The sequence below is a fragment of the Clostridium sp. AF50-3 genome, assembly GCF_003477445.1.
GTDB classification, from domain to species: domain Bacteria; phylum Bacillota; class Clostridia; order Lachnospirales; family Lachnospiraceae; genus Otoolea; species Otoolea fessa.
Genome location: NZ_QUDH01000005.1, coordinates 1 through 57,671, shown reverse-complemented (window position 1 = coordinate 57,671; position 57,671 = coordinate 1). Strand labels below are relative to the sequence as shown.

General features: G+C 47.1%; 44 protein-coding genes, 4 pseudogenes and 1 other annotated feature (1 of these 49 running past the window's edge). Of the genes and pseudogenes, 5 read left to right on the top strand and 43 right to left on the bottom strand.

What is annotated here, in order from left to right; translation table 11 throughout:
• The 13 genes and pseudogenes from DW085_RS20505 to DW085_RS19650 all read right to left on the bottom strand — a co-directional run.
• Positions 1–852, bottom strand: the 5' portion of a protein-coding gene (locus DW085_RS20505) for a LicD family protein (RefSeq protein WP_270252768.1). The gene continues 537 nt to the left of window position 1, outside the view; the window shows 852 of its 1,389 coding nt (coding positions 1–852); the start codon lies at positions 850–852; its stop codon lies off the left edge, out of view.
• Positions 853–894: 42 nt separating this feature from the next.
• Positions 895–1,617, bottom strand: a pseudogene (locus tag DW085_RS20500) (ABC transporter ATP-binding protein); the annotation flags it as partial.
• A gap of 11 nt (positions 1,618–1,628) precedes the next feature.
• Positions 1,629–2,411: an ABC transporter permease gene (locus tag DW085_RS07305; protein WP_118472431.1), complete on the bottom strand. Its 783-nt coding sequence runs from the start codon at positions 2,409–2,411 to the stop codon at positions 1,629–1,631.
• A gap of 21 nt (positions 2,412–2,432) precedes the next feature.
• Positions 2,433–4,283 carry a glycosyltransferase gene (locus DW085_RS07300; RefSeq protein ID WP_118492057.1) on the bottom strand — a complete coding sequence of 617 codons (1,851 nt, stop codon included), beginning with the start codon at positions 4,281–4,283 and terminating at the stop codon, positions 2,433–2,435.
• A 111-nt stretch (positions 4,284–4,394) separates the two neighbouring features.
• Positions 4,395–5,555, bottom strand: a complete 1,161-nt coding sequence (locus DW085_RS07295) for a glycosyltransferase family 2 protein (protein WP_118492055.1) — start codon at positions 5,553–5,555, stop codon at positions 4,395–4,397.
• Positions 5,518–6,888, bottom strand: a complete 1,371-nt coding sequence (locus DW085_RS07290) for an exopolysaccharide biosynthesis polyprenyl glycosylphosphotransferase (protein ID WP_118467352.1) — start codon at positions 6,886–6,888, stop codon at positions 5,518–5,520. Before DW085_RS07290 ends, DW085_RS07295 begins: the two co-directional genes overlap by 38 nt.
• Positions 6,889–6,988: 100 nt before the next feature.
• Positions 6,989–7,984, bottom strand: a complete 996-nt coding sequence (locus DW085_RS07285) for a glycosyltransferase (protein WP_182430829.1) — start codon at positions 7,982–7,984, stop codon at positions 6,989–6,991.
• Positions 7,959–8,654 carry a transcription termination/antitermination NusG family protein gene (locus DW085_RS07280; protein ID WP_117795021.1) on the bottom strand — a complete coding sequence of 232 codons (696 nt, stop codon included), beginning with the start codon at positions 8,652–8,654 and terminating at the stop codon, positions 7,959–7,961. The genes DW085_RS07285 and DW085_RS07280 overlap by 26 nt, the downstream gene beginning before the upstream one ends.
• Positions 8,655–9,341: 687 nt before the next feature.
• Positions 9,342–11,753 (bottom strand): leucine--tRNA ligase, encoded by a 2,412-nt coding sequence (leuS, locus tag DW085_RS07275; protein WP_022360162.1) that lies wholly within the window; start codon positions 11,751–11,753, stop codon positions 9,342–9,344.
• Between the two features lie 195 nt (positions 11,754–11,948).
• Positions 11,949–12,187: a binding site (T-box leader), on the bottom strand.
• Positions 12,188–12,315: 128 nt separating this feature from the next.
• The gene (locus DW085_RS07270) at positions 12,316–12,528 is read right to left on the bottom strand and encodes a ferrous iron transport protein A (protein ID WP_022360163.1); all 213 of its coding nucleotides are present in this window, start codon (positions 12,526–12,528) and stop codon (positions 12,316–12,318) included.
• Positions 12,529–12,760: 232 nt separating this feature from the next.
• Complete coding sequence (locus DW085_RS07265) at positions 12,761–13,819, bottom strand: MBL fold metallo-hydrolase (RefSeq protein WP_118492051.1); 1,059 nt, start codon at positions 13,817–13,819, stop codon at positions 12,761–12,763.
• Between the two features lie 30 nt (positions 13,820–13,849).
• Positions 13,850–14,761: an MATE family efflux transporter gene (locus tag DW085_RS07260; protein ID WP_243033958.1), complete on the bottom strand. Its 912-nt coding sequence runs from the start codon at positions 14,759–14,761 to the stop codon at positions 13,850–13,852.
• Positions 14,689–15,204 carry an MATE family efflux transporter gene (locus DW085_RS19650; protein ID WP_243033957.1) on the bottom strand — a complete coding sequence of 172 codons (516 nt, stop codon included), beginning with the start codon at positions 15,202–15,204 and terminating at the stop codon, positions 14,689–14,691. The genes DW085_RS07260 and DW085_RS19650 overlap by 73 nt, the downstream gene beginning before the upstream one ends.
• A gap of 393 nt (positions 15,205–15,597) precedes the next feature.
• On the opposite strand from DW085_RS19650, the gene DW085_RS07255 reads away from it, so the two are divergent.
• Positions 15,598–16,917, top strand: coding sequence for an acetyl-CoA hydrolase/transferase C-terminal domain-containing protein (locus DW085_RS07255; protein ID WP_118492049.1), 1,320 nt, complete (start codon positions 15,598–15,600; stop codon positions 16,915–16,917).
• Positions 16,918–17,075: 158 nt separating this feature from the next.
• On the opposite strand, the gene DW085_RS07250 is transcribed toward DW085_RS07255, so the two are convergent.
• The 3 genes from DW085_RS07250 to DW085_RS07240 form a co-directional block, all read right to left on the bottom strand.
• Entirely contained in the window at positions 17,076–17,597 is a 522-nt protein-coding gene (locus tag DW085_RS07250; protein WP_118492047.1) for a hypothetical protein, read from the bottom strand.
• A complete protein-coding gene (locus DW085_RS07245; RefSeq protein WP_117795009.1) occupies positions 17,594–18,724 on the bottom strand; it encodes a hypothetical protein in 1,131 nt (376 codons plus the stop codon). Before DW085_RS07245 ends, DW085_RS07250 begins: the two co-directional genes overlap by 4 nt.
• A gap of 380 nt (positions 18,725–19,104) precedes the next feature.
• Entirely contained in the window at positions 19,105–21,195 is a 2,091-nt protein-coding gene (locus tag DW085_RS07240) for an elongation factor G (protein ID WP_118492046.1), read from the bottom strand.
• Positions 21,196–21,530: 335 nt separating this feature from the next.
• On the opposite strand from DW085_RS07240, the gene DW085_RS07235 reads away from it, so the two are divergent.
• Both DW085_RS07235 and aroA read left to right on the top strand, forming a co-directional pair.
• Entirely contained in the window at positions 21,531–22,637 is a 1,107-nt protein-coding gene (locus DW085_RS07235; protein WP_118492045.1) for a prephenate dehydrogenase, read from the top strand.
• Between the two features lie 66 nt (positions 22,638–22,703).
• Positions 22,704–23,980, top strand: a pseudogene (gene aroA, locus DW085_RS07230) (3-phosphoshikimate 1-carboxyvinyltransferase).
• A 74-nt stretch (positions 23,981–24,054) separates the two neighbouring features.
• Here the strand turns inward: aroA and DW085_RS07225 are convergent.
• From DW085_RS07225 to DW085_RS19095, 24 genes are all read right to left on the bottom strand, one after another.
• Positions 24,055–25,515 (bottom strand): penicillin-binding transpeptidase domain-containing protein, encoded by a 1,461-nt coding sequence (locus DW085_RS07225; protein WP_118492044.1) that lies wholly within the window; start codon positions 25,513–25,515, stop codon positions 24,055–24,057.
• Positions 25,499–26,839, bottom strand: a complete 1,341-nt coding sequence (locus DW085_RS07220; protein WP_117795001.1) for an FtsW/RodA/SpoVE family cell cycle protein — start codon at positions 26,837–26,839, stop codon at positions 25,499–25,501. Before DW085_RS07220 ends, DW085_RS07225 begins: the two co-directional genes overlap by 17 nt.
• A 47-nt stretch (positions 26,840–26,886) precedes the next feature.
• Positions 26,887–29,271, bottom strand: a complete 2,385-nt coding sequence (locus DW085_RS07215) for a DUF3656 domain-containing protein (RefSeq protein ID WP_118492043.1) — start codon at positions 29,269–29,271, stop codon at positions 26,887–26,889.
• 13 nt (positions 29,272–29,284) lie between these two features.
• On the bottom strand, positions 29,285–30,373 hold the full coding sequence (zapA, locus tag DW085_RS07210; protein WP_118492042.1) for a cell division protein ZapA: 1,089 nt from the start codon (positions 30,371–30,373) through the stop codon (positions 29,285–29,287).
• An 89-nt stretch (positions 30,374–30,462) separates the two neighbouring features.
• Entirely contained in the window at positions 30,463–31,485 is a 1,023-nt protein-coding gene (gene ruvB, locus DW085_RS07205) for a Holliday junction branch migration DNA helicase RuvB (RefSeq protein ID WP_107001650.1), read from the bottom strand.
• Between the two features lie 158 nt (positions 31,486–31,643).
• A complete protein-coding gene (ruvA, locus tag DW085_RS07200) occupies positions 31,644–32,267 on the bottom strand; it encodes a Holliday junction branch migration protein RuvA (protein ID WP_118492041.1) in 624 nt (207 codons plus the stop codon).
• Positions 32,268–32,523: 256 nt separating this feature from the next.
• Complete coding sequence (locus DW085_RS07195) at positions 32,524–34,050, bottom strand: FGGY-family carbohydrate kinase (RefSeq protein ID WP_118492040.1); 1,527 nt, start codon at positions 34,048–34,050, stop codon at positions 32,524–32,526.
• A 3-nt stretch (positions 34,051–34,053) separates the two neighbouring features.
• Positions 34,054–34,875, bottom strand: a complete 822-nt coding sequence (locus DW085_RS07190) for a BtpA/SgcQ family protein (RefSeq protein WP_117794991.1) — start codon at positions 34,873–34,875, stop codon at positions 34,054–34,056.
• A gap of 14 nt (positions 34,876–34,889) precedes the next feature.
• Complete coding sequence (locus tag DW085_RS07185) at positions 34,890–35,726, bottom strand: sugar phosphate isomerase/epimerase family protein (protein WP_118492038.1); 837 nt, start codon at positions 35,724–35,726, stop codon at positions 34,890–34,892.
• Between the two features lie 29 nt (positions 35,727–35,755).
• Positions 35,756–36,592, bottom strand: a complete 837-nt coding sequence (locus tag DW085_RS07180) for a sugar phosphate isomerase/epimerase family protein (protein WP_118492036.1) — start codon at positions 36,590–36,592, stop codon at positions 35,756–35,758.
• A 108-nt stretch (positions 36,593–36,700) separates the two neighbouring features.
• Positions 36,701–38,068 (bottom strand): sodium/glutamate symporter, encoded by a 1,368-nt coding sequence (locus DW085_RS07175; RefSeq protein ID WP_118492035.1) that lies wholly within the window; start codon positions 38,066–38,068, stop codon positions 36,701–36,703.
• A 31-nt stretch (positions 38,069–38,099) separates the two neighbouring features.
• Positions 38,100–38,510, bottom strand: coding sequence for a hypothetical protein (locus tag DW085_RS07170; protein WP_022360184.1), 411 nt, complete (start codon positions 38,508–38,510; stop codon positions 38,100–38,102).
• Positions 38,511–38,899: 389 nt separating this feature from the next.
• Entirely contained in the window at positions 38,900–39,877 is a 978-nt protein-coding gene (locus tag DW085_RS07165) for an SIS domain-containing protein (RefSeq protein WP_107001657.1), read from the bottom strand.
• A gap of 34 nt (positions 39,878–39,911) precedes the next feature.
• On the bottom strand, positions 39,912–40,769 hold the full coding sequence (locus tag DW085_RS07160) for a fructoselysine 6-kinase (RefSeq protein ID WP_022360186.1): 858 nt from the start codon (positions 40,767–40,769) through the stop codon (positions 39,912–39,914).
• Between the two features lie 327 nt (positions 40,770–41,096).
• Positions 41,097–41,696: a GntR family transcriptional regulator gene (locus DW085_RS07155; RefSeq protein WP_243033966.1), complete on the bottom strand. Its 600-nt coding sequence runs from the start codon at positions 41,694–41,696 to the stop codon at positions 41,097–41,099.
• Between the two features lie 166 nt (positions 41,697–41,862).
• The gene (locus DW085_RS07150) at positions 41,863–42,114 is read right to left on the bottom strand and encodes a hypothetical protein (RefSeq protein WP_182430828.1); all 252 of its coding nucleotides are present in this window, start codon (positions 42,112–42,114) and stop codon (positions 41,863–41,865) included.
• Positions 42,096–43,169 carry an AMP-binding protein gene (locus tag DW085_RS07145; protein ID WP_118492031.1) on the bottom strand — a complete coding sequence of 358 codons (1,074 nt, stop codon included), beginning with the start codon at positions 43,167–43,169 and terminating at the stop codon, positions 42,096–42,098. Before DW085_RS07145 ends, DW085_RS07150 begins: the two co-directional genes overlap by 19 nt.
• A gap of 104 nt (positions 43,170–43,273) precedes the next feature.
• Complete coding sequence (locus DW085_RS07140; RefSeq protein WP_107001661.1) at positions 43,274–44,419, bottom strand: acetyl-CoA C-acyltransferase; 1,146 nt, start codon at positions 44,417–44,419, stop codon at positions 43,274–43,276.
• Between the two features lie 135 nt (positions 44,420–44,554).
• On the bottom strand, positions 44,555–45,124 hold the full coding sequence (locus tag DW085_RS07135) for a biotin transporter BioY (RefSeq protein WP_022360190.1): 570 nt from the start codon (positions 45,122–45,124) through the stop codon (positions 44,555–44,557).
• A gap of 181 nt (positions 45,125–45,305) precedes the next feature.
• The gene (locus tag DW085_RS07130) at positions 45,306–45,992 is read right to left on the bottom strand and encodes a hypothetical protein (protein WP_118492029.1); all 687 of its coding nucleotides are present in this window, start codon (positions 45,990–45,992) and stop codon (positions 45,306–45,308) included.
• Positions 45,993–46,031: 39 nt separating this feature from the next.
• Complete coding sequence (locus DW085_RS07125) at positions 46,032–47,168, bottom strand: FAD:protein FMN transferase (protein WP_243033956.1); 1,137 nt, start codon at positions 47,166–47,168, stop codon at positions 46,032–46,034.
• A 3-nt stretch (positions 47,169–47,171) separates the two neighbouring features.
• A complete protein-coding gene (locus DW085_RS07120) occupies positions 47,172–48,665 on the bottom strand; it encodes a hemoblobin-interacting domain-containing protein (RefSeq protein WP_118492026.1) in 1,494 nt (497 codons plus the stop codon).
• 44 nt (positions 48,666–48,709) lie between these two features.
• Positions 48,710–51,613, bottom strand: a complete 2,904-nt coding sequence (locus tag DW085_RS07115) for a hemoblobin-interacting domain-containing protein (RefSeq protein WP_118492025.1) — start codon at positions 51,611–51,613, stop codon at positions 48,710–48,712.
• A 245-nt stretch (positions 51,614–51,858) separates the two neighbouring features.
• Positions 51,859–52,014: a hypothetical protein gene (locus tag DW085_RS19095; RefSeq protein ID WP_182427987.1), complete on the bottom strand. Its 156-nt coding sequence runs from the start codon at positions 52,012–52,014 to the stop codon at positions 51,859–51,861.
• Between the two features lie 53 nt (positions 52,015–52,067).
• Between DW085_RS19095 and DW085_RS07110 the strand changes: the two are divergent.
• A pseudogene (locus DW085_RS07110) lies at positions 52,068–53,482 on the top strand (spore germination protein).
• Positions 53,483–53,579: 97 nt separating this feature from the next.
• Here the strand turns inward: DW085_RS07110 and DW085_RS07105 are convergent.
• On the bottom strand, positions 53,580–54,362 hold the full coding sequence (locus DW085_RS07105; protein WP_147353934.1) for a PLP-dependent aminotransferase family protein: 783 nt from the start codon (positions 54,360–54,362) through the stop codon (positions 53,580–53,582).
• Positions 54,311–55,081, bottom strand: coding sequence for an aminotransferase class I/II-fold pyridoxal phosphate-dependent enzyme (locus DW085_RS07100; RefSeq protein ID WP_118492022.1), 771 nt, complete (start codon positions 55,079–55,081; stop codon positions 54,311–54,313). Before DW085_RS07100 ends, DW085_RS07105 begins: the two co-directional genes overlap by 52 nt.
• A 408-nt stretch (positions 55,082–55,489) precedes the next feature.
• Between DW085_RS07100 and DW085_RS07095 the strand changes: the two genes are divergently transcribed.
• Entirely contained in the window at positions 55,490–56,686 is a 1,197-nt protein-coding gene (locus tag DW085_RS07095) for an ATP-binding protein (protein WP_118472415.1), read from the top strand.
• A gap of 790 nt (positions 56,687–57,476) precedes the next feature.
• Here DW085_RS07095 and DW085_RS19385 read toward each other — a convergent pair.
• Positions 57,477–57,671, bottom strand: a pseudogene (locus tag DW085_RS19385) (transposase); the annotation flags it as partial.

Here is a 57,671-nt window from a genome sequence, read left to right as displayed (position 1 = left end):
TCCAGTTGTATAGCTATTTCGAATCTGAGCATGTCCATGTACATACTTTTTATCCGTGTACACATTCTGAAAAAAATACGGTTCTGTGAAATATCTGGGAGCAATCTCACATAACTTATCATAGTCTTCCCGGAACATTGCAAAATCCATATCATCATCCCAAGGAATGAATCCTTTGTGGCGCACTGCTCCCAACATAGTTCCTGCATCTGCGAAGATTTTTAAATTATTTTCCCTGCACACCGTCAGCAGGCGATCTGCCATCTCCAATTCAATCGCCCATACTTTTTTCTGCTGTTCTGTTATTTCAAAACCGAATTTTGTTTCCGGATCAAAAAATGACTTTATTGGATATGTGTTCCATCCATGCGGCATTACCAAAAATCCATGCTCTTTTCGCTCAGCTGTCTTGATATCCAACACAATAAAATCTGTCAGACTGTCATGAAGAACTAAATTTTCTCCCCATATACGTGCTTCCAAATAATATTGACCATCCAAAAGATAATTTTTATCAATATGACATTCCATGACTCCGCAATGCTCGGATAAAATCATTTTTTTATATTCCAATGCGGTTGATGTCCGATAAACTGGTGTATGATCTTTTGTAACAATTCCAAATGCAAAACTTAACGGCATATTTTTAGTTCTGCTTGCATATTGAAAACGAATTGTTATCTTATCTCCGGTATCAAAACAAGCACTGGATTTTCCTTCTTTGTCCAGCAGTTCAATCGAAGTAAAATGAACCAGTCCTGTTCCTTCTCTTTTCGCCTCCGGAGCGCTGAAAATACTCAGTGAGCTGCAGGTCTCATCAGTAAAAGGATTTTCCTTCTCCTTTTCCTTCATCTCTCCTTTATTTCCACTTAAGCTGTTTAAATACGCTCTTGATACTTCACGGACAGTTCCACAGCCTCTGACAACTCCTTTTTCTAACCACAAAGCATTGTCACAGATTTTTCGAACCGATTCCATCGAATGAGATACGTACAGAAGTGTCGTTCCTTCTTCTCGCATCTTTTTCATTCTTTTCTCACATTTTCGCTGAAACGCATAATCGCCAACCGCAAGAACCTCATCACAAATCAAAATATCCGGCTTAACCACCGTCGCGATCGCAAATCCAAGTCTTGCTGCCATACCGGAAGAATAATTCTTAATCGGCATATCTAAAAAATTTTCCAGCTCCGCAAATTCTACTATTTCATCAAAATGCTCTTTCATAAACTGTTCGTCATGCCCTAAAACAGCTCCATTTAAGTAAATATTTTCCCTGGCTGTCAAATCACCATCAAAACCGGCGCCCAATTCAATTAAAGGAGCAATCGTTCCGTTTACCGTTACTGTTCCTTTATATGGTTTTAAAATTCCGCAGATCACCTTTAACAACGTCGATTTTCCAGAGCCATTGATTCCTATGATTCCCCAGGACTCACCTTTTTTTACACTGAATGATACGTTTTTTAATGCAAGGAACTCCTCAAACATTAATTCTCGCTTTACAAGCTTAATAAAATATTCTTTCAGATTATCTATCTTTTCAGAAGCCATATTAAATCTGGCTGTTACATTCTTTACTTCAACTGCTATTTCATTTTTTTCATTCTGTTTCATTTTTTCCTCGTCTAAATATATAAAATAAATTTATCCTGTGTTTTAGAAAAAACAATGCTTCCGACAACCAGCGATATAAGTGCTACCGTAAATCCGTAAAGAATCCACTTAATATCAGGGAATACTCCTTTTAAAACAATGGTCCGGAATTGTACTACATATGAATACATTGGATTAAATATTTTAATTAAATGCTGTACTTGTTCTGGAAGCTGCTCAATTGGATAAAAAATTGGTGTAAGATAATTCCACGCTGTTAAGACTGCTGCATAGATATGCTGAATATCTCGGAAGAAGACACATCCCTGCGCCAATAGCAATCCAAGTCCAATACTAAATATATAAATTTGTATCAGCACAACCGGAATCCAAAACATATAAAAATTAAATTTCACACCGCACACAATAAATACAATCAACATAGCTCCAAGAGAAAATAAAGTATTTACGAAACTGCTTGTTATTTTGGATATTGCAAATATATATTTAGGTACATATGTCTTTTTTAGCAATGCACTATTTCCTATAATTGACCACATGGCCTGACTGGTTGCATCTGACATAAAACTAAACAATGTAGAACCAATAATCAAATATACCGGATAGTTTTCAATATTAAAGCGAAACATTTGTCGAAACACAATTACCATAATAATCATGATCATTAATGGATTCAGAATGCTCCATATATATCCCAGAAAACTTCTCCGGTATTTCAATTTAATATCTTTTATTACCAACTGCTTCATGAGTGGTTTATATTTTTTAAATAATTCTATTTGCTTCTTTCCCATTCTCAATTCTCCTAATGGATACTAACCTCTATTTGTTAATATTTTTTCAATCCAGAGCTTTCCATTTTTTAATATTTCGTATTTTGTCTTATATTCTTTTTGAGTTTTTCCATATTGAACCATCAGAATCCGCCAAGTATTTATGCAATACATAGCTGCTTTGAAAAGCTGTCTTTCTTCCCGGACTGCCACTCTCTTCTTTTTTGCCCCAGTATCCCGCAATTCAATCCGCTTCTTTCGGAAAATCGAAAACGGTGCATCATACGGACGTAAGATACCTACTTCTTTATCTGCTGGCAGGAACCAGCCGTTGAAAGTTATCTTTTTCCAAAACTGTTTTTTATTCCGATCCGGGTTATAGCACCTCTGTAATTCTTTTAGGGTTGGCTGCTCTTCCAATTCCATCGGCTCTGTATCCGGAAGATGCTTTCTCAACTGATTGTTCAACCGCTCTGCGTCTGTCCCCATCAGCCATTCTGGACCTTTCATGAAATCTATCATTCCCCGCCAGGAGAAATAGGCTTCTTCATAACGCATCTTTAAAACAGCTGTTATGATAAATTTAGAGATCCATTTCCACATCTGAATTCGTGACATATCCGGTTCATGCAGTGCTGCAAATATCAGGTTATTCCGCACATCGTAATATGCGTTGGTTCCCAGAAAATTCACTTCAAACCCTTTATGCCAGACATTGAATCCATTTAAGAAAACAATGCCTGTCTCTCTGTTTCGAATCTCATATTCGATATCATCCCGGTGAATAAACAGCGGAAGCGGCAAATTATCTTTTCGAACTGTATTCAGGGAATAGCAGCAACACCACCAACCGGAATACATCCGATACTCATCCTGCGGTGTCTCAATCAATGGCTTCCGGCAGTTCTGAAAGCTACGCATATCTGTCATAACAAGACGGTTAGTCACATTGAATCCTTCAAACCACTCTCCCATTGCCTGACAAATATATGGATAATCTTCCCGAAGCAGCGTACCTCCCAAGCGGATATCCTCCCACTCATCCTTCCGCATCCCCAGGAACCCATACGCCCGTACAAAAAGCTCCGGATCCATGATGGCATCATCATCCATCAGCTGTACATGCGTTAATCCGAGACGTTCTTTTTCCTCGATCGCCTCAATCATGCCTCTGGTAAAACCACCCGCGCCACCGACGTTACGGTTTGGTATGATTCGAACGGTTTCTGGATATCTGGCTGCCAGGCGGCTGATTTCTTCATGTTCCGAAAGCGTTCTTCCGTTGTCTACCAGCCAATAGCAGAGTTTTAAAGAAGCATTTTCCGGTCGTTCCAGAAATTGCAGGATACTTTTCAGATTTCGGAGGACATATGGCTCTCTCTTAAACGTGCAAACTACCGCTGCGATCCGCACCTGTTTTTCATTCCGACAAGTTCCCTCATACCAGCCTTTTATATGATTTGATATATCAAAACCGATATTTTTCTTTGTATCCTTTATCGTTTTGGCAGCTGCATTTTCTGCTGATTCTGTCTCCGCGTCTTTCACGTTCTCCGATTCTGTCTCTTTCCCGGCACCTATCTTTTTCACCGAAAACCAGAAAACTCCTTTTTCCGTCTCCGGATATGGGAACTCCAGATCCAGAGTTTCTTTCCCCCCCGTCAGCATCTTTTCCTGAATGACATTCTCATCCAACATCAGACGAATTGCCTGACAGCCATTCAATTCCAGGTGCAGCGTCAAACTTTCCTGGTTTGTGTACTTCTTTCTTTTTTCGATATAGAAAAGGTTGAAATATCCATTGAAATCGACCCATTCTCCATTTCGATGGAAATACAGTTCTTCTTCCCTGCAGATATCTGCTTCCGGAAATCGTATATTTTGTAGACGCATCCGCTGTGTCTCCTTTTCAGTCCTTTTAGGAACTGCCGTTCCTCATTCCATGTTTTGGGATTATATAGTTTCTAATCTGTCTTTATATCTCTGACGGATCTATCTTCATATTTAGAACTTCCTTCTGCTCCGCCCAAGCGCCCACACCGCCGCCCGATACAGCCCATACCGGCTTACCCGCAGCAGCTTCACCGCCTTATTTCGGTTCGCATGGTAAATCTCCGGATAGTCCCGAAGTAATTCATCTTCAAACTGCATCAATGCATGCTTTACTTCCTTGTCTGCCGGAAGGCTCAGAAGTATCTTCACTCTCCCAGCTGCCACCCTGGCGATTCCATTTTCAAGATACTGTAGCTTTTCCTGACTGCATGGAAGCTTCTTTCCGTCTTTTCCGGTAAGTGTTCCACCCTGATACAGACGATAAAATGACAGCAGGGATTCCATCACCCGGTCATAATTTTCCTTATTCCTGATCATCTTCTCCGGGCTGACACTCTGTCCTTCCCGGCCGATCCGGTACTGATAGACAAAGTCCGGGATAAAGGATACGGTCTTGACCCACGGAATCGGATACAGGATGTATTCGGCATCAACGTAATAGCAGTGTTCATCGATGGAAAGCGGCATCTGCCGCAGAATCTCCGTCCTCCAGGTAATTCCATGCATTTTCATATAAATCTGATCCGCGATTCCATCGAATTCATAGGAAATCCCATATTTCACCCCTGAAAATGGTTCTGGAATTTCTGCTTTTTTCGGAAAGGAGCTTTCCTCTCCGCTTCCGTTGTCAAATCGCCAGTAGAAACCGCTGACCAGCACATCATCCCGACAGTTTTTCAGCGCAGCAATCAAGTGATCCAATGCCTCCGGATCCACCCAGTCATCGGCATCGACTACTTTCATATATCGCCCCAATGCATTCTGGATGCCGCAGTTGATCCCAGATCCATGACCGCCATTTTCTTTATGAATGACACGGACAACGGTCGGATAGCGCTCCGCATATTGATCGGCAATCGCACCGGTTTGATCCCTTGATCCATCGTCTATAATCAATATTTCCATGTATTCGGACCAATCCATACCTGGTTGAAAATCAGGCATTCTTGCTGATACGGTTTGAATGTTTGATTCCGTTTCATTTCCTGTCCAGCTCTGATTTTTCTTTTTCAAATCCCGGTCTCTGCACCCTGCGCACAGTGAATCCAGGGTATATGTGATATATTTTTCTGCGTTATACGCCGGGATGACGACTGTCAGAAGCTTTTCCATTGTCTGCGACTCCTTCCGTACTCTCTTTGAGCATCATGATCTTCGGTGTCATCAGGATGAGCTTCAGGTCAAGAAGCAGAGAGTAATTTCGTATGTAAGTCAAATCCAGTTTCAGTTTGTCATAGGACGTTGTATTGTATTTTCCATAGACCTGCGCATATCCGGTCAGTCCGGCTTTCATCTTTAAGCGGTAGCAGAATTCCGGGATTTCTTTCTCGATCTCCGCCGCCAGCTCCGGGCGTTCCGGACGCGGTCCTACGATCGACATCTCACCTTTCCAGATATTGAAAAGCTGCGGCAGCTCGTCCAGGCGGGTTCTCCGAAGGAAATGTCCCACCGGCAGGATCCGGTCATCGTGTTCCGCTGCCAGTCTCGCCCCGGTTTTTGCCTCCGCGTTCTGTATCATCGTCCGAAATTTGCAGATCTGAAATTCTTTTCCGCCCTCTGTGAGACGGGTCTGCTTGTAAAAGACCGGACCGCGGTCGGTCAGGTAGATCGACAGCGCCACCAGAAGGAAAAATGGGGATAATACCACGATTCCGATGCTCGAACAGATGAAATCCATCGCCCGCTTAATAAATCGCTGAAGATCCGATATGCCATCATTTCTCGATAATAGCAGAGGACTGTCAAAGATATCTAATTCCTGGGAAGTCCGGATCAGAATGTCCGATAATTTCGGCACCGTGTAGGTCCGGATATCCTGCTCAAAACATTTCTTTAAAAGCGCATTTCGATCCTTCGCCGGAATATCTCCGATGATCAGAGCGTCGTATTTTTTTGCTTCTTCCAGAATCGCTTTCATGCCAACCCGGATATGAATGGCTGTTTCCAGATAGTATTTATCTTCTCTGGAATGAATCTTTTCCATCAGATGAAAGGCCGGACGGTCTCCGCATACCAAAAGCATTCTTCTTGGCGGAAACAGAATCCTGTATATCTGCTGAAACAGGAACGTCCAGATCAGTGCAATCAAAAGCTGGACAACCGTCATCCCAAGCAGTATCCGGGGATCATGAAATTTTTTATCTAACAGAGAAATCTGAATATACGTAATCAGATTTAAAAGTCCGATCGAAAGGATCTGAGAACAGAGCAGATTTCCTTTTTTCAGGTATCCGATCCGGAATCCCCCGTAAGTCAGCAGGAAAAATAGTAATAGTCCCGCATACAGGGCGATCATCAGCCAGTTTCCTCTTCTCCAGAACGGAAATTCGATCATTTTGTTGAAATATCCGTTCCAGACATATCCATAAGCGCCAACTTCTGCCCCCATCAGGAGCAGCGCACCTATCAGACGGAACAGTCGTTTGAATGGTTCATATTGTCTCAAAATAGTTCCTCTTCTTTTTGTTTTTATTCAGGCCGAACTCCACAGAACCCAACGTGTAATTCTATTCCAGGTAATCTGCCTGTTTCTTTTTATAGGAACACTAAGCATCCTCAGAAAGCGTTCCTCTCAATTTTTTCTGATAGAGTATTCCACGCACGGATGCCGGAATCAGACTTGCAGTAACGCGGATCACGCAGTTTCGCAGATACTCTCTTCTATTTAAAAATCCACTTTTAAAAAACGTTTTCTGCAGATTCAGAGCGGCCCTGGCATAGGACAGACCGCCGCGGCGTTTGATCATCCCATTGTCCGTTCTCGCATACACCAGAATATCCGAAAGATTTTCTGCTTTATATCCTGCCTGCAAAAGACGGACCCACAATTCATAGTCCTCCGCCCCCGGAACCGGATGATAGTTTCCCACCGCCAGCACAGCTGAACGCCGCATCATGACGGCCATATGGTTCATCGGATTGCGCTTTCTGGCAAACGTTAAAATTTCTTTATATTGGCAGGGAAGTGACCGAATTCCAGTGATTCTGCCCGGCGGAAACAATTTTCCATTCATCCCACTTCCAATTTCACCTCTATCTGGCGCATTTAGGTTATCTACATTTTCCTGTTCTGGCACTTCTGCTGCGACAAATTCTGCAATTTTTCCGCTCAGAAGTCCGAGTTTCCCCTGTTCTGCTTTCTTTCCCAGCAATTTGCCCGCTGCTTCTTCTGCATATCGTTTCAGCTGCTTTTCACAGCGATCCGGACAGGCAATATCATCACTGTCCATGCGGGCGATCCATTCATTTCGGCACGCTTCTACACCTGCTGCCAGCGCCCGTGCGATTCCGCCGCATACAGGAAGGCGAAGCACCTGCAGAACTCCCGGCCATTCCCGGTCAATCGTCTGGATCGTTTCATCCAACACTGGTGTCAACGGTCCATCGCATACCAGGACAAATTCATCTGGAGGAATCGTCTGATTCATCATGCTGGCTGCCGCCTGATAGAAATACGCTGGATTTTCTTTGTGATATACCGGCATCAGAACCGAATATTTCATACACTCATACTCATTATTCTGCTGCCAGCTTTGTTCCATCGTTCTCCGCTCCATGTAATCTTGTTATCTTTTTTGATGGGTTCTTTCCAGAGACCGATACCCGGCTAAAATCGTTTTCCTGGAAATCTCCTGAAAGATTTTTAGGGTTCAGGGGTCCTTTCTTTGGGAAAACTGCCTCCGGATCATCTTCCATCCGGATTGCCAGCTCTACCTGTCGTGCTTCGTTCAGCAGTTCTGCCTGAATCGTCACGATTCGTTTCCGCAGCCGCTTCCGGATGATCTTTGGCAGCATCTCACCAAGCACCCCTTCCGCCCATTCGATCTCCCCCGCGTCATTTGCCCGCACCAGAAACCGCCGGACGGTGTGGGAAGAATCCTCCCGAAGAAGTTCTTTCAGAAATTTCTCTTCCTCTTTTTTCAGGGGGACTGCCGTTCCATATGGATGTGCTTCCGAACCAGCATTCAGAAATCGCACCAGCCCCGCCAGACATTTCACTCCGTCTTCCAAAACAGGCTCATCCGCCGTGTCCACAAACACATAGCCCGGAAACATGACTTCCGTATCTACATAGTAGACACCGCCCATCCGCCAGGTCCGTTCTTTGGACAACACAAAACAAGGCTTTTCAGCCTTATCCCGATAAAAATGATTCAGTTTTTCTGCCGCTTCTGCCTCGCGTCCCACAGGTGTCTGCACCACGTACCACATACAGGCGTTCTCCCTTTCATGTTTGCGATTTTCGCAGAATATCTAGTTCTGCGAAAATAAACGGTTTTATATGCAGAACCCAGATGCTGTATTGACAAAAATTTCAAAAGCAAAGGGGAATATTATATGAGAATTTCAGAAAATTTTGTTCAGAAATGACGACTTAATAATTTCATAAGAGATTCTTGGGAGAAACTTCTATTGAATTAACCTTGAAAGTATCGTATAATGATTGAAGATTTTCGCAGAACTAGATATCTGCGAAATTTTTTATTCTGATTTTTCTAGCTACAAGCTATTATGTTGCATTTATGATATAAAATTTATCTTTTGAATTGGTAGACTTTTTAGACAATTTTATTGAACGATAGTACTCCACACCTTCGCTTCCTCCCAGAAGCGCCATATGGAATGTTTCGTATAGACAGCAAAAAGCATTCCAAATGAGTTTTTCCTCATCAAGAATGCTTTTTGCATTCAGGCTGATTGAAATGCCGAATTGTCCGGGTTGACAAATATTCCCATATTCAATTTAATTTTATCATTTAAGAAATCAAATAGCAGGCACGTGAAAAAGGAGCGGGCAAAAAAACAGCGGCCACACAGTTTTTCTCCCCTGTATAGCCGCTGACCTTATCTGCATAGAAAAGTCACAGATTCTTCTGCTTCTTCCCATACCATTTTTATTTATTTCATAACAATATTCACAATCCGTCCCGGAACGTAAATTTCTTTTACGATATTTCCAGTCAGCTTGTCCTTGATAGCCTCTTTACCGGCGGCGATGGCATCTTCTTTGGAGATGTCTGCCGGTACGGTGATGGTTGCACGGACTCTGCCGTTGATCTGAACGGCTACCTCTTTCTCGTCATCCTTCATCTTCTCTGCGTCGCACTCCGGCCAGGAAGCATGGAATACACTGTCGGTGCCGCCGAGCTCCTGCCACAGCTCTTCACCCAGATGCGGTGCGAACGGTGCCAGCAGGATAGTGAAGGTCTTGAGGGTTTCTTTGTCGATGCCACCCTCTTTCTTCGCCAGATCGATGAGCTTGTTGTTGTACTCCATGAAACCGGAGATAACGGTATTCAAGCTGAACTGCTCGAAACGCTGCTCAATGTCGAACACCAGTTTGTGGCGCAGTTTAACCATTTCCTTGGTCTCTTTGATGTCTTTGTCCTTGCTGGTCATAACCAGGTTGTAGAAACGGTTCAGGAAACGGGATACGCCCTCGATACCGCGGTCATCCCACTCTGCATCCAGTTCCGGCGGTCCTACGAAAAGCTCATAGAGACGCAGGGAATCGCAGCCATAGTCGCGTACCAGATCATCCGGGGATACGACATTTCCTTTCGACTTACTCATTTTGATACCATTCTTACCAGTGATCATACCCTGGTTGAACAGCTTCTTGAACGGCTCGTCGAAGTCAATGACACCGATATCGCACAGGAACTTAGTGTAGAAACGGGAATACAGCAGATGCAGTACTGCATGTTCAACACCGCCGATGTACATATCAACCGGCAGATATTTGTCTGCTTTCTCACGGGATACCAGTTCTTTATCGTTCTTGTTATCTACATAGCGCAGGAAGTACCAGGAAGATCCAGCCCACTGCGGCATGGTGTTTGTCTCACGTTTTGCCGGAGCGCCGCAGCACGGGCAGGTGGTGTTGACCCACTCGTCGATGGCTGCCAGCGGGGATTCGCCGGTACCAGTCGGCTGATAGCTTTCTACCTCCGGAAGTTTTAACGGAAGCTGATCCTCCGGAACCGGTACGTTGCCGCACTTCGGGCAGTGTACGATCGGGATCGGCTCGCCCCAGTAACGCTGACGGGAGAATACCCAGTCACGCAGCTTATAATTGACTCTCTTGTGACCGATACCTCTCTTCTCAATCATTTCCGGCGCTTCTTTTTTCAGTACGGAAGATTCCATACCATTCCACTCGCCAGAGTTGATCATCGTGCCGGACGCCTCGGTATACGCCTCAGTCATGTTCTCGATCTCTTTGCCATCTTTTGCGATAACCTGGATGATCGGGATATTAAATTTCTTTGCAAACTCGAAGTCACGGTCATCGTGTGCCGGTACGCACATGATAGCGCCGGTACCGTAGTCAGCTAATACATAATCAGACAGCCAGATCGGAACCTTCGCACCGTTGATCGGGTTGATTGCATAAGTTCCGGTAAATACGCCGGTCTTTTCCTTATCCTGCAGACGGTCTACGTTGGAACGCATGGATGAATCGAAAATGTATTTCTCTACTGCCTCGCGGGTCTCATCGGTTGCCAGGCTCTTTGCCATCGCGTGCTCCGGAGCCAGTACCATGAAAGTTGCACCGTACAGGGTGTCCGGGCGGGTGGTGTAAACGGTGATCTTCTCATCGCGTCCCTCTACGCCGAAATCAACCTCTGCACCGTAAGATTTACCGATCCAGTCAGTCTGCATCTTTTTAACCTTCTCCGGCCAGTCCAGTTTGTCCAGATCATTTAAGAGGCGGTCTGCGTACGCGGTAATCTTGAGCATCCACTGGCGCAGGTTTTTCTTGGTAACCGGGGTACCGCAGCGCTCACAGCAGCCGTTGACAACTTCCTCGTTTGCCAGACCTGTCTTACAGGACGGGCACCAGTTGATCGGGAATTCTTTCTCGTATGCCAGGCCTTTTTTGAACATCTGGACGAAGATCCACTGGGTCCATTTGTAGAATGCCGGATCTGTGGTATTTACTTCCATATCCCAGTCATAGATGGCTGCGATCTCGTTGATCTGACGTTTAATATTTTTAATGTTGGACTCGGTCGAGATAGCCGGGTGTACGCCCATCTTGATCGCGTAGTTCTCTGCCGGCAGACCAAATGCGTCCCAGCCCATCGGATGGATCACGTATTTGCCGCGCAGCAGCTGATAACGGCTCCATACATCTGAAATAACGTAGCCTCTCCAGTGACCAACGTGCAGACCACTTCCGGACGGATATGGGAACATATCCAGGCAGTAATATTTTTCTTTCTTTCCATCGTTTACATTGATGGGATGTTTTTCCCAGTTCTCGCGCCATTTTTTCTCAATGGCGGTATGATTGTACTGTGACATCTTTGTTCCTCCTGTTTTCTGCTTAACCCACGCTGATTTTTTGCTATTTCCTGTCAAAATCCGGCTCCAGTCTCTAAAATGATGATTCATTATTGCAATCGACTGGTCCGTTGGCAGTTGCATAACATCCAACCCTTGCGGACATTCTTTCAATCCGGTAACGTCAAAAACGCCCTGCGTCTCTACATTACCTGTATAGAGACGCAGGGCGAAAATTCCAACTGCGCGGTACCACTCTATTTCACACGGAATCCGTGTGCTCCTCATCGTCCTGTAACGGCGGATGACCGGCTCTGTCTACTCGGGTATTCAAAAACACTTCTTTCAACAGGCTGCTCCCGGACCAGTTCGGCGGCTTCCTTCCGCTGCCTCACACCATCCGGCAGCTCTCTGTAGAAATTTCGCGGCTTACTACTTCCGTTCATTGCATTTGTGCTATCTGGTAGAATAGCATAAATGGGAAGAAATGTCAAGTAACGTGACCTTCTCAAACTTGCACGTGACAGATTCGACGTTCTTTCAATACATGACATTTTCGACAATCTTTCAATCACCGTCAAACCTACACCTGAATCCGCTCTGCCACTTCATCGCCCAGTGCCAGCCGAACCTTTCCATTTCCGATGATCAGACCATCCAGCACACGTCCAAGGACCCGGATACGGCTTCCTTCTTTGATTCCATAGCGCTCCAAAAAGTTCATCACATCCGCATTTCCAAACATCCACTTGATTTCACAGGACTCTCCCGCCTGCACCTTTGCCAACGACTGCATACAACGACCTCCTGACTGATATTCCGCTTTCTGTAACTGTTCAGTACCTTCACAGTCACGCGCAAAATCCATTAAAAATTGCCTACGGCAATGGAATTTTTGTCTGCTGGTCCATGTTTTCGTACGGTCAGCGCAGTAAATGCGCAGACCTACTGAACAGTTACTGCTTTCTTTACTATTATTATATGCAGTCAGACTATTGTTAGTCAATGGTAATAATTGTTAGTTAATTCTAACAGTATTTAGCCGTTACCGTGAACCATCTCCACACTTCTCCGTCCATCTCCCGGCGGATTCTGCCGCGCAGGCGGAGGTAGTCCAGATGCGCCATGCACTCGCCCACCGCGAACCACTTCTGGGACGGTGGAAATTCTTCCCAGCTGGCGGCACGGATCTTCCAGCGCATCTTTCCAGCCGTCTCATATGCCGTCATGCCCGGATGTTCGGTAAGCAGCGCCTCCGTCTCCGCCAGACGCCGCTCATGGTGTGCCAGCAGTGCCTCGATGCGCGCCGCATAATCGCCTGTCTTCCGGTGTCCCGGCAAGGCAAGGCGGACCGGATATTTTCTGGCGAGGCACAGGCTGTCGAGATAATCACCTAATGAATCCTCCGATTCCAGCCAGGAAGTAATATTCGGCGATATATCAAACAGGATATGATCGCCCGTGAACATGATGCCCTGTTTCTTTGCCCAGAACATCGCATTGCCCGGCGTATGCCCCGGCACGGAGATCATTTCCAGCGTGTAATCTCCTACCGTGTATTTCCAGCCTGCCTCAATCGGAACAAAACGATCATCAACCTGATCCAGCTTATAGCGGACTGCCGGATTGAGCGCCTGCGTTTTCTTCATTTCATCCTCCGGAAATCCCCCAGCACGGAATTGCTCCGCCAGCCGAAGCGGACGCTCTGGTGTAAAACCGTCCTTTAAGATTGCCAGATCGGTTCCGCTGATATAGATGTGGCTGTCCGTCCCTGCCGCCTCCCTGGCAAGTCCTGTGTGATCCGAGTGCAGGTGTGTCAGAAGAATATCCAGCCGCTCCGGACTGCTGCCAAGTGCCCGAAGCCCGGCAAACAGCGCCTCCCGGCATTCCTCGCGCCGAAATCCGGTGTCAATCAGAAGGTCGCGCCCGTTTTCTTTCCCCTTGATCAGGTAACTGTTGAGTTCCCGCAAAGGATTCTGCGGCAATTCCACACCGATCCGCCAAATTCCCTCTGCCACCTGTTCTACAAGGGCTTCCCTCTTCTCTATGTTCTTTGTGATTTCTTCTCTTTTATTTTCTTTAAGCATATTTTTCCTTATTGAATCTATTGAATCTTCTCAGCCTTCTGCTTTCTCTTCTCTATGATCCATCGTCCGGAACAGATGTGCACAAATCAAAATCGCCACCACAATCGACAGATAATCAGCCGCCGGCTGTGCATAGATAACTCCATCCAGGCCAAACATCGCATTCAGCACGAAAATCAGCGGAATAAAAATCAGTCCCTGGCGGCAGATCGTAAGAATCAGCGACGGAAGCGCTTTTCCCATTCCCTGGATCGTATTGATGCAGAGGAATAAGATACCGAGGAGTGGCGCAGAAAGCTGCAGGGCAACCACCATCTGAATACCATACTGGACAACTTCCGCATCATTAATAAACATCTGAATCATTGTCTTTCTTGCGACAATCATAATCAATGTCAGAATCGTTCCCATAATAACCGATACAAGTCCTGTAAATTTGAATACCGACATCAGGCGTTTCTTGTTGCGCGCTCCATAATTATAACCGACCAGCGGCTGGATTCCCACGCAGAGACCAATCTGCAGCAGGACAACAAGCATATTGGATTTCATCGCAACCCCCATCGCCGCTACCGGTGTGTCACCGTAGCCGACCAGCGCCTGGTTCAGGATAATATTGGCAAAGCTCATCAGGATGTTATTTAAGGAAGCCGGAATACCGATCCCTGCCACGCCGGAAGCGATTCCATCTCCCATCTTAAAATCACGAAAATGAATCGACAGTGTCGATTTTCCCCGTAGATAATAAGCAATATAGTAAAGACAGGCCGCAATATTGCCGATGATCGTCGCAAGCGCTGCACCGGTCACTCCCCAGCCAAGCACCAGGATCATGATCGGGTCCAAAATAATATTTACTACGGTACCTATCAGGTTTCCGACCATCGATTCTCTCGATGCGCCTTCTCCCCGCAGAATATTCGCAAATGCAGTTGAAAACATAATAAACGCGCGCCGATTGCAATAATCGCCAGGTACTGTCTCGCAAAACCGATCGTATTTACACTGGCACCGATGAGATGCAGAATGGTTTCCATTCCAAGTACAGACAGGATAGCCACTATGACGCCCAGCCCCAGGGATCCATAGCAGCAGAATGAACTGATATGACATGCCCGATCTTTATGGCGTTCTCCCAGTGCTCTCGATATCGCTGAGCTGCCGCCGATACCGAACAGATGGCCTAATGCCATAAAAATCATAAAGACCGGCGTTGCCAGCGAAACTGCCGCCACCTGCAGCGGATCCTTCGTCTGACCGATGAAAAATGTATCCGCCATGTTATAGATAACAACCACCAGCATGGAAATCATGGTCGGAACCGCCATGGTTGCGACCGCCTTCGGTACGGGTGTTTTTTCAAATAAATCCGTATTTGTTTTCATTTGTCGTAACTCCTCTCTTTCTATATTTGTTGTATTCTTTACAGTCACATTCTCGCGCCGAGCGCGGTCGCTTGCGACATGTTTCTGCTTCGCGCAAGTGCACATCATTGGCACGTTAGTGCCTTTTTGTGTAATAGGGGATTCCAAGGAATTTCCTATTACATAAAAATACAGGCACTTCTGCCTGCTGTGTAAAAGACCAACTCTTAATTATAAACACTTAATTTTATCATAAACACCTATTTTGTCAACTATTTCCGTATTAAACTTATCTTAAAACCCAGCTTAAAAATTGTCTTTTGGAATTGTCTTTGGAAGTTGCAAAAAAGCGCTTTCTGGGATATGATGGAAACTAGAAAATTATGAATTTCATACCGATGGAGGATTTTTACTATGTCTAACAATTACGCAGGCAAATTTGTAAGTGCTGAGACCGCCGTCAAGGCTGTTCAGCCGGGCGACTGGGTGGATTATGGCTTTGGCGCTGGATTTCCGGAGCTTCTCGACCGTGCGCTGGCAGCACGCAGGGATGAGCTGACCGATGTCAAGATCCGCGGTGGTTTAGTCATCCGCCCGCGCATCGAGGTTGTCGAAAGCGACCCGGAGCAGAAAGCCTTCAGCTACTACAGCTGGCACATCGGCGATTATGAGCGCAAGCTGCAGACCCGTGGGCTCTGCAAGTTTATGCCGATGATGCTGCGTTCCCTGCCGGAAATGTACCGGCACCACATTCGCGTGGATGTTGCCTTTGTACCGGTTTCCAGACCGGATGCGGACGGCTACTGCGGACTGGGTATTTCCAACTATGCATGGCGCACCATCTTTGAGAATGCGCGCACCGTCATCTTCGAGATCAATGAGCGCCTCCCGCGCTTACAGGGCGTCAATGGTTCCCACCGTGTCCACCTCTCAGAGGCAGATTTCATCGTCGAGGGCGAGCATGAGCCGCTTCCGATCCGCACCTACCGCGATCCGAGCGCCGTTGATATTGAAATTGCCAAACGTGTCGTTGAGGAGATCCCGGACGGCGCTGTCCTTTCCCTGGGCGTCGGCGGCGTTCCGTTTACCGTTGCCAATATGCTGGCGCAGTCCGACAAAACCGACCTCGGCTGCCACACCGGCACCATCAGCGATGCTTTTTTAGCCCTCTATAAGGCTGGCAAGCTGACCAACAAGAAGAAGGAAATTGACAACGGTTATTCTACCTGGAACCTTGCCATGGGCTCTCAGGAATTATATGACTGGCTGGATAATGAGCCGCAGCTCTTCCATCCGGCTGACGTCGATTACGTCCACTCCCCGTACCGCATCGGTGAGATGAAAAATGTCATCAGTATCAACGGTGGGGTCGAGCTGGATCTGATGGGACAGGAAAATGCCGAGTCTGCCGGCACCCGACAGCTCTCCGGTATCGGCGGACAGATGGATTTCCTGGAGGGCGCATTCCGCTCCGAGGGAGGCAAGGGCTTTATCTGCCTTGCTTCCACCCACAAGAAAAAAGATGGCTCCTTAAAATCCAACATCGTACCGTTCATTCCGGGCGGCAGCACCGTATCTGCACCGCGTACCATGATTCAGTACGTGGCGACCGAGTACGGTATCGCAAAACTGACCGGGCTTACCTTAAAAGAACGAGCGGATGCCATGATCGCCATCGCACACCCGGATTTCCGTGATGAGCTGCGCCGGTATGCGGAGGAGAATTTTAAATAAAAATTGGAAAGATACATCGGAACCGAAACATCAACATTCCATGTTATCTTTGATTATTTGAAAACCAGAATTTTCAACATAGAAAAGCCGTAACCTTATACTTTCGCTCATGAGTTTAATCCCATGGGCGAGTATATCTGATTACGGCTTTTTATTTTTTATGCCTCTTTCTTCGCCCCTATAACAACCATAACCACCATAAACCGGCAGACCAGAATAATCATAGACGCAAAGAGCTGCCACAGCGCGATATGCAGAATCAGGCTGACTGCGTACCCACACAGTGCTGCTCCCATTACCATAGCATATCCACAGCACAGTTCGGAGTGATAGGAATGTCTGGGCGAACCTGCGGTGTAGCTTTCCATCAGTCCATAGAGCACCACATATTCCAGCATACACGGAATCAGCGACCAGATGGTTCCGTCCGGCCGCCTCCAGAACATGGACAGAAAGCTAGAAAAAGCAGTCACCAGCACAAGCGCCGCCCCTGCTGCCCGGTACACTCTCATCTCTTTTGCATCCATCTGGAAAAATCCCGCCTGCCGCTCTTTCTGGAGAATCCCGATATATAAAATCAGGAACCCGATGCAGGGCGGCAGCAGCATCACATGGAACAGATTAATATGAATCGAAGCAAGAATCAGACCGGCTAAAATCTTATGATCTCCCGTTTTCACTTAAATGCCTCCTCTTTCAGCAGATATTTCCACACATCAATAAAGCGAAGCTCCCTTCTCTTCCTGTATTCATTTTCAAATGAAAGAACCTGCTCCCCGCCATCTTTGCCGATATATGAAAGCACTGCAACTCCTGAATGAAATACCTGCGGCGACTGGTCTTCCTCTTTGCCAATCCAATGGCTCTGGAACGTCAGGACATCACCCGTTTTTACTGTCAGCCGTTTCGGCTCTTCCCCTTCTTTTTGGGCTGGGATAGGCTCTCCATTTAAGGTCATCGAAAAATTTTCCATCTCCCCGGCTGACGCAATGCAGCCTTTTACTTCGATGGTTCCATCTTTCTGAACGGTGTAAACCTGTGTGGCCGTTCCATCTGAATTGGCGCTGGAACTTGGATTTTCCAGGGCGCTCCCGCCCTCCGGATTTGCAATCAGTACCAGATTACCAATTTTTACGTCCGCTGTGTTTCCATCTGAATAGAGCACCTGCGCCCGCGTCAGGATTCTCCACTGACTGATCCCGTTATGCTGCGGATCTTCAATCGAAAGCGTAGCATCCAGGCGATGAAGCGCATACTGTCCCGCTGACTGGACTGTCTCCCGCATTTCCTGCATTTGAAGTTCAGGCAACTCTGAAAAACGAATTTCTCTCACACAGATCTCATCCGTCACATCCGTCAGATAGGCAAAATTTACCTGTGTATACCATACATCCGAAGTTTCATCTGTCTCATCCACACTTTCTTCCCCCAGTGCATACAAAGACACTGTATTCTCCAATCCCATATCCGCATTCAGGTCTTTCACACCTTCGTCTAAAACTCCAACTTTCACATCGGAATCGGTACTTTCTTCTTCAAGCGCCTCACTTGACACAGATGAAACGATTCCATCCTCCGAAGTTTCTACTCCGTCCAGCCCACAGCCCAGATAAGCCGACTGGCTGTAGTGCAGAAACAGCGGTTCTTTCAGCCGGAACGTATACTGGGCGATCAGACCCGCCAGCAGACAAATAAGCGCCAGCACCAGCCAGATACGCACGATCATCCGCTCCGGGTGTTTCCGAACTGTTTTTGCCTGTTCTTTTACTTCCATGAGTTCCCCGCTTTTCTCATTTTTCTCTATCATAAAAAGGTCACCCACCTGTCTGTATAAGTTGTTCTCTTTGCAACATTATACCTTTTTACAGGTGGGTAGTCTTTTCTATTTTCTTACAATTTATAGCCTTCTTTTTGAAAATTGCAAAAGAACGCAATTCGTAGCAATTTGGCATCCGCATTCACTGCCTTAACTTCTCGCCTGTCCCATCGATAACATTCGCAGCGCTTTGTTCAATTCAAGCACAGCCTATAACCATATCGATCCGAAAGACCTTCCAGAAAGAGAAAGCCGCCGCTGACAGCCTTGATGAATCGGTATCGATCCACTCAGCCGCCTGCGGCGGTTTTCTGCTTATTTATATAAGAATATCATATTTTTGACCGAAACGGTAAGCACTTCATCTGCCATTATTCAGCTTCTGCCGCTCTCGCCTCCACTTCTCTCTTCTGTACATCGCCCGGAGCCTGCTCGTAGCGGCTGAACTCATAGGAGAATTCACCGATACCGCCGGTCATGGAACGAAGGTCGGTGTTATAACCAAACAGCTCGGACATCGGGATATCTGCCTCGATGATCTGTTTGCCGTGATGGTTGGAGTTCATACCGAGAACACGACCTCTTCTGCGGTTCAGATCGCCCATAACGTCGCCGGTGAATTTATCCGGAACGGTTACTTTCAGAGATGCGATCGGCTCAAGGAGAACTGGATTCGCTTCCATGAACGCTTTCTTGAATGCCAGCGTCGCTGCCATCTTGAATGCCATCTCGGAGGAATCAACCGGATGATAGGAACCATCTAACAGGGTTGCTTTCACACCGACAACCGGATATCCAGCCAACGGACCCTTCTGTACGCATTCCTGAACACCTTTCTCAACTGCCGGGAAGTAGTTCTTTGGAACGGCACCGCCAAATACCTTCTCTTCAAATACATATGGTGTCTCCAGATCGCCGGACGGCTCGAAGGACATCTTAACATCGCCGTACTGTCCATGTCCACCGGACTGTTTCTTATATTTGCCCTGTGCTTCTACTTTCTTGCGAAGTGTCTCGCGGAATGCAAATTTCGGTTTGCTGAGCACAATGTCTACTTTATATCTTGCCTGCAGCTTGCTGACAACAACTTCGAGCTGCTGCTCGCCGATGCCGTAAAGTAAGGTCTGACGGTTCTCGGTATCGCTGACGCTTCTGAGTGTCAGATCTTCGTCCATCATCTTCGCCAGTGCACTGGAGATCTTGTCCTCATCGCCTTTGGTCTTAGCTGCGTATGCCATGTAGGTATACGGGGTAGAAATCTTCGGTTTGTGGTATACAATCGGAGCCGTGCGGACTGCGATGGTATCGCCGGTCTGAGTAACGTTTAATTTGGCAACCGCGCCGATATCGCCCGCCTTTAATTCCGGAACCTCGATGACATCCTTGCCGCGGAGAACATATACTTTCTGAACTTTCTCTTCAGCATCTTTGTTTACATTGTAGATAACGGTATCTGGTTTTAAGGTACCGGTACAAATCTTCATCAGGGAGTATTTGCCGATGAACGGGTCAACCACAGTCTTGAAAACACGTGCCGACAGGGATACATCGTCATTATATTTAGCAGTAAAGCGCTCTGCGGTCGATACATCGACACCGACACACTCGAACTTGTCCGGTGACGGGAAGTATTTATCGATCGCCTGCAGCAAATATGCGAAGCCCTGTGCATTGATGCCGGAACCCATCATAACCGGAACGATGTTGCCCTCACTTACGTGCTCACGCAGCGCCTGTGCGATCTCTTCCTGTGTAAATTCTTCACCGGAGAAATAGCGCTCCATATATTCTTCACTCGTCTCTGCCACTGCCTCGATCAGCGCATCACGGATGATGCCGAGGTTCTTCTTGGTGTACTCCGGAATCTCGCATTTCTCATATTCGCTTAAATGGGTGAAACGGCGGCCTTCCATCTTTACCGCATTGACAAAGCCGACAAATTTTTCATTTTCACGGATCGGCACCTGGAACGGCGCGATCTTACGGCCAAACTGTTTCTCCAGTTTTAAGATCAGCTCACGGAAGCTTGCCTGATCGTCATCCATGTTGGTAACGAAGAACAGGCGCGGCAGGTTGTACTCTTCACAGAGTTCCCATGCCTTCTCGGTTCCGACTTCGATGCCAGCCTTGCAGTTTACAACGATGATTGCTGCATCTGCTACACTGATAGCTTCCTCTACTTCTCCCACAAAATCAAAATAGCCAGGGGTATCTAACAGGTTAATCTTGATCGGTCCATCTTCTCCCTGATACTCCAACGGAATCAGCGTGGTGGAGATAGAGAACTGTCTCTTGATTTCTTCTTTATCATAATCGCTGATGGTGGTTCCTTCCGGAACTTTTCCCATTCTCTTGGTAGTACCTGTTACCAGTGCCAGCGCCTCTGCTACCGTTGTCTTGCCGGCACCGCCGTGCCCCAGTAACACTACATTGCGGATTTGTTTTGTCCCATACACGTTCATAGTTAAGTCCTCCCGTCTATTTATTTTGATGTTTTTTTCTTGTATTTTAACCTCTGTTCATATTGTACAAGAAAATAGAGAAAATTTCAAGCAAAACAACACCTTTATACAAAATTTATTCGTTTTATTTTGAAAAGCATTGAAAATGCGACAATTTCCCTGTTCAAAGGCGGTGAAATCAATCGCATTTTCGCAAATTTAGTAATAAACAGATGTAAAAAAAATTCTTTTTCACTTCAACGCGTAAAATCGTTGACAAGTGACTTGTTCTATTCTACAATAATTTCTAGTTTCATTTTTTTACTATACTACTTATGAAAGAGAGCGTAATTGCTATGAATACACCGATTAATCATCTTACCGCCGGTTTCATCGGACTCGGTCTGATCGGCGGCTCTATCGCCAGAGGTTTGAAACGCAGCGCCCCGGATATTCAGATCATGGCTTATATGCGGACCCGCGAAAAATTGGAACAGGCACATGCAGACGGCATTGTTGACCTGATTCTGGACGGCGTGGACGAGCATTTAAGCGAGTGCGACATCATTTTCCTGTGCACACCGGTTGAATTTAATGAATCCTATCTGCGCCAGATCCGGCCGTTCTTAAAGGAAGGCGCGGTTGTGACTGACGTCGGAAGCACCAAGACCAGCATTCATGAGACCGTTGCCGCGCTTGGCATGGAAAGCTGCTTCGTCGGCGGACACCCGATGGCTGGCTCGGAAAAGACCGGCTACGAGAGTTCAACCGACCATTTGCTGGAAAATGCGTACTATATCATTACCCCGACGCCGCACACCCCGGCTTCCTACACCGACCGTATGGTGGAGGTGGCAAAGGCGATCGGTGCGCTGCCCCTGGTGCTGGATTACCATCGTCATGATTTCATTGTCGCGGCGATCAGCCATCTGCCGCACCTCATCGCCTCCAGCCTGGTCAACCTGGTACACGACTGCGACAGCGAGGATCAGATGATGAAACGGCTGGCTGCCGGAGGTTTCAAGGATATCACCCGTATTGCCTCCTCTTCTCCGGTCATGTGGGAACAGATCTGCATGACGAACACAGGCAATATCACTGAGGTGCTGGATCGCTACATTGATTCCCTGACGACATTGCGGGAAGAACTGTCCGACCACCAGTCTAGAGCCATCTACCAGCTGTTTGAGTCCTCCCGCGACTACCGGAATTCGTTTGCAGAAACTCCAAAAGGATCGATACAGCCGGAATACGCCTTCTCCGCCGACGTGGTGGACGAGCCAGGTGCTATCTCCATCATTTCCTCGATCCTCTCCGGTAAAGGAATCAGTATCAAAAATATTGGCATCAGCCACAACCGTGAGCATGGCGAGGGCGCGCTGCGGATCAGCTTCTACGACAAGGCTTCGATGGAAGCGGCGTGGGCGCGTTTGAAGAAATACAATTACACGCTGTTCGCGTAGACTGCAATGTATGTTTCAAACTTAACTTTCAACATTAATGTTTAGGCAGGTACAACTATGAACTCAATGAAATTTACCCATACATCTTCTCTCCGGGGCGAACTGACCGTTCCGGGAGACAAGTCCATCTCCCACCGCAGCGTCATGTTCGGCGCTCTTGCGGACGGACTGACCGAAATTCACGGCTTCCTGCAGGGCGCAGACTGTCTCTCCACGATCTCCTGTTTTTCCAAAATGGGAATCTCGATCGAAAATCAGGCGAGACCGTTCTCGTCCACGGACGTGGACTGCACGGGCTAACTGCCCCAGACTCCGTTTTAGACTGCGGCAACAGCGGCACCACAACGCGCCTGATCTCCGGCATTCTCTCGGCCCAGAAATTTGACACAACACTGACCGGCGACGCTTCCATCCAGAAACGTCCGATGAAGCGCATCATCGATCCTCTCTCTCAGATGGGCGCAAAGATCGAGAGTGTCAATGGAAATGATTGCGCGCCGCTCCATATCACCGGCTCACCACTGCACGGCATCCATTATAATTCTCCGGTTGCCTCCGCCCAGGTCAAATCCTCGATTCTGCTGGCAGGTCTGTATGCCGACGGAGAAACCCGCGTGACCGAACCTTACATTTCCCGCGATCACAGTGAACGGATGCTGTCCGCATTCGGCGCAGACATCCACACAGATGGAACCACCGCGATTTTACAGCCGGCAAAACAGCTCTATGGACAGAAAATCCTGGTTCCGGGCGATATCTCCTCCGCTGCCTTCTTTATCGCAGCCGGACTCATCGTACCGGATTCAGAAATCTTAATTAAAAATGTCGGTATCAACCCGACCCGCGACGGCATCCTGCGCGTCTGCAAGGCGATGAACGCGGACGTCGAACTTCTCAATGTAAACACCGCCTCCGGCGAACCGACCGCCGACCTGCTCGTCCGCTCCGGTAAGCTGACTGGAACCGCGATCGAGGGTGCGATCATCCCGACTCTCATCGACGAGCTTCCGGTGATCGCTGCGATGGCGTGCTATGCCGAGGGAACCACCGTCATACGCGATGCCGCGGAACTGAAGGTAAAAGAGTCAAACCGCATTGCTGTCATGGTAGAGAATTTAACCGCTATGGGCGCGGATGTGACCGAGACCGAGGATGGCATGATCATCCACGGCGGCAAGCCGCTGCACGGTGCTGTGATCGACAGCAAGAAGGATCACCGCATCGCCATGACTTTCGCCGTTGCCGCACTCGGCGCTTCCGGCGAGACCGAAATTCTGGATGCAGACTGCGTGAACATCTCCTATCCGGGATTCTATGGGGATCTGGAACGGTTGTGTAAATAAAATGTGACTATGCATATTTGAGACAAAAAGGGCAGGAAAAGCTTCAAATCGCTTTCGTGCCCTTTTCTTTTGTTCTACTGCCCATATTTTGCAAAATACCGATCCAGCACCTGTCTTGCGATCGGCGCAGCGACCGCACCGCCGGAACCAGACTCTTCTGCCAGCACACAGATCGCCACCTTCGGCTTGTCTGCCGGAGCGAAACCGACAAACCAGGAATGTGTCTCCTTACCTGTCTCAAACTCGGCGGAACCGGTTTTTCCGGCCACCGTATAGGATGCCCCCCGCATCGCGGAACCTGTACCAATCTCGACCACCTGGCTCATGAGATGCGTCAGAAACTGTGCGTCATTCGCAGACATCAGGGTTCCATAGGCGGACGGAAGGAACTTCTTGACCGTCTGACCACCCACATTTTCAACATGATCGATCATATATGGCTTCATCAGCGTGCCGCCGTTGGCGATCGCCGATACGATCATCAGGTTATGCAGCGGCGTAATCTGGGTTTTTCCCTGTCCGATCGCGGTCTGAAGCTTTTCCCAGTCATCCGAACTGCCGTCGAGCGAAAATGTGCTCTGGTTGTACGGAAGTGTGTACGGAAGCTCCGAATTAAAGAGCATCTGATTTGCCAGCGCCCGGAATTTTTCTGAATTAATCTGCATTCCAATCTCCGCAAACGCACCGTTGCAGGAATTGGCAAATGCCTGAATCAGGTTCTGCGCCCCGTGTGCCGTCCCGTGGTAACATTTAATCGTATAATCGCCATTCTGGTAAGAGCCATTACAATTATACACATAGTCCTGCCAGGTATTCGGGTTCTCTTTCATATATTCCAGCACCGTCAGCATCTTGAACGTCGATCCCGGCGGATATAAGCCCTGCGTCGCGCGGTTGACTAACTGCGCCTTCGTATTGTCCGGCGATATCAACTCTGCCCAGCGCTCATCGACGAGATTCGCATTGAAATTCGGCTGGGAAACCATCGTTAAAATCTTTCCCGTATCCGGTTCCATGACAATCACCGCGCCCCGGTGTTTTCCGATCGCGTCGGATGCCGTCTGCTGCAGATCCACATCGAGCGTCGTAATCACATTGTCGCCCAGATTTTTCTTCCCCTGAAATTCATTGATCGTTTTCTCAATCAGATTCACATGGGAGGAAAGCAGGTAGAAATTCGCCAGCGACTCCAGACCTGTTTTTCCATTTTTGCCGGAATATCCGACCGAATGGACAAACAGATAATCATACGGATAATAGCGTTTCTCGCTTCCATCACTTGCAACGTTCGTCTGCGCCAGCACCGTTTTATCATTGCTCATAATCGAACCGCGGGTCACCCGGTCTGAGAGGAGATCGAGTCTCGCATTATAAGAGCTGCCGATCACATTTTCACTCTTAAACTGGATAAACCAGCCAAAATAAACGGCCATCGCGATAAAGAGCGCCGCAATCCCATAGGTCAGCCACAGAATATGACGGTTTGAACGCGCTCTCGCATTTTCAGTTCTTTCCATTTCATCCTTCTGCCTCATCAAACTGCTGCTCCTCCTCTTCTTCCTCATTCCGTTTCAGGACATATAGTCCCTGTATCACGCCAAACAGGATAAATGTGCTGAGAATCGAACTGCCTCCATAACTGACAAGCGGCAGCGTCACGCCGGTGGACGGAATAAACTTGGTCACGCCGCCGATCGTCAGGAACACCTGCACCACATACTCAATTCCCAGACCAAACGCGATCAACTTGTAAAATAATGCCTGCATCCGGGTCGCAATCAGCATGAACTGCATGAAGCAGCCCAGACAAATCAGGAGAATACAGAGCGCATAGATGCCGCCCAGCTCCTCCGAGATCGCCGCGAAAATGAAGTCCTTCTCGACAACCGGGATCTTCTTCGGCATCCCCTGGTAAAGTCCCATGCCAAACCAGCCGCCTGTGCCGATCGCAAAGAGTGCCTGCGTAACCTGATATCCTTTTCCTGCGATGTCACTCCACGGATCCTGCCATGCTTCCACGCGGACACGCACATGCGAAAACAGCTTATACGCCAGCATCGCAGCCGCACAGCCGCTTCCAAGACCGCCTGCCAGATACAGCCAGTTGGAGGTTGCAATAAACAGCATCAGGACATAGGCGAGGAAAAAAATCAGCGCACTTCCCAGATCCTTGGATAACACCAGAATCAACACGTGCGCCGCCGCCACGCCGGTCGTGATCGCCACATTTTTAAACTCCGTTGAGCGGTAAAACATCGTCGCCACGAAGAATACAAAGCTGATCTTAACAAACTCGGACGGCTGGAACGAAAATCCGCCGATACTGATCGAAAGCTGCGCGCCGAAGCTGGTATTGCCGATCACACAGACAACCAGCAGCAGCGCCAGACCTATCAGGCCGTACACCCACGGTATCTTAGCGAGCTGCCAGGTTCTATCTATCACATATGGTATAATCATTGTGATAACCGCTGCAACTGCCATGATGATAAACTGGCGGACCGCCTTGTCCATCGAGATGCGCGTCAGCATGATAAAACTGGTGCACAGAAGCATACACGTGTTGTTCAGCAACAGTCTCGACGCATTCCGGTAAAACAGCCGGTATAAGAGCTGGTACAGGACAAAAAAGACAAGCTGCGCGCCGAAAAACAGCACAACTGCCTCATCCTCGGTTTGTAGATAAATGATCGTACCCGACAGAAGAAATATCAAAAACAGCGGTACATTCTGCAGACGACAGAGCCGGAGTTTCGACTCGTCATCCGGCAGTGAAAAAAAGCGGAAATTATAATATGTATAAATCAGTATCAGCAATATCATCAGATACCTGGACATCGTTGTCACAAGATTTATCATGGTGATCCTCCTTTTCATGTGTACCCGGAAGATTCCCGGTACACACGCTACTCTACGCCCCTCTTAAAATGACCTCTTGTAAATTCGCCCTCCAGCTCCACCGGTTCCTGATGGAGGAAGGTCTTCACGTAGGCATCCAGCACTTCCCCGGTCTGTGCCGCACTCTCCGACGTAAATGCCAGACGCAGCACCTCCGGCTGCAGGCGGTCTATCTGCTTTTTATCCTTCAAAAGCGACAGGGGGCTGGAATTGTAGATCGTATTGCAGCAGAAACGGCACTGGTTCCTTACCGGAAATACCTTCTTTTTGCGATCCCGCAGATACAGATATTCCGGACATTTACTGCATCCTTCCACTGTTTTCCGGATGCACTGGGCGGTTACCATGACCGGGATCGAACCATATACGAGAAGTTCCCGTTCCCGGCTGTCGCGCGCCTCCAACTCCCGGCTGTTGAGCTCGACCGGAAGGGTAAAACGCATCGAAAACTCCGGCGCCATCTCCCGCACAAAATCCTCCGCCCGGTGATTCATCGTATAAATACCATAATCCATCACAAGCGGGATGGAAATCTTCCACTCGCGCACCAGTTCCAGCTCTTCCCATGCCCGGATGACAAGACCGTCAAATCCCGCTGATTCCAGCCTGGAACGATGTGTTTCAAAATATTCCTTTGCCCGATCGCGGAAAATATGCGGCATTACCAAAAGACACTGCTTGTCTGCCTCATGGCAGCGCGATACCCATTCGTTCCACTGTTCGGCGCCAAATTCAGCGCTATCCAGATAGATGGCGCCGACTTCCGGTACGGATAACGCCACTTTTAACTGTGCCGGGTGTTCGACCGAAACGTGGATGTGGTACAGAGCTGTTTTATTCCCTTTTTTATTCTCAAACAGCGTTTTCTGGCTCTGTACAGGTAAACCCGCTGTGAGTTCAACGTCCTGAGCCGGGCTGGTTTTTTCTGATTCCGAACCTGTCTGGTTATTTTCTTCCAGATTCTTTTCTTCCGGATTTTTCCATCCTTGTCCTGTCCCGCACGCCCTATTTTCCGGTATCTCCCGGCGGTATGGACGCAGTATCTCCTCGGTCAGCTGCTCAAACGCAGAGCGGCGGAGTTCATTTAACTCCTGCACCGGCACAAAGGGGCTGCCGCCTGTCTCCACTTCCAGATTTTCAAAGTAATACGGCGTATTTCCCGTTTTTCCGAGCTGTTTCTCAATCCGTTCCTTGCTCATCGGCTGTTTCACTGCCGTCTGGACAACTGCTCCGATTCCGCCTGCCATCCGGCTTTCTCCCGTCAGCGGATCTTCGTATTGAAGCGTCAGCTGCAGCGGTTCGCCTTCACAGACACGCGCAAACCCCTGAACCGGTTCTTTCACCTCTGCTTCCACATACGTTTTGTCCAGATACTGGTAAAGTTCCCGGTTTTCCTGGCGGAATGCCGGTTTCTCATGGCAGACCACCATATCGCGTCCATTGTGCTCGGTATAATAGCCTAACGTCTGACCGCCGCGGTCAAACAGATCCAGCAGCTCCTTCCGGTCTTTCGGGTCAACCCGGTAACCTTTTCTGCCATTCTTTAAATATAAATCTACATATTTCCGGTACAGGCGCACCACGCCTGCCGTATAGCGCGGACTCTTCATGCGCCCCTCGATTTTCAAGGAATAAACGCCTGCTTCCAGAATATCCGGCAAAATATCCAGCGTACAAAGATCCTTGAGACTGAGCACATACTTGGAATCACCCGGATTTAACACGCCATTTTCTTTCTTTTGTTTTTTGTTTTCATTCGGGTTGTTCTCATCCAGCCGCCGAAGGACATCAAACGGAAGCCGGCAGGTCTGAGCGCATCGTCCCCGGTTGCCGCTTCTGCCGCCGATCAGGCTGCTGAACAGGCATTGTCCCGAATAACAGTAACAGAGAGCCCCGTGAACAAAGCTCTCTATCTCCACGCCCGTCTCCTGATAAATGCGGCGTATCTCTTCCAATGAAAGTTCACGCGCTGTGACGATGCGGACCGCGCCCATCCTCGTCATAAGCGCCGCGCCCTCCGGTCCGGTAATCGTCATCTGTGTGCTCGCATGAACCGGCAAATCCGGAAAATGCTCCCGGATATAAGAAAATACCCCCATGTCCTGCACGATCACGGCATCCAGTCCCGCCTGGTAATACGGAAGCAGATAGTCGTATAAGTCATCCATCTCGTCTTCCTTTACCAGCGTATTGACCGTCATATAAAGCTGGCGCCCATGCAGATGCACGTAGTTGATCGCTTCCAACATCCCCGTTTCATCCGGATTTTCCGCATATGCCCTGGCTCCGAAACGGCTGCCGCCCATATAGACTGCGTCCGCCCCCGCAGCAACCGCCGCTTTCATGCTATCGAAGGAACCCGCCGGTGCCAGAATTTCCACCTTTTTTTTCATATCATTTCACCCATTATAACCGCAGAATTGCATCTTTCAGTTCCACCGTTCCCTGTCTCTTGGGAAATGGCTTCCGCTTCATATATGCCTCCACCTGTGCCTGACGGACAGCTGCCAGTTCCTCACGTGCTGCCCCTGCCTCCTGGAGGCTCTCTTCCAGATCTTTCTTTATCGTCTGTTTTTCCTGCTCCAGCTGGCTCAGCTGCTCTTTTACACTTTGTTTTTCCTGTTCCGTCTGCATCAGACGTGCTTCCAGCTGCGATTTTTCCGTCTGCACAGCTGTCGCCGCCTGTCTCGCTTCTTCAAGCTGTTGTTTGAGAATCTCCAGCTTGTCCTGCAAAGAAGCGATTTCACTCTGGGATGACTCGACCGCCAGACGCTGATCTTCTGCCTCCTGTTTCCAAACCTCTGCTTCTCCACGGAAATCGTTTGCTTCTTTCTTTGCATCCGCAATCTGTTCCAATGCCTCTTTTTTTGCAGCTTCTGCCTGCTCCCGGGCTGTCTGCTCCGCCCTGGCAGCGCGATCCTGTGCTGCTTTTTCCGCGGATTCCACGCGCTCCTGTACCTCTCTCTTCGCACGTTCAATCTGCTCCTGCGCTTCTTTTCTTGCAGACTCAACCTGTTCCTGTGCTGTTTTCTTCACAGCCTCGATCTGCTCCTGCGCTTCTTTTTTCACACGCTCGATCTGTGCCTGTACCTCATTTTTAGCAGCTTCCGCCTGCTCAGTTGCCTCTTTTGCCGCCTTCTTTGCCGTCTCCAGTTCTTCCTCGCTGACGGTGCGCTCATTGCGGAGACTCTCGAGTTTCATCTGGGTGCTGACCATCTCATGTTTCAGACGGTATGTCTCTTTTTCCATGCTCTCTTTGTCGGATGCAAGTGCCTTCGCACTCTCTTTTTCTTTAAAATAATCATCCGCCAGATTCAGATAAGTCATAATACTCTGGTAGTCTTCCGGCATTTTCAAAAATCCCGGCTGCGCCTTGAGCTGGAAAATCTTCCCATTCAGATACGTGGCAATCTGCTGTACATATCCTTCCGTCTCACTGCCGCCCAGGCTATACACTTTTCCATCAATTAATACATCTATATACTGTTTTGCCATCGCATTCTCTTCTTTCTATCTATTAATAAATATGGTTCGACGTTGTCACGTCACCCACACAGAAATACCACCTTCAAATCAATCAAATATCAAATCTCAGAAATACCGTTTTTTGCTTGATTCCAGGCATACCCGAGATGCCGATACGCTGCTTCGGTCGCCATCCGCCCACGCGGAGTCCGGTTGAGCAGACCGTTCATCAGAAGATACGGTTCATACACATCTTCCAGTGTCCCAGCATCCTCGCCCAGCGCTGCCGCCAGCGTCTCCAGTCCGACCGGACCGCCGGAAAACTTGTCGATAATCATATGTAAGATCGCACGGTCGTTGTTGTCAAGTCCCAGCTTGTCCACATCAAGGATATCCAGTGCAAAATCCGCGACTTCTTTCGTAATCACGCCGTTGTACTTGACCTGTGCAAAGTCCCTCACACGTTTTAACAGTCGGTTTGCCAGACGCGGCGTTCCTCTCGAACGTCTCGCAATCTCATAGGCGCCCGTCTTATCAATCTCCACATTCAGAACTCCCGCCGTCCGCAGGACAATCGTCTGCAGCTCTTCAGGCGTATAAAAATCCATCTTCTGCACGATGCCGAAGCGATCGCGCAGCGGCGCCGTCAGAAGCCCCGCGCGTGTCGTCGCGCCTACCAGCGTAAATTTCGGCAGATCCAGACGAATCGAGCGCGCCGTCGAATCTTTTCCCAACATGATATCGATCGCATAGTCCTCCATCGCCGGATAAAGCACCTCTTCCACCTGGCGGTTTAAGCGGTGAATCTCATCCACAAAGAGGACGTCTCCCTCCTGGAGCCCGTTGAGAATCGCCGCAATCTCCCCTGGTTTCTCGATTGCCGGACCGGAAGTAACCTTCATACGGGTTCCCATCTCATTGGCGATAATGCCGCTGAGTGTCGTCTTTCCCAATCCCGGCGGTCCATAGAAAAGAACATGGTCAAGCGCCTCGCCGCGGGATTTCGCCGCATGGATAAATACCTTTAACGTCGATTTGATCCGCTCCTGACCGATATATTCGTCTAAGGTCTGCGGGCGGAGACTTCCCTCAATCCGCTTATCCTCCTCCGTCACCTCGGTTGTAATCGTCCTTCTGCTCATACTTGTTTCCTGTCTTTCCTGTTTTTCTCTCTCATTCAATTAAGCCATGACAGTTCCATTTTCTCATATCTGCCACACATTCCAAATTTTCATCTGACGCACAAGCACCACTATTTTTTATGATCCTGCAATTTCGAATGTCCGACACATAGGTTGTTTTACAAAAACGCCAGATATTTCAGCGATGCCTTCAATACCGCCTCGGAATCCATCTCTTCCGTCACATTGGCGCTCTTGACCGCCTTCACTGCCTCGGCATTCGTATATCCCAGCGTTACCAGCGCCTCCACGGCTTCCTTCGCCGCATTGCCTGAAAGCCCGTTCCCCGCAGCCGGCGAAACCGCCGCACTGCCATCTAACAGCGGTGTCAGCAGATCCTCTGCCTGTACTTTATCCTTCAAATCGAGAATGATCCGCTGTGCCGTCTTTGCCCCAACGCCCGGTGCACGGGAGATCGCCTTCGCATCCCCAGTCATAACCGCAAGACGCAGATCCTCCGGACGCAGCGCCGACAAGATGCCAAGTGCCCCCTTCGGACCAATGCCGTTGACCCCCAGAAGCTGGCGGAACATCTCCAGATCCGAACGGCTTAAAAAGCCGTACAGGCTCATATCATCCTCCCGCACCTGCAGGTGCGTATATATCTTTACCTCTTCCCCGAGCGGCGGTAAAACTTCCAGCACCGACATCGGGACAAAAATCCCGATCCCCATCATGCCGGACTCGACCACGATACGGTCCTTTGCTTTCTCCGCCAGGATGCCTTTTACATACGAAATCACGGTAAATTCCTTTCTTTTCTCACTGGTTCAAGATCTGGTTCAAACTAAAAAAAGAACGCTTCAAAATGCCTCCAAATCTTCTTTTCAGTATACCATAGCACAGTTTTCATTGCAAGGAAAGTGCGGAATTTCGAACATATATTCTGCCCGGTTGATTGAATTTCATTTTTACACATTATCGGGAACCTATAAATGAAAAAGCTTTTCAATTGTAATATCAATAATTACAGTCAAAAAGCCTTTCCATATCTTTTATTTACTTGTTATGCTTAGATAAACTATGTAATATTTCCTGATTACACCTATATAATTCATCAAATAGCTTTCTAAATGGCTTGTATAACTCATGCCTCTCTAAATCCGGCTTATAAATACATTTCTTTTGGATTACTTGGCGCAAATCTGAAAAACCTTGGTAGAATCCGACTCCAATCGCTGCCATCAGTGCATCTCCATAAGCTGCCCCTATGTCTTCCTTTGGTGTTTCCAACGATACTCCTGATATATCCGCCACCATCTGCATCCAAACTGCGTTTTTCGTTCCTCCCCCCGCCGCTGCAATCCGTTTTACAGGCAAACCATTTTCACGGAATATGTCAATATGCTGTGCAACTGAATACCCAATTCCTTCCAGTGCCGAGCGATACAAATGTCTTTTTGTATGGCTCAATGAAAGTCCCACAATCATTCCTCTTGCGTCTGGATCATTCAGCGGTGTCCTTTCTCCCGCAAAGTAAGGTAAAGTTATCAAACCATCTGATCCGGGTGCAATCTCAGAAATTCCTTTCATCATTTCTTCATATGCATTCAATCCTGCTGTTTTTTCCTTTTCCAAGCATTCAGAAAATAACTGTTCCAAATACCATTTTTGAAGTGTGCCTCCATTATTAGTTCCTGCTGCTACACTATAAGTTTCTGGAATTAAAAATGGATTTCCGCGCACTCGCTCATCCTGAATCAGCCGATCTGCACAACAATAGAAAAATAAGGACGATCCAAACTGTACCATCAGATCGCCTGGTGCAAGTACTCCTACACTGATTGCCTCAGCTGCTGAATCTCCAGTTCCAGTAATAACTGGCGTTCCTTCTTTGAGTCCTGTCTCCTTAGCTGCCTGCTTTGTTACCGTTCCACAAATATGGGTAACCGGCATTCCTTCTGCCAACTGCTCCGGCATACAAATCGGTTTACACATTTCTTTATGGATGCTCCCATCCGGATAATACAGCGGACGAAATGAAGCCATCCCCAAAAATGTATCTATTACATATTTTCCAGTTAGTTTAAATGTTAGATAAGAAGAACCTGTCAAAAACTTGTGTGTGCGTCTATATATCTCTGGTTCATGATTTTTTATCCATAAAATTTTAGCAGACACATCTCCACTGCAAATTGGACGTCCAAATAGTTTTTTTACTTTTTCTGTGCCATAATACTGTGAGAGATACTCCATTTCTTCCACGCAACGTGCATCAATACCATATAAAATTGCTTTTCGTAAAGGATGCCCATCCTTATCAACTGGAAGGCAATCTGCTCCCAATGTGCTTCCCCCTACACAAGCAATTTTTTCTGGTTCTACACCACTCTGCTGTAAGAGCATTTTTGACAAAATGCAAAAATCATTCCACCATACCTTATCCGCGTCCTGCTCATAATAACCAGGTTCTGGATTTTCCATTCCGTGATGAGTAACTGCCCGACTTACCACCTTTCCAGACTCATCTGTTAGAACTCCTTTACTTGAATATGTACCAACGTCAATTCCTAAAAAATAATGCAACGTCTATACGCCTTCTTTCATTGTACAGCGATACGCCTTAACTACATCCATAAACTCCATGACTCTCTGTTTTTCAACAAAGTTCTCAAATTTACCATCTTTCTTAAAAGCAGTCCCTACACAGGCGCCATCACATTCACTAAGTTTTTCAACCACATTTTCCTTCGTACACCCTGTATTACAGAAAACAGGAACAAATCCAGAAACTGCCTTGACCCTGCGTACCAAACTTGAATCCGTTTCCTGACCAGCACTACTTCCAGAAACACACAGACCATCTGGAAAGCAATGAAAAATCATGGATTTTGTTATTTTTTCCAGACTTCTCTCTGCTAGATATACATCCGACTCTGGATTTACCTTATATAGCAATTTCATTTTATCTAGTCCAAGTGCTTTTTTTCTACGCAAGACTTCTGGAATATTCGTATCTGTAATTCCATTTTCACCTATATAGGCACCCGTAAATGTACTTCTTACAAAATCTGCCTCGACTGCCGCTGCCAAATCGATCGTCGCCAATGGATTAGAAACAATATTGACACCAAATGGAACTTTTATCTCTTTTTTTAATTCTCCCACAATCCGTCCCATCGCTGCCACAGTTACGTAGGAAACCTTTTTTTCATACGGAAGGCTGAATTCATTGGCAATCAAAATTCCATCTACTCCTCCCTCCTGGAGCGCCTGAAGCTCTCTGGCTGCATTTTCAATTACCTCTCCCATCGTTGCACCTTTTTCATACAGAGGATCCCCCGGCAGCGCCCGCAAATGCAACAGTGCAATGATCGGCTTTTTTACATGAAATAATTCATCTGTCCACATATTCTTTCTCTCCTCTATTCCATGTACATTCTCAAATTCTGCACATTTCTTTTGTCATAACGAAATGGATCCAGGTAATACGCCGGTGCTGTCAGTTCCTGCGTAAAATATCCCTCATATCCATTTTTTACCATATCCTCTAAATCCTTTCTTAAGTTTCTCTTCCCTTCACCCCAGATGTAATGCCCATAGGGATCACAATCCTGAAAATGTGCATGTACAATGTTTTCCTTTCCAAAAACATCAAACCACTGCTGAATCGTTTCACCAGAAACCGACATTGCTGTCAAATCAATCATAACTTTAAAGCGCGGATGATCGACTAAATCAAATAACTGTTTCATTTGCTGCAAACTATACCCAATTCTTGATTCCTGCGGCCGTAAAGACTCTGCCACAATTGTCACGCCATTTTCCTCTGCGACCTCACAAAGTCTCTGATGCATCTCAGCTGCCCGTTTCAATCCATCCTCCTCCGCTTCATCCCAGTAACCCCATCCGGAATTTGCTTCCATCTTCTCTGCCCCCAGCGCAGCCCCCAGACGTATCGCATTTGCAAAAAATCCAAATGTTTTTTCTCTCAGTTCTGGTTCTTTTACACCAAATTGATAACCAAACCGGCAATTCTGTGGTGTAAATACCGGACACTTCAAACCGTGTTCCTGTAATTTTTTACGGACTGGCTCTGGATCCTGATATTCCTTTGGATCCAGCCAAAGTCCTTGATGTCCTCCCAGCAATTCTACATTTTTGATTCCCAGTTCCTGCATACAATCCAGGAAATAATCCAACGTATATTGGCAATAATGAAGATTCAATACCGAAAGTTTATCAAAATCAACTATTTTCATTTTCGCTTCCTCCTCATACAATTACTCCATTAATCCATTATAAACGGTTCCAATTCACGCATATTCTGCCGATCGGCTGCAGCCGGATCCTCCAGGTAGCGTGCATCATTCAGTGCCAGGCTTAGCAATCCTTTATATTTGTACTGATCCAGACAAATCAATTGATCCTCTAACGGTCTCAAACCATCTCCCCATGCAAGGCATCCCTGCGGACGTCCATCCACAAAACGGATATGGTATATTTTGTCTCCAAATGCTTCAAACCAGTCTTTCATCGACTCTCCTGCCACTCCAGCATTCGTCAAATTCAGGGCAGCCTGTATCTGCGGCTCATTAACCGACTCCAAAAGTTTTTTTAGTTCTGGAAGCATATTAATAACCGTTGCGTCTTCTGGCCGTACTGTTTCCACTGCAAGAACAACCCCCTCTTCCGCAGCAGTTTTTGAAAGCCGACGCAAGGTTTGAACCGCACGTTCAAAAATACGTCTCGGATCTTCATTTCTTGCACCGCCGCAGCAATTGAGTACCATCACTTTCGCACCAGCTTCTGCCGCTGCACGGATTCCATTTTCAAAATATCCGATCGAATGCTTTCTTGCCGTCTCGTCATGACAGCAAAGTGCATAATTATAAATCGTACACTCCGGTGAAAAAGCTCCGATTGTCAATCCATAATCTGCTGCATTCTTTTTTAATTCAGCCGCATCCTCAAATCCATAATCATCTAGCAGGAAATGCGGTCTTGCACACCAAAACTCTATATTTTTTATTCCGAGAGCCTGCTGCGTTTTAAAGAAATAATCCAAAGTTCTGTATTTATAGTGCATATTCATTCCTGCAATCTGTTCCCGCCTTATCTTTATCATCCAGTTGTTCCTCCTCTCTACACACAAAGGCACTGCAAAAACCTTCGCTCTATCAGATTTCACAGTGCCCGCTTATTTACAGATTATATTTACATCTTTTGTCTTTCCCTAAGACTCACTTTCATCCCATACTTTACCTGGATGTTTATGCCACCATTTGAATACAACCGGGACAATGCAAAGCGCTGCCAGGTAAATCAAAATTGGTGTTACAGCTGCAATCCAGTTTCCCTGAACACAGGCAACCGGAACTGCCGCTAATGCAAAAATTTCAATAATTGACTCAATCGGTGTTACAATTGCTGCATCATCCAGTGTACAGCTCTTGTTCTCCGGATCTACAATTCTTAAAAGTGCCATGCCGATTGCTGTTACACCGGTCGAGTAACCATATACATAGATACCTCTCTCAAACCATTCCTGTTTTAAGAGTCTCGGTGCAATCACTGTAAAGTGGAATACAACCCAGACAATTCCAAATAACATCAGCAGACCAAACGGAACTGCGTACTCAATAACAACCGGAATCTTAATTGATGCCACACCGAAAAATACAAGGAAATCAGTTGCACAGCTTCCCATACGGGAAATGATGCGGTTATCTACATATTTATCGGCTTTTATTCCTTTTAATACAAAATGAAATACAATTGCTACCAGGAAGCCGACAGAGAAGCTCGGAACGCCAAGTCCGGTTGCTCCCTGAATTACATTTGTTAAAAGATATCCAATACCGGTTGGAATCAGAATCAGAAGAAGATGCCATGCCAGCGGATCAATTGCCATCGGTGAAACGGTTTCTTCGCCTAATACCGGGCGTTTTCCTTCTTCAATGAGTCCCGTGCGCATATCGTCAGGAAGCTGGCTGAAATCTTTTACAAACTTGGTATAGTTTCTTTTCGTTCCGATTTTGATTAAAGCAATTCCACCAAAAATACCGGTTAAAATACCTACGGTTGCACTTGTCATCGCCAGATCTGTTGCATCTTCCCATCCAAGTGTGCCGAGTGTCGCGCCAAGTGCTGCTGCTGTACCATGACCTCCCTGAAAGCCTGCAGGAATCAGCATTCCAAATGCCGGATTTAAATCAGGAGCAAACATTTTCAGGACTACCATTGCAAAAATAATCGGCATTGCATACTGAAATGCCCAGCCAATATTGCGGAAGCAGTAGTAGCTGCCAATCCGATCGAAATTTGTTTTCCAGCCACCAGCTGAAAAATTAAAGCCTCTCAGCCCAATTGATACAAATACTGCGATAATCAGCAGACCTGCATAAGAACCAAACTGTGAAGAAAAACTGATAATTCCAAAACCATTCTGTCCTAAGGCAAGCCCGATAAATCCAGCCAGCAGACTGACCGGAACAAACAGGCTCTGCAGAATCTTGATTTTTTCCCTCAGCATTTTCGCCACAAACAGGAAAATACCTGCCCACATGAAATCCACCAACATGGAATACGCATTAAACTCCATCTTTTGTCCTCCTCATTTCTTTTTTATGATGCTACTGCAATGCTTTTTTTGCTTTTTCCCTAACCATACTCAATTCCACTTCTGTCATATCACAGTATTCGCTGTTTTCTGTTGTCGTCCCCGCATCCTGCACATATATCAGCTTTGTATCCTTCTGTGTGATCGTATTAAACCATGTTCCCTGCAAAACATTGTAAACTTTATTTGGCTCCATCGGAATTACATCAATCTTAAATGCATCATTCTCGCGGGACGCCGTCAAAAGAACTGCTTTTCCCTGAACCAGAATAAACTGCTCATCGGTTGCGTGATGCACTTCCAGATACTGAATCTTCTCAATATCATTATTAGGCTTCCAGTTTTTAATACATACGACCCATTTTTTATTGTCATATACACACTGAATACCTTCCCCTTCATACTCAAACACATCTGCTTTCATGACATTTCCTCCTACCTTCTTTTCAAATTCTTCTTGTTCCTGCAGGTTTCAAGCGAATTACTTCATATCATGTCATTATAATACATCATATATCATTATATTGTCAATGCTAATTTGTCATTTTACATATTTTTTTTAGGGGGCAGCCTCTCTCCCTATCATATTTTTATTACGTTTTCTTTTTCATCACACACATCCATATCAATTTTCATAATTTTTTTCACTTGTCTGTTATCTTTTTCAGCAATTCTTTGATGCCAAACGTTCTGATTTTTTACTTACACTATGCTCACTCTAAATTAACTTGCCCGTATGGACAAAACAGCGAAGTCTGCTCCATACGGTCAGGCCTCGCTGTCTGTCTAAGAAAATATTTAATTGGAGGATCTTTAGTATTCCACTTTCCACATATAACGTCTTTCATCCATAGAATGGCCACGCACTTCCGCCATCTGGGAAACATAGTATCTCTCAATCGGAATCATAACAACCGGATTAAAGAATTCTACGACGCTCTTATCGATTTTACCGCCATTTAATTTTTCAAAATCAATTACAATATAATTTTCCGCATAAGTGCGCAGGAATTTTAAGCAGCGTTCATCCAATGCGCGGGTTCTTCCCTCACTCATCAGAAGGATCATCGGAAGCTTCTTATCCGTTGTTTCAAATGGACCATGGAAGTACTCACCCGTATGCAGGCACACAGCATGCTTCCACTGCATCTCCATGAAATGACAGCAGCACATGGAATATGCAACTCCATAGTTTGAACCAGATGCCAGCACGTAAAATACAGGTTCATCTTTATATTTTTCTGCCCAGGCTTTTGCATCCGCCAAAACATTTTTCTTGCCTTCTTCTATAATTTCATCAATGTAACGGTATGCTTCCATCGCCTTGTCATAATTCTCCCAGTTTTCAAACTGTTTTAACAGCTCAAAACCAATCCGAAGGGCGTTCGCCTGGTTAGAATCACTATATACCTGATCATCTCCATTTGAATATGTCACAATATACTGTCCAACTTTTGCCATACCTGTCTGCATATTTCCTGTCATAGCGATTGTCACTGCACCTGCAGCATTGGCTGTTTTTACTGCCTCCACGGTCTCAGGCGTTGCCTTTAATGAACAAATAACTGCGACGCATCGCTCATCCAGTTCTTTTGGTGTTGCATGAACAAATTCATTGCTGGTATATGTAGTAGCGCTAAAAGTTTTTGCCTCACTCTGAAGAAGGTACAGCCCTGGGAAAATAGCTGCCTTAGATCCGCCGCAAGCTACAAAATACACATGCTTTAATCCACCCAGTTTGTCCATCTTTTCTTTGATCTCTGCTACAATTTCTTTTACTGATTTTTCCATCTTTCTGATCTCCTTTTTTTATATTAATTATTTATCAAAATGACTTTCCATGTCCAAAAGCCCCCTGAACCATACAGGTTTTCGAAGAAAACTCTGCCCCTGCTTCCAGTGCTTTCCTTATCTCTTTTTCATAAATGCTTTCTTTCATCTGTATGCCATACTTTTTCCGGCTCTCCAGAAACGAAAGCAGAAATGCCGTTGCAAATGAATCCCCTGCTCCCAGCGTATCTACTGCTTCAACCAGATGCGGCGGCTGCTCATAAAACTGCGTTCCATCAAATAGAACTGCTCCATAGCTTCCTCTTGTTGCAATTACCATTGGGCATCCAGCACGAAACATTTTCTTACAAATTTCTTCCGCATCCTCTCTCGAAACGGAACCACATGAAAGAAACGCATACGTAATATACGGAGCAACCTTTTTTACTCGTTCTTCATCGATCCACTGACCCGAAAAATCATACGATACAGAGATTCCCTGTTCTGCCAATTTAGGAAGCTGTTCATCAAAATAGCTATTATTGGTCGTGTGCACATGATCAAATGTTTTAATATACTCCAGATCTTCCACGTCCAGATTTAACGGATTTTCTTTTAATACGCCGCCTTTGTTGCTTCCGAGAAAAACACGGTCTCCGTCTACCAGCGTAACCCTCGCATAACCATTTTCTCCTTCATACTGACGGCACCGGCTGTGTTCTACCTGCAGCTCATCGAGTGTTGCTATCACATGTTCTGCAACCTCATCCCGTCCGAACACTCCCATATAAGCTGACTCTGCCCCCAGCATCCCTGCATAAACCGCAAAGTTTGCAGCCTGACCTCCCGGAAACATAAGCCTGAGATGTTCATATTTGTCGCACACATTGTCCCCAATTCCAATGACCCGCATTTTTTCATCTCCTTTGGATTGATTATATATCATTATATAATGTTATGATATCATATTATACTTATGTATGTATTTTGTCAAGTGATTTCTGCATTTTTTTACATCACTTTTTTCTAGGTACTGTTCACGCATACGTGCCCGGTAATGGAATTTCTATCATCTCCGTTTCCATGTTCCTGATAAAAAGAAAAGGCTGACTCCTGTTAGCGCAAATTTTTCTTGCTTCCTAACCTGAATCAGCCTTTTCTTTTCAATTAATTTACTCGATTCCTATTGTAGATTCACAGACATAAAATGAGCATTTTTCTCCATTAAACACCTGATGCCCTACATAAATGGGTTCCTTCTCAGCCGTATATGCCACACTTTTGATAAAAAGCATCGAAGTTCCGCCATCTGCAAAAGCTCTGCTTCCGCTGCTGTCGCCTTGCAAAGTTCAATCCATTTTTCTGAAATTGCCACTGCTGTATGAGAGTGTTCCTTCAAAAATGTAAACAATGAATTGTCATCAAATCGTTCTTCCAGAAGAAATGCATATTTAAGCGGAAAATAGTTACGCTCAATCGCCATCGGCATACCATCCGCATAGCGGACTCTGGATATATAGATAACCTGGCTGCCTTTTTCCACATTCAAAAGCCGGGCTATCTTTTCACTCGCCGGTTCCAGCCTGTTTTCAAGCATACGTCCTCCGGCCTTCATTCCCATATGAGCACACATTTCCGAAAAACTCTGCAATTTTTTCATATCCTTAGTTACTTTGCGCTGGCAGACAAATGTTCCTTTTCCCTGTTTTTTTTCTACAAGTCCTTTTTCCACCAATTCGCTGACTGCTTTTCGAACTGTAATAATACTGACTCCAAACGATTTTGCCATTTCACCTTCCGTTTGCAGCTTTTCTCCTGGTTTATATTCACCATCACTTATTTTTTGTTCAATTTTTTCTTTTAATTGGACATACAGCGCACTGCGGCACTACTATTTAACATTTTCTTTCTCCCTGTTCCTAATAACATGAATGATATAACTCTTTATATAACAATATAAACTATATCTAAATAAAAAGCAATCATATACACGGATCTTTGATACTTCACAGTTCTTTTTTACGAATCTTTCCGCTTTCAGTCTTTGGAAACTCCTTTAGAAAGACAAATTCGCGTGGAATCTCATAATCTGCCAGTCTTTCTGCCAAAAATTCCCGAATTGCCCTATTGGTACAACCACATTTTCCGCTGTCACTTCCGGCAATTTCTTCCCTTTCAGCTTCTTTCTCCCACACAATCCACACTTTCAGATAATCGCGCCCATGCTCATGGACTGCCTTCACTGCCGTCTCTGCCACTCCCGGAAATGTCCGCACCGCCTCTTCGACCCGGAGGATGACACTTTTCTCCCATTTATGTTGCAGATATCATCATCCCTCCCATCAAAATAGAAGAGTCCCTCTGCATCTGTGTGACCGCAGTCCCCAATCACCGCGTCATTTCCAATTCCAAGGATTCCATACCGCGTTTTTACATGAAAATGGTCGTTTTCAATCCAGACATCCACCTCTGGAAATGCACGGCCAACCAGCGTCGTATCTTCTTTCATCTCACTTCCATGGATATAGGTAATATAGTTCAGCTCGCTGGCGCCATAATACAATGTAATCTCCGCTTCGGGAAATGCCTTTTTAAACTGCACTGCCTCCGCACCGCCCATACTCTGGGAGCCGCTGACAAAAGAAATAATCCGGTAATTGACCGCCTGTTCCCGCTCATAGATACGCCGCAGCGCCCGCAGCTTGACAGGAATCAGATAGACGCAGGTCGCCTGTTCTGCCTCGATCATCCGCTTCCAGAGGCGCGGATCAAAGGAATCCGCCGCAACGACGCTTCCGCCGGACGCAAGCTGCGCCATATAAAGGTTCAGGTTGCCCGTAAACGCCAGGCTCCCCTGCATAAACGTAATGCTTCCCTCTCCCATTTTGAAAATTTTATTCTGAAGCTTAAAAAAATCGTGCCAGCTTTCAAAGGAGCGGAACAATACTTTCTGACGACCGGAGGTTCCCGACGTCATCACACCCATATATGCCCCTTCCGGAGGTGTCACGTCACGCAATTCATCGGAAATTTTTACATCGGACGGTGCAATCACCGGAACCGTATTTCCGTCTCCATATGCCAGAAACTGAATAAGCTGATGCGCGATCGTCGGTTCCTGGATCCAGTGGATGTGACGTTTTCCCTGTTTTTCTTCTATCTCTTTCGGATGTTTCCTTACACGTTCTGCCGCCTCGATGAGCTCCCCGAACGTATAGCGCTCTTTCTCCGTGATCAGGGCTTCCCACTCTGGCGGGTATGCCCGGAGCGCATCCAGATATGTATTTATACGTTGTGTCTGTATTTCTTTCATGATTAATTCCTGTCTTTTACTTATTTTTATGTAGAACTTTTTACCAATTTGAGCTTTTAAATTTACCACATTTACTTTTTATATCATTCAAGCACTGTCTTCATCTACTTCATTACTTTCTCCACCAGAATACTGCTTCCGATCCCTCCGGCGGCTGCCACGCAGCACATTCCCAAATGCCCATTTTTATGTTCCAGTGCTTTCATCAGATGCAGCAGAATCATTGCGCCGGAGACTCCATATGGATGCCCATAGGCAAGTGCCCCGCCCCAGATATTATAACGGTCTTCAATCCCCGGAAATGCACGTTCAAATAGAACATCAATAACGGCAAACGCTTCATTGACCTCAAAAGCATCGATCTCCTGATAAGAATGCCCCGTTTTTGCAAGTATCGCCTTAGCAGCGCTGACGGCTGATTTTGGGCTCATCATCGGATCATCCCCGATCGCTGTACCAAACCGGAAACGGCATTCTGCTTTCCGTCCCTGTTCCCGCAAAAACCGTTCCGAACAAAGTACCACAAATGCCGCGCCATCGTGCATCAGGCACGCATTTGCCGCCGTGATTTTCGTGCCATTTGGAAGCAGATACGGCAGGCGGTCGATCAGACGCTGGCTCATTGTCGGACGGATTCCCTCATCCCGGCTGCTGCCGTCGATGGAAACCGTTATATCCTCCAATATTCCCTCTTTGCGCGCCTGCGCCGCCCTCTTATGGCTCCGGAGCACCCAGGTGTCCATCTCTTCCTTAGAGACATTTTCCCGGATCGCAGTCTCCTCCGCGCCCTCTAACATAACCTGCTCGCCGCGCTTTCCCGGCACAAACTGTGCAACCGTATACACCTTTCCACCGTCATACTCCGGATGGTTCGGGGACATCATGCGGTACGGCTGTACCGAAGAACTCTCCATTCCCCCGGCAATGACCAGATCCGCCATCCCGCTCTCAATCTTGGCTGCTGCCGCGCTGATCGCCTCCAGCGCCGACCCGCACTGCAGATCCAAAGTAACCGCCGGAATCCGCTCTGGAAACCCTGCCGAAAGTGCCGCCAGACGCGTGATATTGCCGCCTCCCCCGACCGCATTTCCTCCTATTATATAGTCGATCGCATCGGTTGGAAGCTCAAATCGCGAAACCACCTCCCGCAGCACCTCCGCCCCCAGCTTTTCCGCCGGGATATGACGGTACATTCCATCTTTCACCCCGATGTAACTGCGCAAACCGCCCAGAATATATACGTGATTCATACTTTTCTCCTGTTTTTCTTCTATTCCTAATTAAAATTAAAGGGATGCGGCAACGGACTCCTCATACCTCCTGGCTGCATTTCTGCACTAAAAGGCTGATTCTGTTCACTACCACATCCCATCTTTATTTTCTATCTAATTTCCAAATAAGCCCGTCCGCTTCAGCGCCTTTCCAAGTGCTACCGCTGCCACACACTTAACGATGTCCAGCGGAATAAACGGAATTATCGACTGCACGATAACTGCACCCCACGGCTGTCCGGTCACGTGTTTCATCCAGCCTGCACCGAATGCGTAAATCACCGGAATACCAACTACAATCAGGAACGCTGTCTGGAATGCAACATTTTTCCATTTCCGGCAAAACAGGGAAATCAGGAACGCTACAACCAGAAATCCGATATAGTAACCGCCGCTCGGTCCAAGCAGTTTTCCCGGTCCTGCGCTTCCGCCGCTGAATACCGGCACGCCGCATAAGCCTAACAGCAGCCAGCTCGCCATAACTAAAATGGTATCCTGTGGTGCAATCAGCAGACCGATCAGGTTGACAATCATCGTCTGCGCTGTGATCTTTGCATCCGAAAACGGAAGCGGAATCGCAATATACGAAGACACACTGATAAGAGCCAGCATCATCGCCAAAAGTGTAAGCCGCTTCGCGCTCCATGCGCCGTGTACGTTCACTGCACTTGTCTCTGAACTCATTATATATACCTCCTCAGTGATAAAATTCTAAGCCGTGTAATGCATTTTCCTATGAATCACACACAGAGAATCTTTGCTAGAAAAGAGTATATCGGAATTTCAGCGGATTGTCAACCTTGTTTTATAAATGGTTTACATATGCATCCATAGCTCCTCTGCACCCACTTTATCATCGGCATCCCTATTTTTCTGTAATCGAAAGAATTTCCTTTCCCTCTTGCTTCGTTCTCAGATACACCGCGTTTCTTCCCTCCTGCCCCGAATCCGACAAATATACCTCCTCATCAGGACGAAGTGGGGCAAGAAAACGTACTTCCAGAGCGGTCTGTCCCTTCATCCAGCCCTTCTTCCACAGACGAAGCAGGCAGGCATTCATAACAAGAAACCCCGGCAGAACTGCCGCTTCTCCCTGATGGATCGGATTGGTATCTGCCGCCTCCCGGAGATATTCTTCCATCTGGCTGCGGCTAAATGCCAGCGTATTATCATCCTCACTGCCCAGTTCCGTAATTGCTTTCATGAGCGGCATTTTCTCTTTTTCCGGGACAAGGACGCTCTGGCGCGGTTTTACCAGCAGCACTTCCATCTCCTCATTTTCCCGTTCCTTTTCCTCCTCCACTGCCGCTATGCGGACCCGGATTGCCGAGCGGCCTTTTTTGATGATTTCTGGAGTTAATTTGGTATGGCAAAACTCATTCTCCCCCTGTTTGGGCTGCCAGTCCAGATGAAGTGTAGTTGTACCTATCATCCATCCCTCGTATCCTTCCAATGTGGAGAGAGCGCGCTCAAAGCAAAGAAGCTTCTTTTTCAATCTATCATTCACGGTATTTTCGACCTCTTCGTTATAAATTGTAAATCTGACTCGCATGCACTTTTCTCTGCTCATTATACTAGTTCTGTTCCAGAATCACAATATCCGAATCTCCCGCGTCTCCCCCTGATCCACCGGAATAAATCGGTCTTTTAAGCCCGGCGTCAGCCAGATCGTGCCGCTCTCGTCAACCAGGACTGCCTCATAGTCCTGATGCGCCGCCCAATGTGCTGCTGCCTTTTCCCGTCCCATGACAAACAGGGCGGTCGAAAGCCCATCGCAGCGCAGTCCGCACGGTCCGATGATTGTCACAGAAATCAGCCCGCTCTGCGCCGGCGTCCCAGTGGACGGATCCATGATATGCCAGTAAATTGTTCCGTCATCATCCGTGAAATAGCGCTCATAGCCGCCGGAGGTAATGACCGCCTCATCCTGCACCCTGACTCCGCCCAGATAGCCGTCGCTCTCCGGATCCTTGATACCGACATACCATTTCTCGCCATCCGGTTTTGTTCCGATCGTCTGGATATTGCCTCCAAGACTGAACAGTGCGCTCGTCACGCCATCCTCCTTCATAGTCTTTACCACCTCATCTCCGGTAAATCCTTTTCCGACACCGCCTAGATCCACCATCATTCCTGGCTCGATCGATGCCGTATCTGCTTCTAAACCGACCAGACGATAATCGACCGATTTAAGCAGGCTTTCCCGCTCGCTCTCACTGGGGACCCGGTAATTTCCCGTTGTAAATCCCCAGCTTTGCACAACCGGATAAATCGAAATATCGAGCGCACCATCTGTTTCCGCTCCCAGCGCCAGCGCCTCCTGCATCAGATAACGCGTATCATCGGAAAGTTCCGCTGTTTTCTCCTGGTTCAGATGAAAAATATCGCTGTTTTCCTGCGTTGTCGAAAACTCCCCTTCCAGCTCTTCCACCCGCCGTTTCACTTTTTCCTGCAAATTTGCACTTCCGCCGTAGGCGTCAAACTGCATCACAGTATCCATCGCAAACACTGTCCAATTCTGCCCTTCTCCCGGATTCTGGTTCGAATTTGAGGGATTTTTCTCTAAATTTTCTTTTTTTTCTACTGCTGCCACATTTTCTGCCGTCTCTTCCGTAGACGCAGATAAACGAGGACGGTCATTCTGGACCGTCCCCGTTTGATCCGGCTGCGATGAAGCACCGTAGCCACACAGCAGCAGGGTTAATAAAATCCACCACTTCTGTTTCAATTTTTACTCCTTTAAATACAACTGCTCTTCTTCAGAAACAGACTCTTCTTTCTCAGAAGCATCGCCTTTACCTCCGTCGGATTCTTCCTTATCAGAAGTATCATCTTTTACGTCACCGGTCTCATCCTTCTTGGAATCATTGTCCTTAGATTCATCCGTTTCATTCTTCTTGGAATCGTCACCAGTTTCGCCGGATTCATCTTTCGAATCATCCTTGTCAGCATCGCCTTTATCTGAAGTTTCGTCTTTCTTCTCGTCCGAATCCTCTTTCTTGTCCTCGTCTACTTCCGGTGCCTTGTTCGCATCGTCTGTCTCGTTCTTCTTATCGCCATCCGGTACATCTGCCTTGTTTTCGTCATTCGTCTTCGGCTCTGCCGGTGTTTGCTCCGGTGTGGTTACTCCCTCGGTTGGGGTGGTGACGATCTCGCTTGGGAGGACTTCATCGGCAAGAAGCGTTCTGGATTCCTTGATTAATTTCCAGTTTTTATCAAGTTTGCACTCAATCGTTCCGTTATTCGTAGTGTAGATAAGAATTTCATTATCCTCTTCTTCACTCAGTCCGGACGCTGAAACCTTTAAACAATCATAATTCTCATTGCTATGAGATGTATCCGTTGCATGCGGTGCAAACTCACCACTTCCAAGGAAGGAGGAAACGGATGCCTTGCTATACGCTGTTCCATTCACCTCAACCGAATTAATCTCCTTTAAGAAGGTTTTTAACTTTTCCTCCTCAACTCCATTGAAACGAATCAGTAAATATTTTCCCGTCCAATTACTCTCTTTTACAACACTGGAAACCTCAATTTCTGTATCCGCTTTCTGGCTCTCAACTGTAACCGTGATCGACTGATTCTTGTAACCTTTTGCTTCGATCACAACCTCATTCAGACCACTATCCAGTGCGCTTGTCCGAATTGTCAATGTTGTACCATTTACTTCAAATCCAAGCGCAACATCTTTCTCCGCATCATTGCCAGTTACTTTTACAGACTTAATTGCTTTCAGATACTCTTCATCACCAGTCAGAACCAGCGGTTTTCCCTCATCAACCGTAGTGCTGCCTGTCAGTTCCGGTGCTGGAAGCAGTTTCTCTTCGTCACCCGCTAACTTCATATCCTTTGTAACTGTAAAGGTAAGCTCTTCGTATCCTTCTGCCTGGATCGTTACATCGGTGCTTTCTTCGGTGCTGAAACCGTCTAAAGTGAAATCGATGCAATCAAAATCCTGTACATTGTTATATGGATCATCTGCATCTGTCATCTTCCATGTAGGGTTATACGAACTAAGGCTGTAAGCTTTCGTATACTCTTTATTTCCAACCTTCACGGACGTAATCTTAGCCAGGTAATCTTTTACACTCGTTCCCTTTGAAGCCTTAAAAGAAGCACGTCCAAAATCTGGATCAAATGACCAACTGGCTTTATGTTTGCTGAACTCCACTACTTCTGGAGCTGCCATCTCTTCCTTAATTTCTTCCTCTTCCTTCTCAACCACAAATTCACATCTCAGCGCCTCCGTGTAATAATTCGAACGAAGAGTCAGCTATAGCTTCCCGGCTGAACCTGATGGAGAATCAGCTTCTTGCCATCCCCGGATACTTCATAGTAAACCTCGTTGCTGCTGGACACGCCTTTCTTGTAGATATTTCTCTCAACAGCATCCTCCTCATCGGAAAGCAGAGTAACAGATTTCAGGTTCTTCAGGAAATCTCCCTCGCTGCCCTCAACGGTAAATTCAGCATCTGCAAAGTAGTATGTTTTCTTTCCATCTACTGTCTTCTTTGCTGAAAATGCATTTTTAGCATCCGCATAATCAACCTTCAGCGCCAGATCACTCTCCAGCACCTTATCGTATGTAAATACAATACTCTGGCTCTTATATCCCGTTGCATCAACAGTCAGCTTGTACTCCTCACCAGCCTTGAATACATCCGCATTAATGGTAATGGTGCTCGCTTCTTTATCGATGGAATATTTGGTCTTGCTGAGTGCCTGCCAGTTTCCGTTGACAACGATACTCTGAACCGCTTCGATATACTCTGTATCCTCTGTCCGCAGGACTACCGGCTCGCCCTCTTTGTTCTGTACAACTGTAATCGCCGGTGCATCCTGACGGGAGAAGTTTCCATTGTACTGGATATCGCCGAGCAGACCATCTTCAAGAACCTCTTTTGCCGTTGCCGGATGGTTCGGATCCAGTGCTCCATTTTCACGGTAATCTGCAAATGGGAGCATTCTGTTCTCTTCGTATTTCTGATTCTCGCTCTTATTTATGTAGTCTGTCCATCTGAAGAAATCATCATCTCCAGTATCAAAGACTGCATCCGGAATCGCATTGTGCCACCACTCCATCACTGCCTTGGACGCATCATTTTCCATCTTGGTCTGTTCAAGGAGATGTGCATTTACAAGCAGATCTGAATCAAAAATCAGGTTTGCAGAGATTGCAGAGCTTCCTGAGCTGCTGCCGCTGGAGCTTCCGCTTCCGCCGGAACCGGTCGATGCGGTGCTGATACCGTCGAATCCGTATGACGCCATTTTCTGACCATTGGTCTGTTCCTTCTCTTTTACCGGCTCTGCGCCCGTTTTCACCTTGAAGCTCTTGGAGAATGACTGGAAACCATTTGCATATACAGTGATCTTGTAATCGCCCTTGTATGGCAGATGGTCTGTATTATCATTGTGCAGAACAAATAAATCCTGACTGTAGAGATACCAGTCATCGATCATCTTAAGGTCGCTTACTGTTCCGCTCGGATCTTCCAGTGTCACACGCTCGATCGGTGTCTCAATTCCGTATACCAGATCGCTGACTGCAAAATGGAGGTTCTTTCCGGACTGTGGTGTTTCCTTAAGCTCCAGCGTCGGTACTGTCTCATTGACGACATGAATCGGAACGAGCGCGGAACCGCCCGCCGACGATACAACCCGCACATAATAACGTCCATTATTGAAGAAATTGCTCTGTCCTGTCTGGATGGTCAGCTGTCCAACGCATCCCTGTCCGTGCGCTACATTCTTTTCACTGTCAAATGCGAGACCCGGATTGATTGTGTTCTTCTGCTCATTATATTCAACCAGTTCCAGCTTGCGGATGCCGTCAAACCACTTTTTTTCTTCGTCTGTATTATAGTTAAACAGAATGGTAACGGCTGCTTTTCCATTTTTTGGAAGAACCGCATCCGGCGAATAGCTCGGATGAGTCTGTTTTTCCTCATTCAAGTTATACGTAGTCTTTTTCGGAGAAATGCGGGCATTTCCGTTTTCATCGTAATTGGTCAGATAATAGTCCCAGTAAGCAACTGACTCATGCGTCAGAATCTTCTCAGGCAGATAGCCGTCGTTTTCCTCATATACAGCATCTTCCTGGCTCTCATTGCTCAGAACCACCGTCTCTTCCTTTGCCGCATCTTCTTTGCTGCTGACGGTTACTTTGCCCGGTGTGCCAAGAAGCGCCAGTTTTGCCATACGTCCGTCATCTGTGATCGGAGTTAAAAGATTGGTTACATCTTTTCCATCGACCTTAACGACCGTATTGCCTGCATTGTATCCCTCATCAAATGCGATCGGAAGCCACCAGCCCAGGGAATTTACTTCGGTAAGCTTTGTCTTCGTCTCATCTACCAGCGAAACCATCTGCGGCTTGTCTGGATTTTCAGTGTTTCCGTTATCTCCGGCATTTCCGCCATTCTGATTTCCGTCATTCCCGGAATTACCGTTATTTCCAGAATTACTGTTATTTCCGGAATTACTGTTATTTCCAGAATTACTGTTGCTTCCAGAGCCCCCCGAATGGCTGCCGCCGGAACTGCCGGAATTCCCCGAACCGCCTCCTGATACGCTGCTTCCGTTGCCGTCTGCTGCCGGGCTGCTCGCGTAACCTCTATCCGCACGGGTCTGGACCTCTCCATTTTCATTGACCCACTGTCCATCCGCATTGACGCTGTAACCGTCCGGCGTCCGGCCTTCGGTGTGCATCTGACCAAAGTTTTCTGCACTCAAGTTATCAAAATAATAGCATTTTCCATCAATCCACTGCCATCCTGTCACGGTCATACCTTCCGTTCCATCGGATGCAGTGCTGAAGAAATACCATTTTCCTGCATTGTCCTTCCACCAGCCGCGGCGCATCTGTCCTTCCACGCCATCGGCAGTTGTGTTCATATAGTACCGCTGTCCATCGACTGTGATCCATCCAGTCATCATCCGTCCGGTCTGCGGATCCAGATAATACCAGCCGCTCTCGGTCTTGACCCATCCAGTCTTAAGCGTTCCGTCCGTTCCCTGATATTTCCAGTCCTGTCCTTCCTGAATCCAGGCACCGGTCTGTACTCCGGACTCCGATGCCGGTCCGGTTGAAGCATAAGCAGTACCTGCCTGCGCCGCCGCTAACACGGTCACCGCCGCCAGAATTGCCTGCCGGGATCTTCCCTTACCTTTCATACATATTCCTCCATATAATCTTTTGTAATATCTTACTCTCCGCACCAGATTAGGCATCCCTAACTCAGGTGACCGAGGAGGTTAGTATAAACTAATCTAATAAAATCTGTCAATTATTTAAATCTATTTAAAAATGAGAATTTTTATCTATTTTTTAATTGAATTTTATTCTCAATAAAGCATTGGTTTTTTAGTTGCTAAAACTAACATGCAAATTTCTTTTTCCATTCAGCACATGTTAAGTCTCATTTTGCAGCGATTTTTTCCGCCTTTTTCCCTGATATTGCCTCGCTTGCCATGAATTTTAAAAAAACATATTTTGAGATTTTTTTTCTGTTTGCTTCATTTCGTATATTTTTATCCTTTTCGCACATACTCCATCTGTAAACATTTTGTTCCATTCCAGTCCCTTCGCGGTCACTGATATTGGCTTCTCTGATAGGAGATTTACACGATGCAGATTTCTTCATCCATTGAAAATAACCGGACTTTTTTTCAAAAAAAGCTCCGACCGGACATCAGTTTTGATGTCGTAGATCGGAACCTGATGATCGGCGGGCGCGATGCCTGCCTCTACTGTATTGATGGTTTTACCAAGGACGATACGCTTTTAAAAGTACTGCAGGCGATGAGCAGCATTGAAACCGCCAGATGCCTGACAATGCAAACGATTTTGCCGCCCTCTACCTCGCCTACGGCGAAATCGGGCTGGAAACGGATTCGGACGCGCTGATTATCCAGCTTCTCTCCGGTGTTCCTTTTCTTCTGATCGACGGGTATGCACAGGCACTCACAATAGACTGCCGCACCTATCCCGCCCGCGGAGTCAGCGAACCTGAAAAGGATAAGGTATTGCGCGGCTCGCGCGATGGTTTTGTCGAAACGCTTGTGTTCAATACAGCTCTGATCCGGCGGCGCATCCGCGATCCGAAGCTGCGGATGGAAATCATGAATATTGGGGAAAGCTCGCACACCGATATCGCCATCTGCTACATGGAAAACCGGGTGGACACCGAACTTTTAAACCGCATCCGCACCCGGATTCAAAAAGTGCATGTCGATGCCCTCTCGATGAACCAGGAAAGCCTTGCCGAATGTATTTATCCGCACAAATGGTTCAATCCGTTCCCAAAATTTCGTTTTTCAGAGCGTCCGGATACCTCCGCTGCCTCGATTCTGGAAGGAAATATCATCATTCTGGTGGACAATTCGCCATCCGCAATGATTCTGCCATCCTCTGTTTTCGATATCATCGAGGAAGCCGACGACTACTATTTTCCACCGCTGACCGGCACCTATCTGCGCCTGTCGCGGACGGTCATCTTTTTCCTGACCTTATTTCTGACACCGCTGTGGCTGCTTTTTATGCAGAATCCCGGCTGGATCCCGGAATGGCTCGCTTTTATCCGTGTCACCGACGAGATCCATGTGGCGCTGATCTATCAGCTCCTGATCCTGGAATTTGCCATCGATGGTCTGCGGCTCGCGGCAGTCAACACCCCCAGCATGCTGACGACACCGCTCAGTGTCATCGCCGGTATCGTGCTTGGAGAATACTCGGTCAAATCCGGCTGGTTCAACAGCGAGACGATGCTCTATATGGCGTTCGTCACGATCGCCAACTACTCGATGACGAGCTTCGAACTCGGCTACGCACTCAAATTCATGCGCGTCCTGCTCCTGATTCTGACCTTTTTCCTCAATCTCTGGGGCTTCATCGCCGGAACACTCATTGCCGTCGGCTGCCTTGTCTTTAACCGGACAATCGCCGGAAAAAGTTATATTTACCCGCTAATTCCATTTCACTGGAGTGAATTAAAAAAACGGCTGCTCCGGAACCGGCTGCCGCATGAGGAGAAAAACGGATAAGAATGTCGCATAAAATGTCCGCATACCCACAACTGCCCGGATGGTTCCGGGTACTGGCTGTGGTTTATGCGGACATTTTAACTTCTATATCTATCTTCTATTTTTCTTTCTTATACACTACCTCTTTCAGCACCTCCAGCGCCTCCTCATACCGCTCTGCCCCCATCGAGGCACACGACAACAGGAGCTTCGGATATCCCTCTTGAAAATGATGCTCCTGTTTTTCCAAAAGACTCCCGACCGACTCCACCGGGCGGACGGCGACGCCTGCCTGTGCCGCACGCCCGGCAATTTCCGCCGATGTAAGCGGGCTGTCAAGCTCCATGAGAACCAGAAAACCGGCATCGCCCAGATGCGTTCGCGCTTTTTCTCCAAAAATGCGCCGCACCGCATCACACAGACACTTTGCCTTTGCCGCGTACAATTTCTTGGACTTTCGGATCTGGCTTTCCAGATGTCCGTCCCGGATAAACTGGCATAGGGCAATCTGCTCTGTCTTGGACGCCGTCTGGTTATAAAAACGCCCCCGCTCCTGATACCGTTTCAGCAGATCCGGCGGCAGGACCATGTAGCTCATGCGGATCGATGGCAGAAGCAGCCTTGAAAATGTCCCCAGATACACGACGCCCCGCCCGCCGGAAAGCCCCTGCAGGGACGGTGTCGGGCGGTTATAATAGCGGAACTCACTGTTGTAATCGTCCTCAATAATCAGCATATCCTCGCGCGCCGCATCCTTTAAAAGCTTCATCCGGTCGCCCACCGGCATGACCTCGCCCCAGACTGTCATCTGCGATGGGGTCAGATAGCAAACACTTTTCCCTGTATGTCTCATCGCCTCTGACATCTGTTCGGATAACCCTGTTTCATCTCTCTTGCACATACATCTGGCTTTTCTATTCCGCACAAATCCTTTTTTGAGGACTCAATCCTCCTATCATTATTTTCCCAATACTCTCTTATATCCCCGGTCCGAAACCCATAATCCTCAAAAATCTGGCGTCCCTGCCGGAACGACGGATTAAAAAACCATGCGCTGTCCCGCTCCCGCAGCATCGGGCACAAAATATGCAAGAGACTCTGCACACCCGCCCCTACTACGATACTGTCCGGCGTACAGATCACATTGCGGTGGCGCCCCAGATACGCGCAGAGTGCCTCCCGGAATTCCCGCTCTCCCTGCGGTTCGCCGTAAGAAAGCAGCCGTTCATCCTGGCGCAAGGCGCTCTTGACATAGCGCCGCCATAAATCAAACTGGAAGCTCTCCCGATCCACATTCGAAGACGCAAAATCATACCGGATTTCCGGGCGTTCCTCCTGACGCGGCACACCGTGCTCTATTTCCTCCCGGTTTGCAGCCGCCAGCACCGCATCCGTTACATAAAACCCACTCTGCGGACGCGAAATGATATAGCCATCCGCCGCCAGCAACATATACGCCGTCTCCACCGTCGTCCGCGAAAGCTGCAGCTGCAGGGAACATTTGCGGATCGACGGCAGCTTCGCTCCCGGCTTCATCTGCCCGGACACGATCAATTCTTTGTAATATTCATATACTCTCAGATACCGGCTCTGTCCCGGTTCGCTTAAATTCAGTTCCATCGTATTTCCTCTATCTATTTATGTAAACGGCGATGCACCGCATCGATCACCCGCATCATCCCATATCCCAGACAACCGCCCCTCTTTCCGTCTTCACAATATTTTTCATCTCCACCACTTGTACCCCTTATACCCAACTGCCTTCCTCAATTATACCGTTTTCTCCTGCTTATAGGCAATCCCCAAAATTGAGTACTGTTACTGTTTACGCATACGTGCCCAGTAACGGAAATTCCGAGGAAGAAATCAAAGAGCCGCTTCTTCCTAAGAAAGATGAGATCCCCGCATATCCTCTCCACACGGCTGTTCTATTAAATCCTCTATACAGATTTTTATTTTTCATTTGCGTTGATTTTTCACAAAAATGCGGATATAATATATTATAACAAGGATTTATGAGGTTGTTTTATGCTGATTCAATTTAGTGTAGAGAACTTTCTCTCTATCAAAGATAATGTCGTGTTATCCCTGCTTGCCAGTAAGGATAACGAACATCCAGAGCACCTGATTGTGGACGGAAACAAAAAGCATTTGAAGTCTGCTGTGATTTACGGCGCCAATGCTTCTGGAAAGTCCAATGTCTTGAATGCGTTTTGGTTCATGGTAAATTATGTGCTGACTTCGCATAACCAGCAGCTCCACAAAACCATTGATCGTTCGCCTTTCAAGTTTGACCGGGAAACACCCTCTCGCCCCAGCAGCTTTGAGGTCATCTTCACCACAAATGGCATCCGCTATGCGTATGGATTTTCTGTAACAGACAAAGCTGTTATCGAAGAATATCTGTATTACTATCCCAATGGCAGGCAGGCACTCATTTTTGAGCGAAAAGACACAAAAGATTTTCGCTTTACCGTTGATGTCGATGAACAAAACACTCTCAAGGATCGCACTTCGGCCAACAAGCTCTATCTGTCTGTCGCATCAAACTGGAGCTATTCCAAAGTGATTCCAGTTCTGGAATGGTTTGCTTCCTGCCAGATCATCACGAAACATTCTGTTGCAGACGCCTACGGCCTTGAAGCAGAACAACTCAAAGAGGGTGACTACCGGCATGTGATCGCCTCTATGCTGCGTGTTGCAGATTTTGGCATACAATCCCTTCAGATGCGTGATGCAGAATCCGCTCCTTCTCAGCGTAATGATATCTTTACCAATATTGAGGCCATTCACACGGTACAGGATACAGAGGGAAATACTTCTTCCTACCCGCTGAACATGGCAGAGGAATCTGATGGCACCAACAGTTATTTCAAACTGATCGGTGTTGTAAAAAAGGTGCTGGATGAAGGAACCCTTCTTGTCGCTGACGAGATGGACGCTCATCTGCATCCTCTTCTGACAAAGCATCTGGTCTCGCTTTTTAACAGTGTGGAGTTCAATCCAAATGGAGCCCAGTTGATTTTCACATCACACAACACCAATCTTCTTGACCTGGATGTACTGAGGAGAGATCAGATTTGGTTTACCGAAAAAGACGAGCAAACAGCGGCTACCGATCTGTTCTCCCTTTACGATTTTTCCATCCGCAAGGATGCTAAGGTGGAGAAGGGCTATCTGATTGGCCGTTATGGTGCGATCCCCTTTATCAAGGGAGGGCTGTAAAATGGCACGTGGAAAAATTGAAAAGCGTGGACAGCGACGCAGAAAAATAAAGCCTGTCATTCTGATTGTAACGGAGGGTTCTCAAACTGAGCCTAAGTATTTTTAACACTACCGCAACCGTCAGACAAACATTGATATTCGTGTGGTAGGAAGCCGCACCAGCGGAGGTGAAACAGATTATCTCAGCCTGATCCGGAAAGCCGTGGAATACCATCTTCAAAATGACAGCAGCAAACCGTTTGGAATTGCTGTCAATCCATTTACCGACATCCATCAGCTGGTGGAATCACTGCTATAATGTTTCAAAGAAACATGGGTGGCACAAAATTGTCTCTACATTGGCACAGTCCTGCCCTTTCGCCGTAAATCCATATCTGTTATACTTGGTACAGTCAAAACTTTGCATAGCAGCCGCTCCGGTTTGGAGCGGCTGTTGTCAATTTCAGTAAAGGTGGTGGGTTCTATTCTATTTCAAAAAGCCCGGAAAGTGCTGAACAACGAGCGGGGCGAGATCAACTATTTCAGTACGATACTGCTGCGTTTATAAAGCTGGAGCAAATAATCTTTTCTGCGACGCTTGACCGCCGACACCAAATATGCCGTAAATCTAAACCATCCCACAGTGAACCTCACATGGCTAAAGTCACGTGCTTCTCAGCCGTTTTAAACGGCAAGACTAAATATCGGCGGATACGCCAGTAACTTAGAATTTGTGCGGATACGCACTTTTCCCATGCCGGATACGGCTGGTTTCCACATTACAGGTAGTCCGCTGTATATCTGCCTGCGTTTATGCCGCTTTTAAGTTGTTTACTTCCACATAAAGCTTTCTTAAATCTGCATAAACACAGGAGGTTCTACGCTTCACTGCAGGTACTTTTGCCTCCAGTGAAGACCTTTCCGTTTCCGGCAAGGGTTTTAAAAGTTCCCGTATAAAATATCTCGCTCCGATATTATAGGATGCTGACAGGTCGCAGTTATACTG

Bases quoted from the DNA above. Each gene is read 5' to 3' on its own strand.
- DW085_RS07305 (WP_118472431.1), bottom strand. From the start codon at position 2,411: ATGGGAAAGAAGCAAATAGAATTATTTAAAAAATATAAACCACTCATG.
- DW085_RS07300 (WP_118492057.1), bottom strand. From the start codon at position 4,283: ATGCGTCTACAAAATATACGATTTCCGGAAGCAGATATCTGCAGGGAA.
- DW085_RS07295 (WP_118492055.1), bottom strand. From the start codon at position 5,555: ATGGAAAAGCTTCTGACAGTCGTCATCCCGGCGTATAACGCAGAAAAA.
- DW085_RS07285 (WP_182430829.1), bottom strand. From the start codon at position 7,984: ATGGAACAAAGCTGGCAGCAGAATAATGAGTATGAGTGTATGAAATAT.
- DW085_RS07280 (WP_117795021.1), bottom strand. From the start codon at position 8,654: ATGTGGTACGTGGTGCAGACACCTGTGGGACGCGAGGCAGAAGCGGCA.
- leuS (WP_022360162.1), bottom strand. From the start codon at position 11,753: ATGTCACAGTACAATCATACCGCCATTGAGAAAAAATGGCGCGAGAAC.
- DW085_RS07270 (WP_022360163.1), bottom strand. From the start codon at position 12,528: ATGCAGTCGTTGGCAAAGGTGCAGGCGGGAGAGTCCTGTGAAATCAAG.
- DW085_RS07265 (WP_118492051.1), bottom strand. From the start codon at position 13,819: ATGCTTAAAGAAAATAAAAGAGAAGAAATCACAAAGAACATAGAGAAG.
- DW085_RS07260 (WP_243033958.1), bottom strand. From the start codon at position 14,761: ATGTTTTCAACTGCATTTGCGAATATTCTGCGGGGAGAAGGCGCATCG.
- DW085_RS19650 (WP_243033957.1), bottom strand. From the start codon at position 15,204: ATGAAAACAAATACGGATTTATTTGAAAAAACACCCGTACCGAAGGCG.
- DW085_RS07255 (WP_118492049.1), top strand. From the start codon at position 15,598: ATGTCTAACAATTACGCAGGCAAATTTGTAAGTGCTGAGACCGCCGTC.
- DW085_RS07245 (WP_117795009.1), bottom strand. From the start codon at position 18,724: ATGATAGAGAAAAATGAGAAAAGCGGGGAACTCATGGAAGTAAAAGAA.
- DW085_RS07240 (WP_118492046.1), bottom strand. From the start codon at position 21,195: ATGAACGTGTATGGGACAAAACAAATCCGCAATGTAGTGTTACTGGGG.
- DW085_RS07235 (WP_118492045.1), top strand. From the start codon at position 21,531: ATGAATACACCGATTAATCATCTTACCGCCGGTTTCATCGGACTCGGT.
- DW085_RS07225 (WP_118492044.1), bottom strand. From the start codon at position 25,515: ATGAGGCAGAAGGATGAAATGGAAAGAACTGAAAATGCGAGAGCGCGT.
- DW085_RS07220 (WP_117795001.1), bottom strand. From the start codon at position 26,839: ATGATAAATCTTGTGACAACGATGTCCAGGTATCTGATGATATTGCTG.
- DW085_RS07215 (WP_118492043.1), bottom strand. From the start codon at position 29,271: ATGAAAAAAAAGGTGGAAATTCTGGCACCGGCGGGTTCCTTCGATAGC.
- zapA (WP_118492042.1), bottom strand. From the start codon at position 30,373: ATGGCAAAACAGTATATAGATGTATTAATTGATGGAAAAGTGTATAGC.
- ruvB (WP_107001650.1), bottom strand. From the start codon at position 31,485: ATGAGCAGAAGGACGATTACAACCGAGGTGACGGAGGAGGATAAGCGG.
- DW085_RS07190 (WP_117794991.1), bottom strand. From the start codon at position 34,875: ATGTGGACAGATGAATTATTTCATGTAAAAAAGCCGATCATTGCACTG.
- DW085_RS07185 (WP_118492038.1), bottom strand. From the start codon at position 35,726: ATGAAAATAGTTGATTTTGATAAACTTTCGGTATTGAATCTTCATTAT.
- DW085_RS07180 (WP_118492036.1), bottom strand. From the start codon at position 36,592: ATGATAAAGATAAGGCGGGAACAGATTGCAGGAATGAATATGCACTAT.
- DW085_RS07175 (WP_118492035.1), bottom strand. From the start codon at position 38,068: ATGGAGTTTAATGCGTATTCCATGTTGGTGGATTTCATGTGGGCAGGT.
- DW085_RS07170 (WP_022360184.1), bottom strand. From the start codon at position 38,510: ATGAAAGCAGATGTGTTTGAGTATGAAGGGGAAGGTATTCAGTGTGTA.
- DW085_RS07165 (WP_107001657.1), bottom strand. From the start codon at position 39,877: ATGGAAAAATCAGTAAAAGAAATTGTAGCAGAGATCAAAGAAAAGATG.
- DW085_RS07160 (WP_022360186.1), bottom strand. From the start codon at position 40,769: ATGCGGGTCATTGGAATTGGGGACAATGTGTGCGACAAATATGAACAT.
- DW085_RS07145 (WP_118492031.1), bottom strand. From the start codon at position 43,169: ATGAAAGAAATACAGACACAACGTATAAATACATATCTGGATGCGCTC.
- DW085_RS07140 (WP_107001661.1), bottom strand. From the start codon at position 44,419: ATGAATCACGTATATATTCTGGGCGGTTTGCGCAGTTACATCGGGGTG.
- DW085_RS07135 (WP_022360190.1), bottom strand. From the start codon at position 45,124: ATGAGTTCAGAGACAAGTGCAGTGAACGTACACGGCGCATGGAGCGCG.
- DW085_RS07130 (WP_118492029.1), bottom strand. From the start codon at position 45,992: ATGCGAGTCAGATTTACAATTTATAACGAAGAGGTCGAAAATACCGTG.
- DW085_RS07115 (WP_118492025.1), bottom strand. From the start codon at position 51,613: ATGAAAGGTAAGGGAAGATCCCGGCAGGCAATTCTGGCGGCGGTGACC.
- DW085_RS19095 (WP_182427987.1), bottom strand. From the start codon at position 52,014: ATGGAACAAAATGTTTACAGATGGAGTATGTGCGAAAAGGATAAAAAT.
- DW085_RS07105 (WP_147353934.1), bottom strand. From the start codon at position 54,362: ATGTGCAAGAGAGATGAAACAGGGTTATCCGAACAGATGTCAGAGGCG.
- DW085_RS07100 (WP_118492022.1), bottom strand. From the start codon at position 55,081: ATGGAACTGAATTTAAGCGAACCGGGACAGAGCCGGTATCTGAGAGTA.
- DW085_RS07095 (WP_118472415.1), top strand. From the start codon at position 55,490: ATGCTGATTCAATTTAGTGTAGAGAACTTTCTCTCTATCAAAGATAAT.